Raw genomic sequence first — 56,770 nt, forward strand, 5'->3', positions numbered from 1 at the left:
TTCCTTCAGCACGCCAATAATCTGTTCTTCGGTGAATCGCTTCTTCATGACCGCTCCTTGTCGGAACGGACTCTACACCGTCAGCGTACTAATCGCGGGGAGCAGGTCAATATCAGCCAAGCGCGCGACCAACTCAATCGCAACGATGACAACTTGCAAGATGTCGTTTCGAAAGCGCGCGAATCCACACAGGCCGCCTTTGTCGATGTCGAAAACGCACAGTTCGCGCTCAAAAAACTGAAGGAAGCTCAATAGCGGGGGCTATCAGATGGACGGATTCTGGAGCGGTTTTTGGGGGCCATTCTTTACCTTCACGGGTAGCGTCATTGTCGCGGTCATCGCTAACTTCATTGCGAAAGACTTCGAGCGCTTCCGCGATGGGTCTGCGCTTGCAAGCGCCATCGCGGGTGAACTCGGTTCATACGCGATAGCGATAGAGGAACTGACGCGAAACGTGACATGGCTTGCCGAACAGGCCGAAGCAGGCAAGGCAATCCGCGTCGCGGACATCGAATTGCCCCGCGATTCGATTTATGAAAGTGCCGTGCCGAAACTCGGTCTTCTTGGCGTTGAACTACCGGAAAAGGTCGCGCTCACTTATGGGCGTATCCGTGCGTTCCGCACGCTTTACATGGTCATCGCGGGCGACAAGGTGAAGACGGATGTGGCGGGCCTTGGCAGGCTTTACCGTCAATTGCTCGTCAAGCTGACGGAAGCGGAAACTGAAGGACGGCAAACCGTCACGTTGCTTCACGCCCGCGCAAACGAAACGTTCTGTCATTCGCTGCGCGGGTCGTGGAAAAGATGGCGGGAAACGCGTTGTCGGACCTGAAATCCGCCCCGCCGTACCGCTCTCGCGGGTCGGTCTATGCCGAACGCTCCCGTTGTTACGCTGTGACGCGCTGCACGTTACAGATGTGCAGCGTTTCGCGTAACTGGAGAACAAAAAAATCAGGTTCGATGCGGACCAGACGCACGTCTTGAAACGCAGACAGGCCGCGAGACGACGCGATGCCGTGGGGAAAGTACTCGTAGAAGCGGCGGCGAACGTCAGCCTCTACATTGCGCAGTTGAACCTGGAACGCCCGATACCATCCCCAAACCTCTACTGGAACGCCTGACGCCATAATTCCCAAGGTGGGCATCACGGTTCGTCCATTGACCTGAATTGCGAAGTTCGCATGGTTTGAACGAAGGTTCTTCACCTGTTCGGGGCTGAAGGCCGCTCCCGTCACCAACTTGTTAGAAAAGTGAAGGTCCGGCCAGTTACGGTCCACGATTTCGAGCAATCGCGGGTTATCAAAAAGCTCCGGTTCGCCGTGTGAAACGATGTCAATCAGGTAGGCCGTCTGGTCTTTGATGCGCAGAAGCAGGAGGTCAGACGTTCCATATTTGCGCGTAACAAAGCCGTGCTCGTTCATGGTGTCGATGCTGTTGAGGTGCAAATGGTGTATGCCCCACGTCAGCAAAAGCGTGTCTTGAAACGCGGCACGCACGGCTAGCTTTGAAAGGTAAGGCCGGACACTCTCTCCTTTCCGTAGTCGCGACACAATCTCATCGAAGGCTTTTCGGCGCGTCTGGTACTTGGGGTTCTGCTGAATCTCCGCAGACAGACGCACATCGTAAGGCACGGGCGGAATCGTCCGTTCAGCTCGCGTGTACAGCAAAGCGAAGCGGTCCATAGCCGTATCGTGTGGCTTTGGCTCGTATCCAAGGCTTGCGAGAAGCTGACGTGCCAGGGAGTCCGCGTCAGCAACCAAATCCATTGCTATAAGCAATCGCATACCGGATTACAGGAGTAGGGGTGCTTCGATTGTAAGCGGGTGCGCCATGATACCGGGCCGCTCGCTGGAATTCGGGTCCGTGGTGCCGCTCGGGCGGGTTCGTGCTTCGGTCGGGAGGGGTGAGGCGCGAAGCCGTCACAGGCCCGGAAAAGCAAAAAGCCCGCTGGAAGGCGGGCTTGCGCTTGCGACGGGTTTGGCGAGATTCGCGCGGGCTTTGTCCAAATAGTGCCCAAAAACACAAAAAGAAGGACTTGCCTGAAAAGTGCTAAATCTCGCAAAGCCCTACTGGGCTTTGGTTGCGGGGGTAGGATTTGAACCTACGACCTTCGGGTTATGAGCCCGACGAGCTGCCAGACTGCTCCACCCCGCGTCCGTCAGAGAAAACTATTATAGGCATGGCCCGCGGTTACGTCAACAGTTAATTTCCAACCACTAATATCGCCGGCGCCCTTGCCCACGTCGACACATCGAAATTGATTCGGAATCCAAATTTACTTGCAATGCCCACTACACTGGATGTTACGCATCCCCCTGGTCCAGAAGCGGCCTGAGTTCCTCGGCCCATTCGATCCACGATTCCTGCGTGCGTATCCCGGCCTTAAGAATCGCATACTGCAACTGCTGCCCGCGCGTGAGGACCGGCGCACCGAAATCGCGCTGCTCGATCGCACGATAGGTCTCGAGGCGTGCACGCGCTTCTTCGACGAACCGCGGCAACTCCTCGCCCAGTCCAAGCGGGCCAATCACGGCATCGGCGCGCAGCTTCAGCAAGAACAGGTTGCGGTCATCGTGGCCCAGGCGCGTTTCGCGCACCCAGCGCACGACCTCCTCGCGGCCTACCGGAAGCACGCGGTAAACCTTCCTGCGCGTGGTGCTGGAGTGTGCGTCGTCCTCCTCCAGGACCGCGACCCAACCGGCCGCCACCATGCGGCCAAGCTCGCGGTAGATCTGCTGGTGCGTGGCCTGCCAGAAATAGCCAATCGCCCGGTCGAAGCGCCGGGCGAGGTCGTAGCCGGACGACGGCTTTTCCAGCAGGGCAATCAGGATGGCGTGTGGGGTCGACATGAGGCGATTCTAAACCAGGCCCCTGCGATGCCGCCCCGGTTTTCCAGTGACCGGTTCGATCCTGACCGGTTCGCCCCTGAATGCGGGCACTATGCAACTAGTTGCATAGTGCCCGCCGGTTTGCTATGTTTAACCCTGTTGCCCTCCAGCACGGGCGCACAACGTGAACAACCCGGCGGCGCCCCAATCCGGCCGCCGCCCTCATTCAGCTTTGCACGAGATGGAACCCGGCGCTCATACGCGCGCTTCCATCGACCAGGAGATACACATGGCCCTGCCCGCCGTCCTGCGACGCGGCCTCTCGATTCCCGTCGTCGGCTCGCCGCTTTTCATCATTTCGAACCCCAATCTCGTGATCGCGCAGTGCAAGGCGGGCGTGGTCGGCTCGTTCCCCGCGCTGAACGCGCGGCCCGAGCACGTGCTGGGCGAATGGCTCGACCGCATCACGACCGAGCTCGCCGAATACAACGCGAAGCATCCCGATCGGCCCGCTGCGCCGTTCGCGGTGAATCAGATCGTCCACAAGTCGAACGACCGCCTCCAGCACGATCTGGGCGTGTGCGCCGAGTACAAGGTGCCCATCGTCATCACGTCGCTGGGCGCGCGCGCGGACGTGAATCAGGCTATTCATGGCTGGGGCGGCATCGTCCTGCACGACGTGATCAACAACACGTTCGCAAAGAAAGCCATTGAGAAAGGCGCGGACGGCCTGATCGCCGTCGCTGCCGGCGCAGGCGGCCATGCAGGCACGCTCTCGCCGTTCGCACTCATCCACGAGATTCGCGAATGGTTCGACGGCCCGCTGCTGCTCTCGGGCGCAATCGGCAACGGCAACGCAATTCTCGCGGCGCAGGCCGCCGGCGCGGACCTCGCGTATGTCGGCTCGGCTTTCATCGCCACCGATGAGGCGAATGCGGTTGACGCCTACAAGCAGATGATCGTCGAAAGCGGCGCGGCCGATATCGTCTACTCGAATCTCTTCACCGGCGTGCACGGCAACTATCTGCGCTCGAGCATCGTGGCAAGCGGCCTGGATCCCGATGCGCTGCCGCAATCCGACCCGTCGGCGATGAACTTCGGCTCGACCCGCGTGAAGCCGTGGAAGGACATCTGGGGCGCAGGCCAAGGCATCGGCGCGGTCAAGAACGTCGTGCCCGCTGCCGAATTGATCGCGCGCCTGAAGCGTGAGTACGAAGCCGCGCGCGAACGCCTGGGCGTGGCGAACGAGAATGTCGAAGCCGCGGCGCTAGCCTAGGCCACGACAACGTAGAAACAGGGGGAACGCATGGCCCACACCGGCGCTCCCCACACCCACTCGCGAAGCGCACGCGCTTCGCTCATATCGCATCAGGCGCGCCCGCATTTACGTGGACGCCTTCACACGCGCAATCTCCTCTTCGACGTCGCGCAAGCGGTCCTTGCCGAAGAATATTTCCTCACCGACGAAGAAAGTCGGCGCACCGAACGCGCCGCGCTCATACGCGGCCTGAGTGTTCGCGAGCAGCGCGCCCTTGACGCTCGCTTCGCCCATCGCCGTTTCGAAGCGCGCCGCGTCGAACCCATCCGCCTCCAGCGTGGCGCGCAACACCTGCGAGTCGTCGAGCTTCAAGCCGTCTTCCCACATGTGCGCGAACATGCGATCGACGTAGCGCTCGAACATCCCCTCCGTGCCCTCCTGCTGTGCCGCGACCGCGCCACGCATCAATTGCAGCGTGTTCACGGGAAAGTGCGGATTCATGCGATACGCCGCGAGCCCGTGTTTTTCGACGAAGCGCTGGATCTCCAGCATCATGTACCTGCGCTTGTTCTCGATGTGCGCGGTGGTCTCGACCGGCGAGCGGTTGCCGGTCAGCTTGAAGAGTCCGCCGAGCAGGATCGGCACGTATTCGAAACGCACGCCCTGTCGCGTCTCGATGGACGGAATCACCTTGTGGCTCAGATAAGCGTTAGGACTGCCAAAATCGAAAAGAAACTGGACGTTCACCGCGCTCATTGTGGCTCCTTCACGTGTGCGTGCAATGTGTTGATGCATATTCGTCCATGCCGATGAACAATACAAGGAGACAAACACCATGACCCCAAAGAAAGCCGTGCTCGTGATTGGCGCGGGCGACGCCACGGGCGGCGCGATTGCGCGCCGCTTCGCACGCGAGGGCTATATCGCCTGTGTGACGCGTCGCCAGGCCGACAAACTCGCGCCGCTCGTCGCGCAGATCGAAGCCGAAGGCGGCATCGCGCACGCATTCGGTACGGATGCGCGCAACGAAGAAGACACGATCGCGCTCTTTGCCGAAATCGAAGCGAACATCGCACCCATCGAGGCCGCGATCTTTAATATCGGAGCGAACGTGCGCTTCGACGTTACCGAGACCACGGCGCGCGTTTATCAAAAGGTATGGGAAATGGCCTGTTTCGCGGGTTTCCTGATGGGACGCGAAGCAGCCAAGGTCATGCTGCCACGCGCTCGCGGCTCGATCTTCTTCACGGGCGCGACCGCGAGCCTGCGTGGGCGCGCGGGCTTTTCCGCATTCGCGGGCGCCAAGCATGCGCTGCGCGCGCTCGCGCAATCGATGGCGCGCGAGCTTGGCCCGCAGGGCATTCACGTCGCGCAAATCATCGTCGATGGCGCAATCGATACGGCATTCATTCGCGAGAATTTCCCGGAGCGCTACAAGCTCAAGGAACGCGACGGAATACTGAATCCCGAGCACATCGCCGACGCCTATTGGACGCTGCACCAGCAGCCAAAAGACGCGTGGACGCACGAAATGGATCTGCGGCCGTGGATCGAAGAATGGTGAGCCGATGAACGCCGTGGCGCGGCGGCGGCCCGCCCCGTGTCATCGGGCGTTATGATTCGGTATTTCGCCGATCCACCGTTCATCCATTCATGAAAATCGCCACCTGGAATGTGAATTCCCTGAAGGTTCGTCTGCAGCATGTCATCGACTGGCTCGGGCAGAGCAAGGTCGACGTGCTCTGCCTCCAGGAGCTGAAGCTCACCGACGACAAGTTCCCGCGCGCAGAACTCGAGGCTCAAGGCTATCGCAGCTGGTTCGCGGGCCAGAAGACTTATAACGGCGTGGCCATTCTCGTGCGCGAGGGCCTTGCCGTCGACGAGGCCACGGTCGTGCGCAACATCCCCGGCTTCGAAGATCCCCAGCAGCGCGTGATTGCTGCCACCGTAGACGGCGTGCGCATCGTCAGTGCGTATTTCCCCAACGGCCAGGCGCCCGGCACCGAAAAGTTCGCCTACAAGCTGAGCTGGCTCGATGCGATGCACGACTGGCTCGGCGCAGAGATGGGGCGGCATCCTCAGCTCGCGCTGCTCGGCGATTACAACATCGCGCCGGAAGACCGCGACGTGCACGACCCCAAGGCCTGGGAGGGCCAGAACCTCGTCTCGCCCGAAGAGCGCGCGCAATTCCAGCGCCTCATCGCGCTCGGTTTCGTCGACGCGTACCGCCAGTTCGAGCAGCCCGAAAAGATGTTCACGTGGTGGGACTATCGCATGTTCGCGTTCCGCCGCAACGCGGGCGTGCGCATCGACCACATTCTGCTCTCGCCCACGCTCACGCCGTTGCTCGTGTCGTGCGAGATCGACAAGGTGCCGCGCAAATGGGAGCAACCTTCGGACCACACGCCCGTCGTGGCCGACCTGAAGATCGCGGACTGAGCGCTCCAATCCTGCCCTTCGGGCGCAGGCACGCAGCCCGCGCCGCTCACCACGCTCCGCCGAGCGTGGTCCACAAAAAGCGGTACACGACCGCATCGTATTGCGCGCGTTCGAGCGAATCGCTGCCCGGCCCGTGGCCGCCTTCGGTGTTCTCCAGATACCAGACCTTCGCGTGCCCCTGCTCCTGCATGCGCGCGACCATCTTGCGCGCGTGCGCGGGATGCACGCGGTCATCGCTGGTCGACGTCGTGAAAAGCACGCTCGGATACGCGACGCCAGCCTTCACGCGCTGATACGGCGAGTATTCGGCAAGCGCCCGCCCTTCTTCGGAATCCTCAGGATCGCCGTATTCGTCCATCCACGACGCCCCCGCGTGCAGCAGTGGATAGCGCTGCATGTCGAGCAGCGGCACTTCGCACACCACCGCGCCGAACAGTTCCGGACGCTGCACCATGCACGCGCCAACCAGCAAGCCACCGTTGCTGCCACCCTTGATGCCCAGTTGCGCCGCGCTCGTGTAACCCTCCGCCACCAGTTGCTCCGACACCGCGATGAAGTCGTCGAACGAGCGCTGCCGATGCTCGCGTTGCGCGTCCACGTGCCAGGCGGTGCCATACTCGCCGCCGCCGCGAATATGGGCGATGGCGACGATGCCGCCCTGCTCCAGCCAGCCAATGCCCGAGCCGACCAGATACTGCGGCGTGAGCGCGATCGCAAAGCCGCCATAACCCGTCAGCAAGCACGGCAACGGCTTGCGCGCCCCACCCTCGAGCGCGGCGCGCGGACCAACCACGGTGAACGGCACCATCGTGCCGTCCGATGAGCGCGCGTGCGAGCGGATCACGGCCAGCGGCGCGGCATCGAACTGCGTGGGCCAGCGATCGAGCAGTTCCCAGTTCTGCAAGTCCTGCTGTGCGAGATCGGCGAGCCAATATTCGGGCGGCAGCAAATAGTCGTCCACGTCGACAAAGACTTCGTCGTTGAGCGTGTCCTCGATGGGTGAGACGTCAACCTGCGAACTCGCGCGCGCCGGGAAAAGGCGCGATTGCCACGCCCACGCGCCGTCTTTCTGCTGCGGCTCCCACAGCATCGTGCGGCTTTGCACGTCGTCGAGCCACGAGACGATCAGGACGTTTTTCGTAGTACTCCAGTCGCAGGCGGAGGTCACCGGCGTAGGCGTGAAAAGCGGCGTGACGTTGCGATCGCCAGCAAGGAACGCGTCTTCGCGAATGGCGAGCAGCGAGCCGCCCGCCCACGTGTGTTGGCCGAGCGCCCAGTCGAGCCTCGGCTCGAGCATCAGCCAGCCGTGCCACGCACCCACTGCCACGTGCGAAGGCACGTCGTAGAGTTGCCACTGGTCGCGCTCGTCGAGTCGGTAAGTCAAGGAGTCGAAAAAGTCGACGCTGCGCACCACGTCATGACGCTTCTCGACGGGGTCGTAATCGCCCTCCACGCTGATGTCGTCGAACTCGCCGCGGAACACCACGGGTGCATCGGCGAGACGCGTGCCGCGCGTCCAGCGGCGCACTTCGCGCGGGTAGCCTGAACGCGTGAGCGTCTTCTTGCCGTGATCCCAGCCAACGTACACCGTATCGCGGTCGATCCACGAGATGATGTGCTTGCCTTCCTTCTCGATCGCAAAACCGCCGTCGACGAACACGCGTCTTTCGAGGTCGAACTCGCGCACGGTGACGGCATCGGCACCGCCGTCCGAAAGCTGGATCAGCGCGCGGTCGCCGTCGGGATAAAGGATGTCGATGCCCGCGCACACCCAGGGCATGCGTTCAGCCGCGCCGAGCGCATCGAAGTCGATGAGCGTCTGCCACTGCGGTTTGCGCGCGCGCCAGTCGGCCCACTTCGCGCGGCGCCACAGGCCCTTCGGATTGTCTTCGTCTTCCCAGAGATCGTAGGCCCACTCCTGCCAGCGGCTCGGGATCACGGGCCGCTCGCGTGGCAAATAGGCCTGCGCGAGACGCTTTTCCAATGCTTCGAAGCGTTCGCCGCCTTGCCATACACTGCGCGTGCGCGCGTTCTGCGCCTCGACCCAGGCCATGGCGGCGGGGTCGTCGAGCGATTCAAGGGAGAGGAACGGATCGGCCTCGGCGGGCCACGGGGAAGTCACGGGCATGTTCGATCATCGACGGGAAACCAGCGTCGATTATGCCCCACCGCGCGCGAAGCGCCTTGCGCCTGCACACAGCCCGTTTTGGGACGGCCCGTGCGCAACGGCACAGCCGGCCGCCGCGCACGGCTCATGCCGCGCTTCATTCGAGGTCGAGTTCCTGGATCTTGCGCGTGATGGTGTTGCGGCCGATGCCGAGTCGCTCGGCGGCCTCGACCTTGCGTCCGCGCGTATAGTCGAGCGCTTCGCGGATCACCGCGGCTTCGAAGCGTCGCGAGAGTTCGTCCATGACGCCGGCGCTGTTCTCACGCAGAAGGCGCGCGACTTCCGTGCGCAAACCGCTCTCCCATACGCCCATGGGCAGCGCCGCAGCGCCGTTGGCCGCGGAGTGCGCCCCCGGCATGCCGCCACTTGCGCCCTGCACGCTTGCGAAACTAGCGGCGCCTGCGACACCCGCCGGCGCGGTCAGCGCGCTCTCGCCACCCGCGAGCGACGTCCCCACCGGAATAGTGGCCGCCGTCGCTTCGCCCAACGCACCCGCGTGAGCGCCCTCGATTGCCGCCGCATGCGCGGGCACCAGATCAGGCGGCAGATCCTTGATCTCGATGGTCTGCGCGGGCGCCATCACCGTGAGCCAGTTCGCGAGGTTTTCGAGTTGGCGCACATTGCCCGGAAACGCCAGCGACGACATATACGCCAGCGCCTCGTCGGAGACGCGCTTGGGCTCGACGCCCAGTTCGCGCGCGCTCTTCTGCAGAAAATGGCGCGTGAGCAGCGGGATGTCCTCGCTGCGCTCGCGCAGCGCCGGCAAGCGCAGGCGGATCACGTTGAGGCGGTGATACAAGTCCTCGCGGAACAGCCCCTGGCGCACGCGCGTTTCCAGGTTCTGGTGCGTGGCCGCGATCACGCGCACGTTCGCGCGCAATGGATTGTGGCCACCGACGCGATAGAACTGCCCATCGGAGAGCACGCGCAACAGACGCGTCTGCAGGTCGAACGGCATGTCGCCGATTTCGTCGAGAAACAGCGTGCCGTTCTCGGCCTGCTCGAAGCGGCCCTGGCGCATCGCCTGTGCGCCCGTGAACGCTCCGCGCTCATGGCCAAACAGTTCGGATTCCAGAAGATCCTTGGGGATCGCGGCAGTGTTCAGCGCAATGAACGGACCGTTGGCGCGTGGGCTATGGCGGTGCAACGCGCGCGCGACCAACTCCTTTCCGGTGCCGGATTCGCCCGTGATGAGCACGGTGGCCGCCGAATGCGAGAGGCGGCCGATGGCGCGAAACATGTCCTGCATCGCTGGCGCCTGGCCCAGCATCTCGGGAGCCTCGGCGGGCCGCTCGTCCCATTGATGCTCGCCGCGCATGCTCTCGTCCACGGCGCGGCGGATCAACTCGACGGCCTTGGCCACGTCGAAGGGCTTGGCGAGATACTCGAACGCGCCGCCCTGGAACGCGGCCACCGCGCTGTCGAGGTCGGAGAACGCGGTCATGATGATCACGGGCAGGCCCGGCACGCGCTCGCGCACCGTCTGCAGCAATTCGAGGCCCGAGCCGCCCGGCATGCGAATGTCGGAGACAAGCACCTGCGGGCTGTCGTGTTCGAGGGCGCTCGCTGCGTCGCGCACGTTCGAGAAGCTGCGGGTCGCGAGATTCTCGCGCGCCAGGGCTTTTTCGAGCACCCAGCGTATCGATTGGTCGTCGTCTACTATCCAGATCGGCTTCATAAGGTCGGTCAGAAGTCCTGGTGGCTTGCGATAGAAGTAATGGCGGTGGATCAGTTGTCGAGCGGCAGCAGGATCTGAAACTCCGTATGGCCCGGCCGGCTTTCCACTTCGATCAATCCGTCGTGTTGCTGAACGAATGTCTGCGCAAGCGTGAGCCCGAGACCGCTGCCATCCTCGCGCCCAGAGACGAGCGGATAGAAGATGCGGTCCCGGATCTCCTCGGGAATGCCGGGTCCGTTATCGATGACATGCAAGTCCAGTGCCAGCTTGCACAGGCGCTTGGAAATCGTGACCTTGCGCGCGATGCGCGTGCGCAGTTCGATGCGCGCGTCGCCTTGCGAAATCCGTTCGCGCAGTGCCTGCGCCGCGTTGCGCACAATGTTCAGCAGTGCCTGGATCAGTTGCTCCTTGTCGCCGCGCAGGTCGGGCACGCTCACGTCGTAGTCGCGCTCGATCGTGAGGCCGCGCGGAAACTCTGCGAGGATCACGGCGCGCACGCGCTCGCACACCTCGTGAATGTTCACGTCGCCAACGATATGCGGATGCCGGTGCGGTTCGAGCAGCCGGTCGACGAGCGTTTGCAACCGGTCCGACTCCTTGATGACGACCTGCGTGTACTCGCGCAACTCGTCGCGTCCGAGCGTGCCGAGCTCGAATTCGAGCAACTGCGCCGCACCGCGAATGCCGCCCAGCGGGTTCTTGATCTCGTGCGCGAGATTGCGGATCAGATGCTTGTTGACGGTCGCGAGGTCGTGAATGCGCTCCTCGCGATCGCTCTTGAGATGACGCTCGTTTTCGAACAGCTCGAGCAGCACGTAGTCGGGCGCGCTCTCGAGAAAGCCGACGATCGCGTGCACATGCAGCGCCTCGCGGCCCGGTCGCTCGAGCGAGGCGTCGAGCCGCGTCGCATGAAAACGGTGCGCCGCGATCGACGCGATCGTTTCGAGCAGTTCGTCAGCGTTGGAGAAAAGATCGGACCACGCCATCTGCGCGAGCTGACGCCGCGAGAGATCGAGCATCGCCTCGGCCGTGGGGTTCGCGAACGCCACGCGCAGGGTGCGCTTGTCGAGCACGAGCACAACGGTGGGCAGCGCTTCGAAGCCGGGCAACAGACCCGACTCCACGAGCGCCGCCTCGTCCGAGAGCGGCTCCGCGTGGCCCTTCTTTGCCTTGATCAGATTCTTGAGCACCATGTTGCGAACAGGCGGGTTCAATCCATATCGTTAAAAAACCGCAACGCGGCAATCACGCCAACGAAAAAGGGACGGCAACGCCGTCCCTTTATGACCGAAGTTGACATGCTTGCCGACGTCGGACGAGCGCTTCGCCACGTAAGCACGTGCGAAGCGCCTTTCGTCGATTACAGCGAGTAGTACAGTTCGAACTCGACCGGGTGCGTGGTCATGCGCACGCGCTGGAGCTCGCCTTCCTTCAGTTCGAGGTAGGCGTCGAGCATCGAATCCGTGAACACGCCACCGCGCGTCAGGAACTCGCGATCCTTGTCGAGCGCTTCCAGAGCCTGGTCGAGGCCGGCGCAAACGGTCGGGATCTTTGCATCCTCTTCCGGCGGCAGGTCGTACAGGTTCTTGTCGGCGGCTTCGCCCGGGTGGATCTTGTTCTGCACGCCGTCCAGACCCGCCATCATCAGTGCCGAGAAGCACAGGTACGGGTTGGCCAGCGGATCCGGGAAGCGCGTTTCGATACGGCGGCCCTTCGGGTTCGACACGTGCGGAATACGGATCGATGCCGAGCGGTTGCGTGCCGAGTAGGCGAGCTTGACCGGTGCTTCGAAGTGCGGAACCAGACGCTTGTACGAGTTCGTGCCCGGGTTCGTGATGGCGTTCAGCGCGCGAGCGTGCTTGATGATGCCGCCGATGTAGAACAGCGCGAATTCCGAGAGGCCTGCGTAGCCGTTGCCCGCGAACAGGTTCTGGCCGTCCTTCCAGATCGACTGGTGAACGTGCATGCCCGAACCGTTGTCGCCAACGATCGGCTTCGGCATGAACGTGGCCGTCTTGCCGTACGTGTGCGCGACGTTGTGGATGATGTACTTCATCTGCTGCGTCCAGTCCGCGCGCTCAACCAGCGTCGAGAACTTCGTGCCGATTTCGTTCTGGCCCTGGCCCGCCACTTCGTGGTGGTGCACTTCGACCGGAATGCCGATCTGTTCGAGCAGCAGGCACATTTCCGAACGCATGTCCTGGAACGTGTCGACCGGTGCGACCGGGAAGTAGCCGCCCTTCACGCCCGGACGGTGACCCGGGTTGCCGCCTTCCATCTCGCGCCCCGACGACCACGGTGCTTCGTCCGAACCGATCTTGACGAAGGTGCCCGACATGTCCGTGTTCCACTGGACCGAGTCGAAAATGAAGAACTCGGGTTCCGGACCGAAGAAGGCCGTGTCGCCGAGACCCGTGCTCTTCAGGTACGCTTCGGCGCGCTTGGCGAGCGAGCGCGGGTCGCGCTCGTAGCCCTTGCCGTCCGCCGGCTCGACCACGTCGCAGGTCAGCACGAGCGTCGACTCTTCGTAGAACGGGTCGATGAACGCCGTGTTCGCATCCGGGACGAGCAGCATGTCCGAGGCTTCGATGCCCTTCCAGCCAGCAATCGACGAACCGTCAAATGCATGACCCGACTCGAACTTGTCTTCGTCGAAGTGCGACAGCGGAACCGAGACGTGTTGCTCCTTGCCGCGCGTGTCCGTGAAGCGGAAGTCGACAAACTTGACGTCTTCGTCCTTGACGAGTTGCATGACGTCGGCCACGGATTTGCTCATAACCTTTTCTCCTGATTAACGATTTCGGCGAACGTTGCCGCCGTGCCAATTCTGTTGATTCACACCGCTGTGAATCGATCGCGACATATAAAGCAGCTTCTGTGCCAGCTTTGTGCCACACATGCGCAAACCCAATGTGGGCACGCACCTGAAGTGAAACGGCGCGCGCCGCAAACGTGCCGGCGCCACAAACTGGCCGGTCGTTCGCACCAAATCAGTGCATCACCGGATTTGGCACACGAAACACACTCCATTATGGTGCATAAAAATCTCGACGCACCAATCCGATGCAAAACCGCCGGTGCGACAAATCGCACGCACCGCGCACGCGCATACTAACCCGGTGCAGGGTAGTGCATTAACGCCGTACCGCCCCGCCAGCGCTCATCCGCGCGCCAGCAACGCCCGCTTCACGCACCATGCAGCGCGCTAGAATAATCTTTTGGTCCAACACGAGAAATAGGAGATCTGCCGTCATGAGTACGCTCGAACAGTTGTACGCCCAAGCCGAAAAGCGCCGCGCCGAGAACCAGCTGCCCTACGCGGGCGCGGTCTCGCCCGCCGAGGCGTTCGAGCTTCTGCAACTCGATACGCGCGCGAAGCTCGTCGACGTGCGCACGCGCGCCGAGCTCGACTGGGTCGGCCGCCCCGTGGTGGGCGACGGCCAGTATGCCCATGTCGAATGGACGCGCTACCCCGGCGGCGTGCCCAACGCCGAATTCATCGCCCAGCTCAAGAGCGTCGCCGATCCCGACACGCCCGTGCTGTTCCTCTGCCGCAGCGCCGCGCGCTCGAAGCTCGCGGCCATCGAAGCCGCCAAGGCCGGCTTCACGCACGCGTACGACCTGCTGGAGGGCTTCGAAGGCGACAAGAACAGCGAAGGACATCGCAAGACGATCACGGGCTGGTGCTTCCGCGGCCTGCCCTGGCTGGGCGCCTGACGTCAAAGCCGCCCGATGGGGCTAAATCAGCCGGGTTGGCTCGGAATTGACCGGCACAAGCCCGGCGGCTCACTTTGAGCGCCCCATGTGACACGACGATGATGGGCTCGCACGCCCCGGAGCACCGGCCCGGGGATCGTGCGAATCTCGCGCTCGAACCCGCCGTAGCCGCCGTTAGCGGCGCGGCGCGGCGCTCTGGATCTTGACCGGCTCGGGCGGCTCCACGATGTCGCCGCCCAGCAGATGCACCCCTTCGCGCAACTTCACGAACGCTGCGGCGACCGCCTCCGGCTCCCCCTTCACACCCAGATCGATATGCCGGCGCGCATAAACGCCGCCGCGCTCGGTGTCGCCCACGCTCGGCAGACTGAACACACGCACGCCCGGGAAATCATGCTCGATGCGCTCCATGAGCGGCGTGAGCGTCGACTCCGGCAACTCGAACACCAGCAGCGACTTCTCCGCGTGCGGCATCTGATGATGCAAATGTGCGTACTTCGTATCGAGCACCCATTCGATCATCGGCCAGGCCATCACCGGAAAGCCCGGCACGAAATGGTGCTCGCGAATCGAAAAGCCCGGGATCTTGTTGTAGCCGTTCGGGATGATCTCGCAACCCTCCGGAAACGTGCCCATCTGGAAACGGTGCTGATTCTCGTGCGAATTGAAGTCGATCGGATCAGCGCCCGTGTGCATGTCGCGGATGCGCTCGCTGATCGCCGCCTCCGCGTCCGGGTGCAGCACGAGCGGCACGCCGAGCGCAGCCGCCGCGCACTGGCGCGTGTGATCGTCGGGCGTCGCACCGATGCCGCCCGTGGAAAACACGATGTCGCCCGACGCAAACGAGCGCTTGAGCGTCGCCGTGATTCGCGCCGGGTCGTCGCCAACGTATTCGGCCCAATCGAGCGCGAGTCCGCGCGTGCCCAGCAGCTCGATAATCTTCGGCAGATGCTTGTCGCTGCGGCGACCCGAGAGAATCTCATCACCGATGATGATGACGCCAAATGCCATGAATGACCTCGTCGTGATTCGTTGTAGTTCGTCGTGGTTCGTCGCAATTCTTCGCAAGCGCGGGAGTCGGGAGTCGAGAGCCGCGGACTCCTGTGCGGATTCAGTGCAGATTTAGTGTGTGACGGTCACATCATGCCCCGTCTGGTGCGTTTGCGCCGTGCGCAGGCGCTGGAGCGCGTGCAGGCAGTAGTGGCCAAACCAGAGTGCCGTGAACACCAGAATGAACGCATAGATCCACACGGTCGCCACAGCTACGAACGGGAAAAACAACAGCAGCCACGCGGAGGCGATCCAGATCGCCGTGGGCAGCGAGCTGAGCAGGCCGCTCACCACGCCGATCGCGAGCAGCGGCAGCCGGTGCCGGCGCACGAGTTCGCGTCGCTCCTCGGTGGTGGCGTGCAGCGCGAGCGCGTCGTAGGTCATCACGCGATAGGTCAGCCAGCCCCACAACAGCGGCGGCAACACCGCGAAGAACGGCGGAAAAAACCAGAACGGCAGCGAGACGCACAGCAGCACGATGCAAATCACCGTGGTCCAGAGCGAATGAAACAGGCTGCCGTACCAGCTGCCGCCATGCCGCTCCTCCAGCGTCGAGTACTGCCGGGCGGAGAGATAGCGGATCACGCGCGGCATCGAGATCGCCACGATCAGCAGCAGCACGGTAATGACGATGAGCGGAACCGATAGCACGATCACCACGAATGGCCCGATCATGTTGCGCAGCGCGCCATAGCCGAGCAAGTCGAACAGATGGTAGAGGTACGCGGTGGCCCACCAATGTTCGAGCGCGGGACGCAGCGCATCGACAAGCGGTTGCCAGAACGCATAGAGCAAGCCGCCCCACACCCCCGCCGCCACGAGAAACGGCACGAAGGTGAGGAACAGCATGGAGGGGTGGAACGCGCCCACAAGCGCGCGCCCGAACGAGCGCAACAGATCGTTCATGCGAGGAAGAAAGCAGCGGTCAGACGAGCAAGCATTGCGAGGCCCATGGGTTCGGTGCGTCAAATCGACAGCATAAACCACGGCACGATGGGCCGTCTAAAGTCGTGAAGTATCACGAAGTACCGATCGAATCGATAGGATCAGGCGGCGCTGGCGTCGTCGCGGGTATCGCCCCTGGTGCGCCGCTGCGCCGCGAGCCGCCGCGCGATGCGCCGGAACGCGAGCCCTTGCTGCGCCCAGAAGCCCTCGCCATAGCGCTCGCCTTCAAGCTGGTCACGAATGCCGGTAGGTTCGATTTCGCGATTGAAAGAAGCACTGCCGAACATCATGTCCCACCACGGAAACAGCACGCCGAAATTGCAGCCGTAGGTCGTGCCCTCGTGGCCATAGCCGATGGCGTGATGGCGGCGGTGAAAGCGCGGGCTCACGACGAGCCGCTCGCCAAGCCAGCCGAAGTGCCAGCGAATATTGGCGTGCTGCACGTTCTGCACGAAGTTCGTGAGCGCGACAAGCACGACGAACTGAGCCGGCGGCACGCCAATCACGAGCGCGATGGCGGCGAACATGCAGGACTGCCCCAGCACGTCCAGCAGGTGATTGCGGTTATCGCACCAGAACGACATCTTGCGCTGGCTGTGATGGACCGCGTGCAGTTCCCACCAGATGCCGAAGCGGTGCGAAAAACGGTGATACCAGTAGCCGAAGAAGTCGAGCACGATCAGATAGATCACGAACGTGACGAGCGGCACGGTCGTTACGCCGGGCCAAAGATTGTCGATATCGACGCTCATCACGCCGTGCAGGCGCAACCAGCCCTGCGCGCGGTCGAAAACCGGCTGCAGCGCGAAAAAGAACAGCAGGTTGAAAATGCCGAGCCGCGTGATCCAGGTATAGACGGCGTCCACGCCCACGCTCTTGCGGTCGCGCCACTTTTCGGCCGGCACGAGCGCTTCGAGCGGGCGCAGGATCGCGTACATCGCGCCAATCTCCAGCACGCCGACGATCACCCAGTAAAGCGCGTCGAACGTGTCTTCGTCCACGTCCATGAAGCCCGCGTAAAAGAGCAGCGGCTGCAAGACCTTGACATACACGAGCGTCTGGAGCCACGACACGAGGTCGTCGGCGCCGGACGCGGCCCAATGTGCGCAGGAGTTCAGAAAAGCTAGCATGTGCGGCGGCCAATCATGGGTGAAGCACCCTAAGAACCAGGTCACTCAAGCGCCGTTGGGCGACATAACCGGCGCACGGTCATAAAAGTAGATGCCGTGCGGCGAGCGGCCCACCGGAATCGTCTTGATGAGCTTCTTCGTCTGCATGTCGATCACGCCGATCTGCCTGGCGAAGCGGAACGTCACCCAGAGATAGCGCTTGTCGGCGGTGAGTTCCATGTCGTCGGGCCCGGGTAGCAGGCCATTGATCTCGCCCACTTTCTCGAGCGACTCTTCGTCGATGATGCTGATGACGTTCGACACGCGGCTCGACACCAGCACGTGGCGGCCATCCACCATCGAACGGAAGTTGTGCGCCGCCTTGCCCACCTGAATCGTCTTGACGACCTTCTGGTTGCGCCAGTCCACCACCGCAACGTAGTCGGCGCCGGTCATGCCGACGAGCAGATACTTCTCACCCGGCGTGAGCCAGAGGCCCGCGGGCGCCGCGCCTACTTTCATCTTCCACAGCACGCGTTGGGTAGGCAGATCGACCGCTGCGATCTCGCCCGACACCTGCAGCGAAACGAACACGGTGTTGCTGTCCTTCGTGAACGCGAGGTGGCTCGGCATGGCCGAGAGCGGCAGGCGCTTGGCGATCGTGAAATTTCCGGCGCCGCCGTAGTGATAGATGTCGAGACGGTCCAGACGCAAGCCCGTGGTCACGAACCACTTGTTGTCGGGCGAAAAACCGAGCTGATACGGGTCCTCGATATTCTCGATCCAGCGCTGTGGCTTGCCCGTCTTCGGATCGACGAACAGCAGGTTGTTCGACACCGAATTCGCGACGATGAGCGAGCTGTTGTCCGGCGTCGGGAACAGGTGGTGCGGCTCCTTGCCGGTGGGCACAGTGCCGATCACCTGGTGAGTCTTGTCGTCGATGAGGCTCAGCGTGGCTTCGCCCGAGTTCAGCACGATGATGTTATTGGCGCGCGCGGCGGTTGCGCCAATGCCCGCGAACGCGGCGCAGGCCAGCGTGGCGCAGGCGGCCTTCACGACGAGGCGGCCCGCGGCGCGGCGGAAAGATTGATTACGCATGGAGAGTTGATTCCGGACTGGTTCGTGATTGTAGAACGTCTACCTTCCTGCAAGGTTGACGTTGGCACGATGAAATGCGGCAGGGTGCGACACCTGGTCCCTGTGTCGGCCTGTTTTGCCCGGTTTTGGCACCTTCCGCCGCCACTTTCGAACTGTTTCGATCGGGGCCCGACCCGCCGTCATGGCGCCCCAGGCCCTCAGCGCAGCATCGACTCCCAGACCTTGTGCAGCCGCTTGACCGACACCGGCATGGGCGTGCGCAGCTCCTGGGCGAAGAGCGAGATGCGCAGCTCCTCGAGCAGCCAGCGGAACTCGGTCAGGCGCGGATCGAACACGCCGCCGCGCTGCGAAAGCGCACGCTGATACTGCTGCGCGAGTGGCAGGAATTCGCTCGCCTGGCGCGCGTCGCGGGACGGGTCGGCGCGCAGCTTGTCGATGCGCAGCGCCACGCCCTTGAGGTAGCGCGGAAAATGCACGAGCTGCGCGTACGGTGTCTCCAGAATGAAGCGTTTGCCGATGAGCGCATCGACTTGCGCCTGCATATCCGCCGCCGGTGCGCCGAACGCTTTCGCCTGCACGAGCTTCTTCGCCAGCGACGCGTACTCGGCAAGGATCTGGCCCACCAGCCGCGCGATCTCCTGCGCAAGCAGCGAGAGGCGGCCGCGCCCTTCGTCCTTGCGCGCGTGGAAGCTCGCCTCGTCGTCGGGCAGCGGGTCTTGCAGGCAGGCGCGGTCGAGCGCGAGCTCGATCAGTTGGTCGCGCAACTCCTCCTGGGTGGCCCGCGACATGAACTGCATGGCCATCTCGCGCAGGCCCGGCAGATTCTTCTCCATATAGCGGATCGGCTCGCGCAGCTGCAGCGCGAACAGACGCCGCAAGCCAGCGCGATGAATGCGCGCGGCCTCTTCGGGCGAGTCGAACACCTCGACGTCGCAATGCGAGCCGCGATCGACCAGCGCCGGATAGCCGAACAGCGTCTGGCCGCCCCGGCGGATCTCCAGCAACTCCGGCAGCTTGCCGAAGTTCCAGGTGGTGAGGTTTTCGTAGAGCGCGGTGGCCGGCGCAGCGTCGGCGGACGCGGGCGTGTGCGGCATCTGGCCCTGCCGGGATCCGCTCTTCGGCGCGCTCGCGGGCGCGTTGGCGCCGGGCTGCGGCGCGTCTTGCCCGGATTGCACAACGGTGCGCGGCTCCGCGCTCCCGCGCGCCTCCAGCGCCGCCAGCGCGGTCGCGCTCGCGAGCTTCTGGAACTGCTGCTGCGCCTGCGCGCCCAGCTCGCTGCGCAGTTGCGCGAGATTACGGCCCATCGCGAGCTGGCGACCGTGCTCGTCGATCACCTTGAAGTTCATGAAAAGGTGCGCCGGCAGCAATTCGAGCTTGAAATCGGCCGATTTCAGGGCAACCTGCTTCTGCTCTCTCACGTCGATGATGAGCGCCTCCACGAGCCCGCCCGCGCCAAAGCGCTCGCCGCCCACGCGCTCGGCAAAGCCCGCCGCGTACTCGGGCAGCGGCACGCAATGGCGGCGTAGCTTCTGCGGCAGCGACTTAAGCAGCAGATGCGCCTTCTCCTTGAGCATGCCCGGCACGAGCCATTCGCAGCGGCGCGCATCGACTTGATTGAGCGCGTAGAGCGGCACCGCGAGCGTCACGCCGTCGCGAGGCGAGCCCGGCTCGAAGTGATAGGTGAGCGCCATCGCCACGCCCGACATCGTCATGCGCTTCGGGAACAGCTCGGTCGTCACGCCAGCGGCCTCATGGCGCATCAGGTCGTCGCGAGAAAGGTAGAGCAGACGCAGCTTGTCCTCGGGCTGCCCGCTCTTTTTCAACTCGTCGCGATACCAGCGCTCGAACGATGCGCCCGAATAAATGCCCTCGGGAATTGCGTGATCGTAGAACGCGAAGATCAACTCGTCGTCGACCAGCACGTCCTGGCGGCGCGACTTGTGCTCGAGTTGCTCGATATCGGCGAGCAGCTTGCGGTTGTGAGCGAAGAACGCGAGCTTCGTGTCGAATTCGCCTTCCACCAGTGCGCCGCGAATGAAGAGCTCGCGCGCACGCGCCGGATCCTGCTTGCCGAACGCCACGCGCCGGCGCTGATACACCGGCAGGCCATACAGCACGCCGCGCTCAAACGCGCTCACCAGCGCCGCGCGCTTCTCCCAGTGCGGCTCGGACAGCGACTTGCGCAACAGATGCGCTCCCACCTTTTCGAGCCATTCGGGTTCGATCTTCGCGATGCAGCGCGCGTACAGGCGGCTCGTCTCCACGAGTTCGGCGGCCACGACCCAGCGCCCCGCTTTCTTCACGAGCGCCGAGCCCGGCCACAGATGGAACTTGATGCTGCGCGCGCCGAGGTAATGCGGCTCGTCCTCGGCTTTCAGGCCGATATTGCCGAGCAGGCCCGTGAGCAGCGCGTGATGGATCTGCTCGTAGGTCGCGTCCGCTTCGTTGATGCGCCAGCCGTGCTCGCGCACCACCGTGAGAAGTTGCGAATGGACGTCGCGCCACTCGCGCAGGCGCAGGTGCGAGAGGAAGTTCGCTCGGCACGAATCGACGAGCTGCTTGTTCGACTTCTTGTGCGCGACGGCCTCCTCGAACCAGGCCCAGATCTTGAGCCACTGGAGGAATTCGGAGCGCTCGTCGGCGAAGCGCCGATGCGCCTGGTCGGCCTGCTCCTGCGCCTCGATGGGCCGGTCGCGCGGGTCCTGCACCGAGAGCGCGCTCGCGATGATGAGCACTTCGCGCATGGCCTGCTCGTCGCGCGCGGCAAGAATCATGCGGCCCACGCGCGGATCGAGCGGCAGGCGCCCAAGTTCACGGCCCAATGGAGTGAGCGCGTTGTCGTCGTCGACGGCGCCGAGTTCATTGAGCAGCTGATAGCCGTCCGCGATCGCGCGGCCCGGCGGCGGCTCGATGAACGGGAACGTCTCGATCGCCGTGAGGTGCAGCGATTTCATGCGCAGAATCACCGCCGCGAGCGACGAGCGCAAAATTTCCGGATCGGAAAATTTTGGCCGGGAAAGGAAATCCTGCTCTTCATAGAGGCGGATGCAGATACCGTCCGCCACGCGGCCGCAGCGGCCTGCGCGCTGGTTCGCGGCCGCCTGCGAGATCGATTCGATCTGCAACTGCTCGACCTTGTTGCGGTACGAATAGCGCTTCACGCGTGCAAGGCCCGTGTCGACCACGTAGCGGATGCCCGGCACCGTGAGCGAGGTTTCCGCGACGTTGGTGGCCAGCACGATGCGGCGTGCGTTCGACGCCTTGAACACGCGTTCCTGTTCCTGCGCGGAAAGCCGCGCGAACAGCGGCAGGATCTCGGTGTGCGGCGGATGATGCTTGCGCAGCGCCTCGGCGGCGTCGCGAATCTCGCGCTCGCCGGGCAGGAACACGAGCACGTCGCCGGAGCCCTCGCGGCACAGTTCGTCCACTGCGTCGACGATGGCTTCCATCAGGTCGCGGTCCGTGTCGCGTTGCGACTTGGCGCTTTTTTCGCGGCCTGTCGTGCCCTGCGCGTTCTTCACCGCCGGACTGTCTTCCTGCACCGGCCGGTAGCGCACTTCGACGGGATAGAGCCGCCCGCTCACCTCGATCACGGGCGCAGGCTTCTCCTCGCTGCCGAAATGGCGCGCGAAGCGATCGGCGTCGATGGTCGCCGAGGTCACGATCAGCTTCAGATCGGGCCGGCGCGGCAGAATCTCTTTCAGATAGCCGAGCAGGAAGTCGATGTTCAGGCTGCGCTCGTGCGCCTCGTCGATGATGATCGTGTCGTAGGCCTTGAGCAGCGGATCGGTTTGCGTCTCGGCGAGCAGAATGCCGTCGGTCATGAGCTTGACCGACGCGCCCGGCGCGAGATTGTCCGTGAAGCGCACCTTGTAGCCGACCACTTCGCCGAACGGCGTACCGAGCTCCTCGGCGATGCGCCGGCCCGTGGCCGACGCCGCGATCCGGCGCGGCTGCGTATGGCCGATGAGGCCGGCGCCGCCCGCGCCGCGTCCGCGCCCGAGAGAGAGCGCGATCTTCGGCAACTGCGTGGTCTTGCCCGAGCCGGTTTCACCGCTCACGATCACGACCTGGTTTTCAGCGATGGCGCGCGCGATCTCCTCGCGTCGGCCCGAGACGGGCAGCGCTTCGGGGAACGTGATCGGCGGAATCGGATTCGGCGCGATGGGCGCGCGCGGTTCCCGGGGCTCACGCGGCGCGCGCTGCTGACGTTCGACGCGCGGCGTGCGCTCGCCTTCGCGTACGGGGCGCGATGCGATTTCGGATTTCGTTGTGGCCGGCTGAGGTGTGGCCGGCTGAGGTGTGGCCTGATGCGGCTCGGCGAGATTCGGCTTCGCCGGGTGTTTCGGCTGCTTCGATTGTTTCGGTTGATTCGGCTGTTGCGCGCGCGGTGGCTGATTGCGCGGCGTCTGCGCATCGCGCGGTTCGCCGCGCTGCGCCGCGCGTCGATCGTTGCGCGACGCGCCCGGCTGCGCTGCCGGCTTGCTCTCGTTTCGATTTTCCGCACGCGGTGCGGCTCGCGGCGGCGTCTGCGCTTGCGTTTGTGCGGACGTCTGCGGTTTTGCCTGCTGCGGCTGAGCTTGTGCTTGCGTCGGTGCTTGCGTCGGTGCTTGCGGTCGTGCCTGCGTTTGCGGTGCCGTCTGCGCACGCGTTTGCCCGGCGTTCAGACTGCCCTTTTGCTCCGCCGTCTGCGCGCTCTTTTGCGCGCTTTTTTGCTGATCGCGCGACCCAGCGCCCACGAGCGCGGCAAGCCGGTCGGCCGACGCCAGCTTCGTTCCGTCGCCATACTTCTGCGACGCGCGCTTTTCCTGCGCGTCGCCGTGCGCCGCGTCTTTCCCGCCGGGGGTGTTGCTGCCCTGCGCCGAGGCAGGTCTTTTGGGTACATTCGACATGGGGGCGCATTATAATCCCGGGCATGAATTCCCAAACCGACCTCGTCCCCGCCTCCGCGAGCGCGCCGGCTTCCGCCGCCGCGGACCCCGCTTCAGAGCAAGCTGCCCAGCAGGCCGCGCAGCACGCGCAGTTCGTCGACTGGATGCGATCGGTCGCGCCCTACATCCACATGTTCCAGGGCAAGACCTTCGTGGTCGGCTTCGGCGGCGAAGTCGTGCACCAGAACCTGCTCAACGCGCTCGTGGCCGACATCGCGCTACTGCAGGCCATGGGCATCCAGATCGTGCTCGTGCACGGTTCGCGCCCTCAGGTTGAAGAACAGATGAGCCTGCACGGCGTCGAGTCCGAGTTCTCGCACGGCATGCGCATCACCAATGCCCGCGCGCTGGAATCGGCAAAAGAAGCCGCCGGCGAAGTGCGCCTCGACATTGAGGCCGCGATCAGCCAAGGCTTGCCGAACACGCCGATGGCGCACGCGCACATCAGCGTGGTCTCGGGCAACTTCGTGACGGCGCGCCCGGTGGGCATTCTCGATGGCGTGGATTTTCAGCACACGGGCGTCGTGCGCAAGATCGACGCAGATTCGATCCGCCATTCGCTCGCGAGCCGCAAGCTCGTGCTGCTCTCGCCGCTCGGCTTCTCGCCCACGGGCGAGGCGTTCAATCTGTCGATGGAAGACGTCGCCTCGGCCGCCGCCATCGCGCTGCGCGCCGACAAGATCATTTTCCTCACGGAAACGCCGGGCCTCGCTAACGAGGACGGCGAACTGATCCGCGAAATGTCGCTCGACGACGCCTACAAGCTGCAGGAAAGCGGTACCGTGCTCGGCGACGAGGGCTTCTACCTCAAGCATTCGATTCGCGCCTGCCGCGGCGGCGTGGGCCGTGCGCACATCCTGCCCTACGCGCTCGACGGCAGCGTGCTGCTCGAACTGTTCCTGCACGATGGCGTGGGCACCATGATCTCGTACGAGAACCTGGAGAGCCTGCGCGAAGCCACGCCGGACGACGTCGGCGGCATTCTCACGCTGATCGAGCCGCTCGAAAGCGACGGCACGCTTGTGCGGCGCGGACGCCACCAGATCGAACGCGACATCGACCATTTCTCGGTGATCGAGCACGACGGCGTGCTGTTCGGCTGCGCCGCGCTCTACGCCTATTCGCAGGAACGCATCGGCGAAATGGCGTGCCTCACGGTCTCGCCCGAGGCGCAGGGCTCGGGCGACGGCGAGCGGCTCCTGCGCCGCATCGAGCAGCGCGCGCGAGCGCGCGGGCTCACGCGCATTTTCGTGCTCACCACGCGCACCGAGCACTGGTTCTTGAAGCGCGGCTTCGTGAAGGCCACCGTCGACGACCTGCCCGAAGACCGCCGCCGCCTCTATAACTGGCAGCGCAAGTCGCTCGTGCTGATGAAACAACTGTGAGCGCCCCCAACTACTGACGACGCAGCGACACGCCGCCACCCGATACGACTACAGGAGAAGCACAGCATGGCCCGTATGATCCAATGCGCGAAGCTCGGCAAGGAAGCCGAGGGACTCGATTTCCCCCCGCTGCCGGGCGAACTCGGCAAGCGTATCTATGAAAACGTCTCGAAAGAGGCATGGCAAGCCTGGCTCAAGCAGCAGACCATGCTCATCAATGAGAACCGGCTGAACATGGCCGACCCGCGCGCGCGCCAATACCTGATGAAGCAAACGGAGAAATTCTTCTTCGGCGAAGGCGCCGACCAGGCGTCGGGCTACGTGCCGCCGACCGAAGGCTGAAGACTGAAGCGGCGCTGGCGAAGCATCGCCAGACCGACTGCAAAAACCGCGCCCCGGCGCGGTTTTTTTATGCACTTTTTGGGCCACCCAGCCCACTCGGGCGACGCGTTGCCGAGCTGCGTCATTATGGCCAGCAAGACCGCGCAATCGCCCGCCACACGGGGCCTGGCGGGCTATACCCTGAGCCCCGCCAGGCGGGCGGTTTGCACGATCTTACGTTATCGTGCTATCATAACGCTTTGTTCGACAGACATTAGTCATCAACTGCAATCTGGCCGGCACCCAAAAACGCCTTCCGCCCGATTGCGCTCATACAAAAAGAACGCTTCGCCACGCGAGCCTTCTTTTTCGTTTCAGCGGCGCTTCACTTCGCACCCTCGTGCGAGTCCAGCGTCCTTCTGCGTCCTGCCCCCCAACCACGGCCACGCAAGGCGCAACGCATACGCACAATTCGACCGAGTGTCGTTTCGCGACACTTCAGCATGCCATTCGTGCGCCGCCTGCCTCGCAGGCGCACCGGGCGCCCTCTCGTTGCGGCGTTCGCGCACGACATGCTGCCGCTATCGCGAAACGGCACTCTCCGGCAACCGTGGCGAGCCATTGCAGGCTCGTCGCTGTCATTGGAGATGCAGACCTTGACCGCTTCCACTTCCGGTTCATCGGCCACTTCGGCCGATCTTACCCTCGACGAAATTACGATCGTCGACAACAAACTCCTCAAACGCGCCGTCGGCGCCATGGCGCTCGGCAATGCCATGGAATGGTTCGACTTCGGCGTGTACAGCTACATCGCCGTCACGCTCGGCCAGGTGTTCTTCCCGTCGAGCAATCCTTCCGCGCAGTTGATCGCGACCTTCGGCACGTTCGCTGCCGCGTTCCTCGTGCGCCCGATTGGCGGCATGGTGTTCGGGCCGCTCGGCGACCGCATCGGCCGCCAGCGCGTGCTCGCGATGACCATGATCATGATGGCCTGCGGCACCTTCGCGATCGGCCTGATCCCGTCGTACCACTCGATCGGCATTGCCGCGCCCATTCTGCTGCTCGTGGCGCGCCTGATCCAGGGCTTCTCGACGGGCGGCGAATACGGCGGCGCGGCAACCTTCATCGCCGAATTCGCGCCCGACAAGCGCCGTGGCTTCATGGGCAGCTTCCTCGAGTTCGGCACGCTGATCGGCTACGTGCTCGGCGCGGGCACGGTTGCCGTGCTGACCGCCATGCTCTCGCACGAGCAACTGCTCGACTGGGGCTGGCGCGTGCCGTTCATGATCGCGGGCCCGCTCGGCCTCGTGGGTCTCTACATCCGCACCAAGCTCGAAGAAACGCCCGCATTCAAGCGCGAAGCCGAACTGCGTGAAGCGCAAGAACATTCACGTCCGAAGCTCACGCTGAAGTCGCTCGTCACCGAGCACCTGCGCCCCTTCCTGCTGTGCGTGGGCCTCGTGCTGATCTTCAACGTGACTGACTACATGGCGCTCTCGTACCTGCCGAGCTACCTCTCGGCGACGCTGCACTTCAACGAAACGCACGGCCTCTTTCTCGTGCTGATCGTGATGGTCCTGATGATGCCGATGACGCTCGCGTTCGGCCATCTCTCGGACATCATCGGCCGCAAGCCGGTGATGCTCGCGGGCTGCGTCGGCCTGATCGCGTTGTCGATCCCGTCGCTCACGCTGATCCAGACGGGTGAATTGCTGCCGGTGTTCTTCGGTCTCCTGATTCTCGGCACGCTGCTCTCGTGCTTCACGGGCGTGATGCCCTCCGCGCTGCCGGCGCTGTTCCCGACCGCGATCCGCTACGGCGCGCTCGCCATCGGCTTCAACGTGTCGGTGTCGCTGTTCGGTGGCACGACACCGCTGGTCGCCGCCTGGCTCGTCGAGCACACGCAGAACCTGATGATGCCCGCGTACTACTTGATGGGCGCGGCCGTAATCGGCATCGTCTCGGTGCTGGCGCTGCGTGAGACGGCACGCAAGCCGCTGCTCGGCTCCGCGCCGTGCGTCGGCACCAAGGCCGAAGCCCATGCGGTGATGCGTGGTGTGCGTGTTGCCCGCGAAATCGACGAGCGCTATGCCGCGCACGCTGCGGTTCGGGTGTAACGCAATCGTCACGCAGCCCGGCGCTTCTCGCGCCGAGGATTTCGCATCGGAACGTATCGAAGGCCAGCCCCGCGCTGGCCTTTTTTACGTCCTGCGCTCGGCGTGACGCGTCATGCTCTGAATGCACAATTGGCTTAGTCGATCAGCCGTGTGTGCTCGACGTGCAGCAGCCCCTCGTTTCCGATCGTCAACATCGCGGCGGAAATGGGTAATTTGAAGCGGCGCGGTCCGGCGCTGCCCGGATTCACGTAGTGCACACCATCGCGCATGTCGTGCTCCGGCTTGTGCGAATGGCCGCTGACCACGACGGCGATGCCCTGCGCCGCCAGGCCGTCGCCGAAGCCGCGCAGATCGCGCAGTTCGTGAACGACGGCAACCGCGATACCGCCGATTTCAACCACGGTTTGCACCGGCAGCGCCTCCGCCCATGCGCCACGATCGTTGTTGCCGCGCACGGCGGTCAACGGCGCAATCTGCGCCAACTGGTCGAGCACGCCTTGCTCACAAATATCGCCCGCATGGATGATCGCGTCGCTGCCGTCGAGGAAACGCAGCAATTCGGGCCGCACGAGATTGTGCGTATCGGAAACTAGCGCGACGCGCAGCGGATATTGACGTGACATGGGTTGGCGTTTCGTAACGGAAAGCGAATACCGGTGATTATCGTCGACACGCAGCGCGCGTCGTGCCGGAAAGGAAACGTCATCGCAGCGCGCCTGCCCTACTCGCGCGCATCAACACCCACGCCAAGATAGACGGCGAGCCAGACGGTAGGCGTTGCCGTATCGGTCCACGCCACGCGATGCCGGCAGTGCGCGGGAATATGCACGTAGTCGCCAGGCTGCATCCGATGGAGCGCGCCACGTTGCGCCTCGAATTCCAGTACCGCCGCGCCTGCGAGCAAAACGACCCATTCGTCGCGCGGATCGTCGTACCAGAACCCTTCCGGGCTCGCCTGCCCCGTCGAGACGATCCGCTCGATCAGCACTCCAGCGTGGTCGACGAGCCGCTCGAAACGCTCGTCGCGTGCGCTGGCTTCGATACCAGCGTAGAGATTGCCTGAACGACCAACCGCCGCAGCGCCGGCAGGCTCCCCGGAGTGCGCGTTTTCGCCTGGCACGCTCATACGAGCGGCCTCAGTCCGTCGAGCAAGGTCGGCACGAGTTCGCTCACCGTCGGGTGAACGTGCATCGCGTATTCGAGCGTCGTATACGGCGCGTCGGCGGTCATCGTGTCGATGAAGGTGTGAATTGCCTCGTCACCCTCCACGCCGAAGATCGTCGCGCCCAGAATACGCTGCGATTGCGCATCCACGAGCGCCTTCATGAATCCCTCCGTCTCTCCGCGCTCGCGGGCGCGACCGACGCGCGACATCGGCATGGTGGCGATCAGCGCGGGCCGCCCACTTGCGCGCACTTCGCGCTCGCTCGCCCCCACCCTGGCAAGCGGTGGATCCACGAACACGGCATAGGCGGGAATACGCGTGTCGGCGCTACGGCGCGCGCCATCGAGCAGATTGGCCGCGACGATCTGGTAATCGTCGTACGAGGTGTGCGTGAATGCTCCGCGCCCGTTCACGTCTCCAAGCGCCCATACACCGGGCACGCGCGTGCGCAGTTCTCCATCGACGGCGATAAGACCGTGCTTGTCTCGCTCGATGCCTGCCGCGTCGAGCCCGAGATCGTCGGTGTTCGGAATGCGGCCCGTGGCGAACAGCAGATGCGAAACGTCAAGCGCTTCGCCACCGAGTTCAATACGTATGCCGTCCGAATGCTGGCCACCCTCGCCGCCAGCGCCGAACGGCGCGACGCTGCGGGGCGCATTGCCGAAGCGAAACTTCACGCCTTCGCGCGCAAGCACGTCCTGCACGGCCCGGGCCACGTCGTCGTCCTCGCGCACCAGCACGCGGTCCCCACGCACGAGCACCGTCACGCGGCTGCCGAAACGGCGAAACATCTGCGCGAATTCGAGCGCCACGTAGCTACCACCGACAATCGCCAGATGCGCTGGCAACGTCTCCAACGCGAGCAAAGTAGAGTTGGTTTCGTATCGGATACGGTCGAGCCCGGGCACGTCGGGAACGGCGGCGCGCGTTCCCGTGTTGATGAAGATCTCGGGCGCTTCGAGCGTCGCCGTTTCGCCGCCCGCTAACGTTACGCTGACCACATGTGCAGCGCTAAAGCGCGCATGCCCCTGCAACACCGTCACGTTAGGGGCATTACGCAACCAGTGTTCGACACCATCGCGCGACGCGCCAATGATGCGGTCCTTGCGCGCCTTCACGAACGCGAGATCGACGCTCACATCGGCGTCTTGCGCGGCGTTGCCGATCCTCACGCCAAAGTCCGCCGCGTGGCGCGCCACATGCGCGGCACGCGCACAGGCCACGTAGGCTTTGGTCGGCGTGCAGCCGACATTCACGCACGTGCCGCCGAACACCGCGCGCTCGATCACCGCCGTCTTGCGCCCGCTGGCTCCCAGCCGCACTGCGAGCGGCGGACCGCTCTGCCCGGTGCCGATCACGATCGCATCGAAACGCTGTGCCATGCCGTTCTCCTCGTGCGAAACATCGTGCAACTCACATGCGCGCATCACGTTCGCGCCATCTTACGCCGGCACCGCAAACGTCACGCCTGGGCTGTACTGGAATTTCGAATCGGAAAACGAGAAAAAAAGAGCCGCCCAGGATCATGGGGCGGCTCACAGGGTGACGCTACAACAGCAAACGGGCGATGCCGCTGCGCGTCGGGGGGAGAATCGTAAAGGCAGTACGCTGTCTATCGCTCGAGAGGAAACAGGTTCAATGGACGCGCTCGACCGGCGTCACGCATTCGTGGCTTGCACACCAGAGTTCGCGCGAGCGCTGCAGCGCCGCGCGCGCACCGCGCGTCGCCACCATCAGCCCGATTTGACCCATGTTGAAGTCGAGCGACACCATCAACTGCATGAGGTCCACCATCGGCAGGACCAGTGCTGGTTGATACAGTTGTCGTTCGATAAAGGATTTCATGACGGCTCCCGCTGAAACCGCCACGTCTCACTGACGTAGCGTCGTTTCCATGAGAGCCATTCTAGGAATGGAGCGTCCGCCGATAAATGGTCCGGACGCGAAGTCACTTGTCGTCAAACACGAACAATCGTGTAAACAGCAGTGACCCAGCATCAGCGATGTCCGGTCCCGAAGCTCATTCGAGCGGCGTCGCGACAAACTCCGGCAAGGTTTCGGCGCGGGCCGAGTGCGCGGCAAGCGCCGGATAACGCGCGGGATCCACGGCACCCGGCAAGATGTGCTGGGTGAAACGCCAGGCCACCGCGGCCGTGATGTCGGCCTGCGTGATCCGCCCCGCGCACAACCAGCCAACGCGGCCCTCCAGCAGTTTGTCGAGCGCCGCATATGCGGCGTGCATCTGACCTGTGACGCGCTGCAGCCACGGTTCGTGCTGGCGCTCCTCGGGCCGCAACTGGCGCTCGTACACCTGCTGGATCGTCTTCTCCATGGCGGCCAGCGCGAACCCGTTCACGCGCAGCGCGAAAGTGCGCTCCTGCGGCTCCTCCGGCATCAGGCGCTGCGCCGGCGGCACCTTGCGGTCGAGATGATCGAGGATCAGCGTGGAATCGATCAACAGCGTGCCGTCGTCGTCGATGAACGTCGGCGCCTTCACGACCGGATTGATCTGCGCGAACTCGTCATAGTGCCGGAACACCGACACACTGCGATGCTCGAACGGCATCCCAAGCACGTGCAGTGAAATCGCCACACGGCGCACATATGGGGAATCCATCATGCCAATCAACTGCATTGCCGCACCTCGCACAAGTAAAAGGGGACTGGACAACCGATAGTGCAGCATCGGCGAATGCATTTCAAGATTTGCAGATCATTCCCCTGCAGCCCGATGATCACACCCCATTAACACCGCGGCATTTGTCCTTGAGAAGCACGATTACGCGATGCAAATCGCTTAATGGCATCGCAAAAAGCGATTGATATCAAACATTAAAACCATTCCAAATTAAGCCGTGTCGATGTGCCACGCAGGATTTGATTTACCTGGCGCTACATTTGTTAGCTGTCGTCATGCGTGACGCGACGCGTCATTGCTGCAATGCAACGTCCTCAACATTTGGGAACAGTGATGGTGCATCTCTACGCACAGGCGCGCCACATAAGGCTCGGCAGACCAGGGGCCGCAACGCAAGGATGCCGAACTATTACTCCCCCTGCATTTCAAGGTATTTCCGTGCGCCGCATGTGTTGCACTGCATCGCCGGGAAACTCCTGGATACATATGCCGAAAGGCTGAGATAGTCTGACTGCACAAGGAGACGAAATCATGAGACAAGCATTCAATGTTGGCGTCGTCATCATCCTCGCACTCCTCCTCGCGAACCGGGCGATGACACGCGCGCAGGCGCACGAAAGCGGCTCGGTCACTTGCACGCAAGGTTCGGAGCTCGTGCGGCTCGACGCACTCGCGCGCGGCTTCACCGCCATCGGCGCGCGCAGCCAGGGAGAAAATTTCCTCTCATCGTGCCTCGTCTCTGGACAGGCTCAGGTCGGCAAAATCGTCGCGCACGACTGATTCCGCCGAACTGCACCGGACGCCAGCGCGACACCAACAAACCGTTCGGTTTGTGTCGCGTTGCCGCGCGGCGACCGGATGGACCGGATAGGTTCTGTGCCATAGCCGTTTCACGGCTGCACACGCGCATATTCCTCGCCGGCACGCCTTGACGCCCGTACCGGGACATAGCGTGCGTATCTGGCATATGCGCTCGCTCAGGCACCACACACGTCATAAAGCGTAAAGACCAAGCGTCGCTCCTTTTCGGGCGATTTCGCTCGCACTCACGCGCCCATACCGTTTTCACATCGTCATTGCCGTGCACGCGCATGACGTGCATTAACCACCCCTGCCTCGATATTTCAAGAAAGTTAATTAACATTCCCCCTGAGTTGCCAATGGCTGCATTTGGCGGCGACAATGGTGCGCGATCAGGAGGAATTTATGAGAGGCAGCATCCTGTTGCTCGGTCTTGGCATGCTAACGGCATGCACATCGGTAACCAGTGTGAATTCAAGACAGGATGGACATTTTTCGATAACGAGCCGGGCGCGTTGGGACATCGTCTCGTGGAACCACGTGCGCAGCGCCGGTTTCAAGGAAGCGCAGGCGTATTGCCGCAAGCAAAATAAAGAGATGCACGCCGTCGATGTGCACAGCGAAGGCCTGCGTGGCGTTACCCCGCAATCAGTAGAGGTAATCTTCGACTGCATCTAAGCCGCCCTCCCACATGCCGCGCATCCCCGTCCATCAAGCCTTTCGCGGATCCACGCCCACTTTTTGAGCGAAACCTTGCGCAATAGCAATGGTTTGTTGCCGTTCTCCCCGATATCCAATGCGCATCTCGCAGATACACTGACGAAACATTTTGTTACGGCCTGTATCATGCTTACCGCCTTTTTCATCGTGGCGCCTTTGGCGATTGCGGCGCTTTTCGGCTTTGCGCGGCTCGTCAATCCGCGCACCGGCCAGATCGGCAGCCGCTGAGCACGCGACGCGTCCCGGGACATCGTTGCGATATCCCGGCAACCCATGAGCCCAGCGACAAAAAACCCGCGAGGCATCGCGCCATCGCGGGTTTAGAGGCTTCTTACGAAGCCTGTTCAGGTTTCAAGATGTTCTGGTGCCGGCGACCGGACTTGAACCGGTAAGCCGTGAGGCGGCGGATTTTCGTCACACTACGTCTTTCGACGCCTCCCGCGGAGTTCTCGCGAATGTTCGTGCGCTGGACTATGCCTTCGCCTTAGCCACGCGACGCGGGTTGAACCGCGGCAAAGCCTTAGGCGCCCCCCGTCTAGTCTCTACACCTTCCTGGCCGGTGCGAAAAGCACCAGCCGGCTTGGCTCGGCGTTGCCTCGGCGCAATGCGCGCTTGCGCATCGCAAAGTCCAGGGGTTTCTCCGAATTTGAGGGGTTCTGCACCGGCCGTTTCCGGCTGGGCACTCAATCTAGTTTTAAGTCCGCTATGTTTACCAATTTCATCACGCCGGCAAAGCGGACGCGATTCTACCATTGGCACAGCGATTCCGGCTCAAGCCGATGACGACGTCATCCGGCTCGCAGCGCGCAAGTCACGCAATCAATATGTTGCGCACACAACGTGTCTAAAGTTTGCCCCAGGCACTCGGCTGCGCGAGGGGCGGCACGATCGCACACGCTCCGGTATGATCGGCACGCCCGAACTCATGCAAACTGCGTCTTACCGGCATGAGCGAGGGTAACCATTTCAGCATCCCGTATCGCTGGGCGCCGCCCGCACTGTGCACATGTCCACACCCGATTCCGCATCCACTGGCGAACGCCAGTCGCTGAGCGGCCTGCTGCTGTTGCTCGCGACCATCGCGGGCGTCGCGGTCGCGAACATCTACTACAACCAGCCGCTGCTCGACGACTTCCGCCATACGTTCCCCGCCGGAGCCGCGTGGATCGGCGCAGTGCCTGCCGCCACGCAGCTTGGCTACGCACTGGGGATGCTCCTGCTCGCGCCGCTCGGCGACCGTATCGACCGGCGCCGCATCATCCTCGTGCAGACGGGGCTGCTCTGTCTCGCCCTGCTTGCCGCGGCAACCGCGCCCACGCTGCCGGTGCTGATTGGCGCGAGCCTCGCCATCGGCGTGCTCGCCACCATCGCTCAGCAAGCCGTGCCGTTCTCGGCCGAACTCGCGCCGCCCGAACAGCGCGGCCACGCTGTGGGCACCGTCATGAGCGGTCTCCTGCTCGGCATCCTGCTCGCGCGCACGGCGGCCGGGTTCGTCGGCCAGTACTTCGGCTGGCGCACGGTGTTCGCCGCGTCGATCGCCGCGCTGCTCGTGCTCGCCGTGGTGGTAGTGAAAAAGCTGCCGAAGAGCCAGCCGACATCGACGCTCGGCTACGGCAAGCTGCTTGCCACGCTCTGGCATCTCACGGTCGAATTGCGCGGCCTGCGCGAGGCCTCGGCTATCGGCGCGTGCCTCTTTGCGGCGTTCAGCCTGTTCTGGCCCGTGCTCACGCTGCTGCTCGCGGGCGAGCCGTTCCACCTCGGCTCCCAGGTGGCCGGTCTGTTCGGTATCGTCGGCGCGGCGGGCGCGCTCGCGGCGCCGTGGGCGGGCCGCTCCGCCGACAAACGCGGCCCGCGCGCCGTCATCACGCTTTCGATCGCACTCATCGCCCTCGCGTTCGTGATCTTCGCGTTTTCGGGCACGAGCCTGATCGGCCTCGTAATTGGCGTGATCGTGCTCGACGTGGGTGTGCAGGCCGCGCAGATCTCGAACCAGTCGCGCATCTATGCGCTGCGCCCCGAAGCGCGCAGCCGCGTAAATACCGTGTTCATGGTCTGCTACTTCATCGGCGGGGCAACGGGATCGGCAGTGGGCGCAGCCACCTGGCATGCGTTCGGCTGGATGGGGGTGTGCGCAGCCGGTCTGGGCTTCAGCGGGCTCGCTGCGTGGATTCATTACGCCACGCGGGCGCACTCTGACGCAAGTGCGTAACCGTGTAATACGCTTTCGCCGCGTGGAATACGTGTTCGCGCAGCATCGCGAATTCGTGAAATCGTCCAGGCACGGGGTGTGCTCAACAAGGTTTCCCTCACTCAGCGGAGACCCTTCTCATGAAACGCCTGATTGCCCTCTTTCTCGTCACCGCGTCGGTTGCGGCGCTGGCCGCCTGCAATACCGTCGCGGGCGCGGGCGAGGACCTGTCCTCGGGCGGCCACGCCATCACGAACAGCGCCGAGAAAGCGAAGTAACCGGCGCGGCATCCGCGACGCCGGCGCACCATGCCGGCGCCGTGACTGCCTACCAGCGCTCCAGCATGAGTTGAAAAACCCTTCGCGCTACGAACGATCCGGCAACGTCAGGACCCACGCCGCCGGTCGTCAAACAGGAACGAGAGCCCAACGCTGCCGAGAATCAGTACAGTGGCAATGATCGTGCCGAGCGTAATCGGCTCGCCGAGCGTGAGCGCCCCGATGATCACCGCAACGACCGGGTTCACGTACATGCAGCTGCTTGCCACGATCGGACTCGTGTGCCGGATCAGATAACCGTAGGCCACATACGCGGCCATCGTGCCGATCATCATCAGGTAGACGAACGCGACCACCGGCAAGAAGTGCAGCGCGCCCATGCGTTCGCCGGTGATCCATGCCACCAGCGTCGAGATCGCACCGCCAAGACCGATTTGCAGCGCCGTCGCAACGAACAGATCGGAGGGCAACTCGAGCCGCCCCGCGAGATGCGCGCCGACCGCCCAGAAGAGCGCACCGCCGAGAATCGCGAGGCTGCCGCCCGCAGTGCCGCTCGCCCCACCGTCGTGGCTGAGGATCGCGATGCCGACGAGACCGAGCGCCACCGCCGCCCATTCGCCCTTCGCGACACGCCGTCCGGCCGCGGCGGCAATGAGCGTGGCGAACAACGGCACGGTCGCGACCATCACGGCCGCGGTGCCTGTGCCGACCGTGCGCATGCCGTAAGCCAGCATGCCGCTCGACAAGCCCACCAGCATCGTGCCGACGACGCCCGCGTTACGCACCTGGGCAAGCGTCGGCATGGGGGGACGCCGGCGCACGGCGAACACAAAGAGCCCGATGCCCGCGAGCAGGTTTCGCAGGCCCGAGAGCAGCAGTGGCGGAAACGAGCCCAGCGCCACATGCACGCCGAGATAGGTCGAGCCCCAAACGAAGTAGACGACCGCGAGCGATAGCGCGACGCGGCCGCCGCGCGACTGCGGCAAGCGCACGCTGCGTGCGAGACGCCAGCATTGTGTGCCGGTCTGTATCAGCGCCTGTAGCAGCCCATGGGCGAGTGAGCCGCCAGTCCAGCGAGAAGGCAAACGGGGAGGCATCGTCATTGCCCCGCGGAGAGACTAAGGACTGACCGCGGACACCCCGCCGGACATGGGACGGGACGAATGAGGCGCAACGGCATGATGGCAGCAGCGAAAAAGAAAGTGCGAGATGTGTCTCGATACGCCGCAATGTGGGCACTAAGGACACGAAGAGCCCGAATCGGGCGCCACGCATTATGCAACAAGGCACCCCGTTGCGGACGAGGTGAGCATGCTTTATGCGCAAGGCGTGCAGCTTGCGCGCAACGCCGGCTGAAACGCCGTGCTGGAAAGCCCGCCACGGTGGCCACAGCGCCAATCTGCGGCAAGACGTCGCTACCCCCTCACCGACGCCGTACGCATCGTCCACGCGAGTTGCCTGCGCAGGTCGTCCGTGAATAACAAGACCGTGTTAGCATGTCCTCTGCTTTCAATAAACTTTCACACCAATCCCTGTCGTCCCCCATGCATCCGTCGCTCACGCACCTCGCCGTGCATCTCGCCGCCCCCCTGCCGCCCCGCGCCCAGCGCGGCGCGTCTGCGTGCGCGGGAACGCTTCCGGATGCGCGCGCCGCCGCCCGACGACATCTCCCCGGCTCCCAGGCCCCGCTCGCCGCCGCCCGGCGTCCATACTGAACCACCCTCCGCTTTCCGGAGCCGTTCGGTCGGGCTCCGGGCCGATCCCTCACTTTTTCAAACCCGGATCGTAAGGAGAACCACCATGTCGAAGAAAATCCGCTATCTGACCGAGCTCGATCTCGCTCGCCTCGAAAAATGCGCCGCTGAACCCGGCGCGGCCCCCGCACGCCAACTCATGCTCGACGACCTGCTCGAACGCGCGGAGATCGTCGACTCGCGCAAGGTCGCAGCCAATGTCGTCACCATGAACTCGCAGGTCACGCTCGTGAACGAACGCACGGGCGAGGAAGTCACGTTCACCGTGGTCTATCCGGTGAGCGCCAATCTCAACGCCGGACGCCTGAACGTTTTTTCGCCCGCGGGCCTCGCGCTGCTGGGCGCGAAGCGCGGCGAGTCCGTGCGCTTCACGCCGCCCAGCGGCGCCGTCGAGACGTTCAAGATCGGCCGCATCCTGTTTCAGCCCGAAGCCGCGGACGATTTCACGCTATAAGCAACGCGCGTCCACGCTCCGCCTGGCACATTTCACACGCCAGAGCACTTGCCAGATCGTCGCAGCACGGTGTATCGTTTGGCCTGCTTACGCGGGGGTCCTGCGTCATGCGCCGCTTCGAATCGTTCAGACGAATGTTCAAGCCGCGTATTGCGTGGGTGAGAAATACCCTTTGAACCTGATCTGGATAATGCCAGCGCAGGGAAGCGTCCGGACTTCGCAACGCAAACGCCTCACCTCATCACAGCGAAGTCCGTCCACGTTCCGTCTCATCTCCTGCTAAGCCGCTGTTCCCACTTTGCTTTGCATGGAGAGAGAGACGCATGAACGCGAATCCGAAGTTCATTTCCGCCAACGCGCACGTCGACGAAGCCGCGATTGCGCCGCTGCCCAATTCCCGCAAGATCTATGTGACCGGTTCGCAGCCCGACATCCGTGTGCCAATGCGCGAAATCTCGCAATCGGACACGCCCACGGGCTTTGGCGGCGAAAAAAATCCGCCGATCTACGTCTACGACACCTCGGGTCCGTACACCGATCCTGAAGCGAAGATCGACATCCGCGCGGGCCTGCCCGCAGTGCGTCAAGGCTGGATCGAAAAGCGCGACGACACTGAAGCCCTGCCCGGCCTCTCCTCCGAATACGGCCGCGAGCGCGCCGCCGATTCGGCCACGGCCGAACTGCGCTTCCCGGGCCTGCACCGCACGCCGCGCCGCGCGAAGGCCGGCAAGAACGTCACGCAGATGCACTACGCGCGTCAGGGCATCATCACGCCGGAGATGGAATACATCGCGATCCGCGAGAACCAGCGCCGCGCCGAGTATCTGGAAAGCCTCAAGGCGAGCGGCCCGAACGGTGCGAAGCTCGCCGCGATGATGGGCCGCCAGCATCCGGGCCAGGCGTTCGGCGCAGCAGCCTTCGGCGAGAACGCGCTCAAGGAAATCACGCCTGAATTCGTGCGCGAGGAAATCGCGCGCGGCCGCGCGATCATCCCCGCGAACATCAACCACCCGGAAAGCGAGCCGATGATCATCGGCCGCAACTTCCTCGTGAAGATCAACGCGAACATCGGCAATTCGGCGGTCACCTCGTCGATCGGCGAGGAAGTCGACAAGATGACGTGGGCGATCCGCTGGGGCGGCGACACGGTCATGGATCTGTCGACCGGCAAGCACATTCACGAAACGCGCGAGTGGATCATCCGCAACTCGCCGGTGCCGATCGGCACGGTGCCCATCTATCAAGCGCTCGAAAAGGTCAACGGCAAGGCCGAGGACCTCACGTGGGAGATGTTCCGCGACACGCTGATCGAGCAAGCTGAGCAGGGCGTCGACTACTTCACGATTCACGCGGGCGTGCGCCTGCAGTACGTGCCGCTCACGGCCAACCGCATGACCGGCATTGTTTCGCGCGGCGGTTCGATCATGGCCAAGTGGTGTCTCGCGCATCACAAGGAGTCCTTCATTTATGAGCATTTCGAAGAGATCTGCGAAATCATGAAGGCCTATGACGTGAGCTTCTCGCTCGGCGACGGCCTGCGCCCCGGCTCGATCTACGACGCCAACGACGAAGCGCAGCTCGGCGAACTGAAGACGCTCGGCGAGCTCACGCAGATCGCGTGGAAGCACGACGTGCAGGTGATGATCGAAGGCCCGGGCCACGTGCCGATGCAGCTCATCAAGGAGAATATGGACCTGCAACTGGAATGGTGCGACGAAGCACCCTTCTACACGCTCGGACCGCTCACCACCGACATCGCACCGGGCTACGACCATATCACCTCGGGCATTGGCGCCGCGATGATCGGCTGGTTCGGCACGGCCATGCTCTGCTACGTCACGCCGAAGGAACACCTGGGTCTGCCGAACAAAGACGACGTGAAGGAAGGCATCATCACGTACAAGCTCGCAGCGCACGCGGCCGATCTCGCGAAGGGCCATCCGGGCGCGCAGGTGCGCGACAACGCACTTTCGAAGGCGCGCTTCGAGTTCCGCTGGGAAGACCAATTCAACATCGGCCTCGATCCGGACAAGGCACGTGAGTTCCACGACGAAACGCTGCCGAAGGACTCCGCGAAGGTCGCGCACTTCTGCTCGATGTGCGGCCCGCACTTCTGCTCGATGAAGATCACCCAGGACGTGCGCGACTTCGCGGCGAAACAGGGCATGAGCGACGACGAGGCCCTGAAAAAGGGCATGGAAGTGAAGGCCGTCGAGTTCATCAAGCAGGGCGCGGAGATTTATCAGCGCCAGTAAGGCACGCAAGACGGTGCGCTGCGCGCCGCGAAACAATTTCTAACGACTCCGACAACTCGTTGACAAGCGCACACACCCGGATACGGGAGACGCTTCTACGATGGATGTATTGGAGGCGCATCAGGCAGGAAAGCGTCTGATGCGCCTCGCCCGATACAACAGGAGTCGAAAAATGAAAACACTCGCACGCGCACGCACCCTCCTCACTGTGACCACGCTCGTTGCCGTGATCGGCAGCCTCTCGGCTTGCGACAACATGTCGAGGCGCGACCGCGACACGGCAATCGGCGCGGGTGTCGGCGGCGTCGCGGGCGCGGCCATCGGCGGCAGTGCGCTCTCCACGATCGGCGGTGCCGCAGTGGGCGGCGTCATCGGCAATCAGGTCGGCAAGTAAGGGCTGCATCCGCCCGACCTGACACGACAAAAAACCCACGACATTACAACAGGCAAATTAGCCGGCAATCCCGGTTGCACATGCCGGCTTCAGAGAGGATACGCGGCGCATGTCTCGCAAGAGCATGCGCCGCGTTTGCATTTGGCCACGACCCTACATGCCCGTGTTCGTGCATGCAGTCATGCAAGCCCGTGAAATATCCGGTGACGCGAGTGCAACACAAGGTTGCGGTGAGGAGCGTAAGCTCGATCGATCAGGTTCCGGGTGCCCGGCGCTTCAACCAGACGCCTGCCGGCCGCGAAAGGAGTCCGCCATGAATCGCCCCTTAGCCGCACTTGCCTCGCCTTGCTGCGCCTCCGCGCGCCCATTCTGGTCGAGCCGAACGTGGGCACGCGGCGCGCTCAAGCGGGTCCCGATGCTCAGCGCAACGGCCGCTCTGCTCGCGCTTTCCGGCTGCTATTACTATTACCCATACGGCTATTCGCCGTACTACTACAGCGCGGTGCCCGCCGCGAGCACACAGCACGAAAACGCGGTTCTGCAGACCAGCCCGCAAGCGAGCCTGCCCGCCAACCCCGCACCCGCGGCCGTCCCCGATACCCAATACCCGGGACCGCTCTATCCCTCGCCGCCTGTTGCTGTCGCGGCCTGGCCAGTCTATCCAGCGTATCCGGCTTATCCCGCGTATTACCCCTATCCCGCGTGGGGATGGGGCGCGCCCGCGATCTCCTTTGGCTTTGGCTACTGGAGCGGCGGTGGCGGCCACTGGCATCACTAAGTGCCACGCGCGCCGCACGACCGTACTTTCCCTCCTTGACGCTCCCGAACCATTTTCTATGCTGCTATTGGGTATCGGGTACTGAAGCACAGCCTTACTGAATTCCCCTCCCCACGGCGGCGCCCGGGTCTACCGCGCGCCGCACGCACTGCCGACGCCACGCCCGGCACACCCTTGCGCCCGCACGCATCGATGCGCCGATACCAATCAGCACAAAGGAGACGTCATGTTCCACCAGCTGTTGACTCCCATCGGCAATTCGCTCTTCCTGTCGTTCATCGTGGCGGTGCTGCCGATCGCCGTGGTGCTCGTCCTGTTGGGCTGGGCGCGCCGGCCCGCGTGGCAGGCTTCGCTCGCGGGCCTCATCGTGGGCCTCGTCGTCGCGATCGTGGGCTGGCAGTTTCCCGTCAATCTCGCCATCAGTTCGGTGCTCAACGGCGTGGTTTTCGCGCTGTGGCCGGTCATGTGGATCGTCGTCACGGCCATCCTGCTTTACAACATTGCTGTGCGCTCAGGGCGCTTCGCGGCGTTTCGCATGTGGCTGCTCGACAATCTGCCCAATGACCGGCGCATCGTGCTCGTGGTGGTGGGCTTTTCGTTCGGCGCGCTGTTCGAAGGCATCTCGGGTTTCGGCACGCCCGTCGCGATCACCAGTTCACTCCTGATCATGCTCGGCTTCCCGGCGCTCGAAGCGCTCACCTTCACGCTGATCTTCAATACCGCGCCGGTGGCGTTCGGCGCGCTCGGCGTGCCGATCACGGTGCTCGGCGCGGTCACTCACCTGCCCGCCGACGCGCTCGGCCAAATGGTCGGCCGCCAGCTGCCATTCTTCGCGGTGGCGCTGCCGTTCTACGTAATCGCCATCTACGCGGGCGTGGGCGGCATGCTGCGCATCTGGCCGGTGCTGCTGGTCTCGGGCGGCAGCTTCGCGCTCACGCAGTTCGTCACGGCGAACTACATCAACTACAGCCTGACCGACGTGCTCTCTTCGCTCGTCTCGCTGATCCTCACGATCCTGTTCCTGCGCGTGTGGAAACCCGCGCCCGACCCGCGCTTCGAGATCAAGGTGGACCGCGCCAAGGAAGTACGCGGCGATGTCTCGGGCACACAGGGATGGTATCCATGGATCATCGTGGCGGTGGTCGTGATTCTCTGGACGATCGCCAAGGTGTTCGCGCTCGGCGACCTCAAAGTGCACTGGCCGGGCCTCGACAAGGCCGTCTACATCACGCTGTACAAGACGCCGTATGGCGCGATCTGGGACTTCCAGCCGCTCGGCACAGGCACCGCGATCCTGCTTGCGGCCATTCTCACGGCGTTGGTCGTGCGGCTCAAGCCCGCCGACTTCGGCGCCGCTATCGTCGACACGTGGGTGCAAACGCGCATCGCCATCCTGACCGTCGCCACCATCGTCGGGCTCGCGTTCTTGATGAACTACTCAGGCCTGACTTATACGCTGGGTCTCGGCGTGGCCTCGGTGGGCGCGTTCTTCCCGCTTGTCTCGGCGTTCCTCGGCTGGGTGGCCGTGTTCCTCTCGGGCAGCGATACCTCAGGCAACGCGCTATTCGGCAATCTTCAGGTGGTGGCCGCGAACCAGCTCAACCTCAACCCCGTGCTCATGGCAGCGACCAATTCGTCGGGCGGCGTCATGGGCAAGATGATCTCGCCGCAAAACATCGCGACGGGCGTGGCGACCACCGACCTCAAAGGCCAGGAAGGCCATGTGTTCGCGAAAACCTTCAAGCACTCGATCCTGCTGACGGTGCTGCTCGGCATTCTCGTGTGGCTTCAGCAGAACGTGTTCACGTGGATGATTCCGCCGCATTGACAGCAGCATGAAGCGTGAATAAAAAACCGCCTGCGAATCGATGAATTCGCAGGCGGTTTTTTGATTGCCCTGGGGCGGCCTGGACGCCGCCCCCTGCATCTCGACGATGCTTATTGCAGTTGCTCGACCACGAGGCTCATGATCTCGCGAGCCGGGCGCGACGAGTCGACCTGCCCGTTGTCGTCGAGGACCGACACGCGGGTCTGGTTATCGGTTACGGCGCGCACGTTGAGCTTGTACTGCTTCGCGACCTTGTCCTTGTGGCCGTGGAAGAGCTGGCTCCAGAAGCCCTGCTCCGCCGAACTCAGATCCTGCGGATCCACGTAGCGCAGATAGTAAATGCCCTTCGTGCGGTCGCGGTCGTCAACCGTGAAGTTCGAGCGGTCGAGCGCGACGCCCACACGCAGCCATGCGCGGTCGTACGGCTCGGCAAGCGTGAGCTCGGTCGACGTGTACTGCCCCCCCGCGGCGCCGTTAGCCGACGACGTATCGGACGGCGCGCTCTGACCCGCAACGGCAGCGTTCTGCGCCGCGATGGCGGCTGCGCCCGCGTCGGCGCCCTTGGCCGGCGTCTTGGCGTTCGTGTTCGCTTTTGCATCGGCCTCGGCGGAAATCTGCGCGTCAGGCACGCCGGGCTTGGCGCGCCCGAGCGTCACAATGAGCCGCTTGAGGTACTCGGTTTCGAGCGCCGGATCGTTGGGTTTCGGCACCCAGTGCGTAGTGTCGTTGTTGGTGCCGGTCAGCTGCTCGCTCAGGCCCTTCTGGCTGATGAAGAGGTACGTGCCGCCGGTGGGCGACGTTTCGAGGCGCGTGCGGTACTTGTTGCGCTCGGCCGTGACGTACGAATTGCCCGTGGCCCACGACAGCGTGTTGCGGATAAGGCCGTCGTTGAGCTTCGGATGGGTTTCGTTCCAGTCGGTTTCCATCACGCCCTTGTCGCGCTGGTCGACCACCAGCAGGAAGCCCTGCTCCTGCCAGAAGCGGCGCACCTGCGGCCAGACCTGGTCGGGCGTGCGGTTGTCGATGACGAGCCAGCTTTCCGTGCCGTCACGCTGAATGTGCATGCCGGGCACCTGCGGGAGCACCTGTGTCTGGTCGGACGCGGGCGCCGCGGCCTGAACCTGCTTGAGCGCGGACAGCGAGGTTTCGCCGCCTTGCGGAGGCAGCGAGCGCTGGTCGCCCGTTTCGTCAAGCATGTTCGGCGGCACGGCCAGCGACGCCTGCTTCGCTTTCGCGTCGCTGCGGTAATCGATCTTGCCGGGCGTCGGCGAACTGCAACCGGCGACCAGCCCGCCCGCCATCAGGAGCGCGAGCGCGCGTGCGGCAAGACGTTGGTGAAAATCACTCATGTTCGGGTAATCCCTTCGGCTAGGCCACGGGCTAGTTTCCGTGGATCAACCAGCCATTTTACCGGTGAGACGCCGTGCTGTGCAAAAACCAGGCAGAGACGGCGTCGCCCGGCGTGCGCCAGCCCGTCAGAGCGGCGCTCCAGGCGCTGGGTGACGGACCCCACGGCCCCTTTTTGCACCATCAATGTAACGTTCATCAACATTTCACACGCTCATCTCCACGCCCATAAATCTAGAACATTTCCTTTTTTATCAAAGAGCTACGTATGTCGACGAGGGGCCGTCAGTTTTGCGCCCGTCGACATTTGATGCTCGCTGAGCTTGCATGAGCGGCCCGATGTTAATTTCCCCGAGAAAAAAGAGATAAGCCCAAAGAACAACGTACGGAGAGTTAATGAAAACTTGCAGCTGCTTGCAGGCGGGCCGCGCCGCGACCTTCGCCTGCCTCTTCTCGGGCCTCGCGGCCGGCGCCGCACCGGCCCACGCGGCACTCGGCGACACGGCCCCGGCCGAGACTCCACAAGCCTCCACGCCCGCTAACGCCCAGACGCTCGCGGGCGGCGCAGCACGTGTGACGAGCTACGTCGACGCGGGCGGCACGCACTTCAACGAGTACATCGCCACCCGCAACGGCCAGATCTTTGCCTATACGTGGCAAGGCCCTACCCCGCCGGATCTCGATGCACTGCTTGGCCGCTACGCCGCCGACTGGCACAGCGGCGCCACCGCGCTCCATGCCGCCGGACGCGACAGCCTGCACGCCGCACGCGTTGATACGCCCACGGTCGTCGTCGAATCTGGTGGCCAAATGCGCAGCTATATCGGCCGTGCGTGGCTGCCTGCGGCGTTGCCTGCGGGCATCACGGAAGGAGACCTGCAATGAGCACGCCGGCGCAACGCGTTTCGCCCGCGGAGGAGCGCGCAAACGCACACTCGCGCGTGTCCGCGGGCATCCTCGCCGTGGCGCTCACCGCAGTGCTCACTGCAGTGCTCACGGCCTGCGGGGGAAGCGGCAACACCGGCGTAGTAAGCGGCACGACACCCGCGAGCACGCCCTCTGCGGCCAGTGCGCCGTCGAGTGCGAGTGCGCCGTCGTCGACCAGTCCGGGCCCCTCCAGCACGTCCGGCACCGTGCCGCAATCGACCACGCCGAATGTCCTCGCGGTCAGTGTCGCCGCCACGCCCCAATCCGCACGCAACATGCTCATGGCGAGCGTGACCGTGTGCGTGCCGGGCACGACGACCTGCGCAACCGTCGACAACGTGCAGGTCGACACCGGCTCGCAAGGCCTGCGCCTGCTCGCCTCCGCACTGCCCGCCGGATTCGCCCTGCCCGCTGTCAACGCGGGAGCCAGTTCGTCGCCCGCTGGCGAATGCGCGGCCTTCGGCACCGGCTATACGTGGGGCGCGGTGCGCAGCGCCGACGTGCGGCTCGCGGGCGAAGTTGCCCCGTCACTGCCGATTCAGGTGATCGCCGACGCGTCCGTGCCCACCACGCCGAGTTACTGCCAGGGTTTCGGGTTCGCGATGATCAATACCACGGCGCTGCGCTCGAACGGCATCCTCGGCGTCGGGACCTTCAATGCCGACTGCGGCGCAGCCTGCGTTAATCAACCCAATAGTTCGTGGTACTACGCATGCCCGTCCGGCAGCTGCACGGCAAGTGCGCAGCCACTTGCGCAGCAGGTGCGCAACCCCGTCGCGTCGTTTGCCACCGACAACAACGGCGTCGTGATCGATCTGCCGGCGGTGCCCGACACGGGCCAAAGCGCGGTGAGCGGATCCCTGGTCTTCGGCATCGGCTCGCAACCGAACAACGCGCTCGGCAGCGCTACAGTGCTGCGCGCGAATACGGTAACGGGCTACGTGACGACCACGACCTCGGACGGTTCGATCTATCCGCTCAGCTATCTGGATAGCGGATCGAATGGCTTCTTCTTCGCGACCTCCGCCCTCACGCGCTGCGGTGTGTGGTACTGCCCGAGCACGCCGCAAAGCATCGGCGCATCGATCAAGGGAACAGACGGCATCAGCGCGCCGGCCTCGGTCTCGGTTGCGAACGCGCAAACGCTCCTCGCCAGCAGCAACTGGGCGTTCAACGACCTCGCGGGATACAACGGCAATATGTTCGGCTGGGGATTGCCGTTCTTCTTCGGACGGCGAATCTATACGGCGATCGAAGCCCAGGTGACCCCGGCGGGAACGGGGCCGTACTTCGCGTTCTGAGTGGTGCGCGCAAGCGCGCGGGTCATTCGTCGTCGACTTCCGGCGCGGGCGTGGTCTTCGCGAGCGCGCCCGGAGAGAGCCAGCGGAACGACGTGAGACTGCCCGTCTTGTCGTAGGTGCACTCGGCGGCAGTGGACGGGCGCGGCGCCTTGTGCAAACCGAGCTTCACGGCAAGCACCGCCATCGGCGTCGTGGGCTTGCCCTCCGCGACCGGAGCCGCAGCCGGCGCGGATGCTGCGGAGGCACCCGAAGCCGCCGAAACCATGGACGCAGCCAGCGGCGCAGACGCGCCGCGCGCAGCCACTGCGGCAGTCGAATTTGCAGTTGAAGTCGCGGTCGGCATAGACGCGGTCGAGGCGCTTGCCGCGCTCGCGCCGGAAGCGCTTGCTGTCGTGGCGGACGCACCCGCCACAGCAGCCGCGGCCGAGGCGCTGAGCTTGCCCGATGCCGGCAATGCGCCGCGATCGAGCAAGCCTTCGACCACGACGCGTTTGCCGCGATACGCCACGGCGGTATGCGTGACGGACAATGCCCCCAGCGAAGCGCTGGCGAGCCGGGTGCGCATTTCCTGCTCGCACTCACTGGGGTTCTGATACTGCGCGACGCATCCCGCGAGCAGAGTGGCCCCGGCGGTGAGGCCGACGAGGCAAGCTTTCCGTTTGTTCATCGCTCTTGTTGCGCTTCTCGCGCGGTTCGGTTTTCAGGCTGCGGCAATTGTAGCGTACAGGCCGCGAGGACCCGAGGCGCACCGGACTTTGGCGCCGCCACTGCTGCCGCCCGAGGCTCGCTGGCCACGCCGGCCTGCTATCATCGCTGCTGTATATTCATACAGTGCCGCGCGTGCTTCCCGAATCCCCCGATCCGTTCTATTACCTCGCGAACTTCGAACGCGCGCTCGCCTCGCTCGATGCGCGCTGCGCCGACTTGTTCGACGAAGCCGAGCAGCGCTTCGTGCAAGGGTTCCGCGCCCTGCCGCGCGGCTCGCGCGCGCTGTTCGTGCGCATGCTGATGCGCAAGGGCCCGAATTTTCGCGCAAGCAAACTGGACTACGCCGAGATTGGCTGTCCGCGCGCGGCGGCCGCTCCCCTCGTCGACGCGGGCTGGCTGGACAACGCGCCCGTGCTCGCGCTCGATGCCCTCGCCGCGCTCGTCACCAAGGCCGAATTGCAGACGCTCAATGCGCGCTTCGCAGCCGATACCGCTGCGCCCGGTGCGCGAGCCACACGCACCGTACGCACCTTACGCACCACACGCGCCGAAACGCTCGAAGCCCTGCAAGCCGCTGCACCCGAAGCGCGCGGTTGGTCCGCGTGGTTTCCTGGCTCGGCCGATACCGTCTTCCATTTGGCCGCCGCGCCGCTGTGCGAGCGGCTCAGGCTGATGTTCTTCGGCAACCTGCGGCAGGACTGGTCCGAGTTCGTGCTCGCCGATCTGGGTGTCTATCGCTACGAGCCCGTGCCGCTCGACAGCGCGTCGCGCGCGTTCCGGCAGCGCGCCGATATCGACGCCTGGCTTGCGCTGCGAGACTGCCGCGAGACCTTCGATCTCGCGCCCGATGCCGCAAGCGCCGTCACCGCCGTGGGCGCGGCGCTCGATACGCTCGACCTGCTCGCGCCGTACACCCAGTCCAACGACTGGCTGCGCTCGCGTCACGACCGGGTGCGCCACGCAGCGGGTCAGACTGCCGAACGGATGGGCGAACCGGCACTCGCGTGGCGCGCCTATATCGACTGCGGCCATCCAGAATCGCGCTACCGGCGCGTACGCGTGCTCGAGCAACTGGGCCGCCGCGCCGACGCCCTCGCGCTCGCACGGACGATTGCCGGCGCGCCCGCGAACGAAGAGGAAGCGCAACGCGCGACGCGCACGCTCGCGCGCCTCGCGCGACGGCGCACCGCGAGCGCGGAAACAGGCGTAAGCCAGGCAACCCGCGAGTCAACCCGCGCGCCGACGTTCGCCAGCGCCGAACTCACGCTACCCGCGGCCTGCGCGGGTCTGCGCGTGGAGGAAGCCGCGCGCCAGACGCTCGAGCGCGCGGACGCACCCGTCTTCTACGTCGAGAACACGCTCATCAACGGCCTGTTCGGCCTGCTCTGCTGGCCCGCTCTCTTCGCAGCGCTGCCGGGCGCATTCTTCCATCCGTTCCAGCGCGGCCCCGCCGATCTACACGCCGCCGACTTCGTCCAGCGGCGCGCCGGGCTCTTCGCCGCCTGTCTCGCCGAGCTCGAAAGCGGCACGTATCGCGCGACCATCGAGCAGCGTTTTGGCGAGAAGTCCGGCATCCAGTCGCCTTACGTCGCATGGCCCGCGCTCGACGCCGCCCTGCTCGCGCTCGCACTCGACTGTTTTCCTCCTGCCCACTTGCGGCTATGGTTCGAGCGGCTCCTGCGCGAGCCCGCCGCGAATCGCTCGGGCCTGCCCGACCTCGTGCGTTTCTGGCCGCGCGAGCGACGCTACGAACTGATCGAAGTGAAAGGCCCCGGCGACCGGCTGCAGGACAACCAGCGCCGCTGGCTCGCGTACTGCGCCGCGCACGGCGTGCCCGTGACGGTGCTGCAAGTGCGCTGGGCGGCGCAGTCAAACGTGAACGCTGCACCAATGCGATGAGCTACACCGTCGCGGTCCGTACGCTCTGCGAGTTCACCGCTAAACGCGGCGACCTCGACTTGCGTTTCACGCCCTCGCCCGATGCAAGCGAAGGCCGCGCCGGCCACGCCGCGATTGCCGCGCGCCGGCCCGCCGGCTACGAAACCGAAGTCGCGCTCACCGGCGTGTTCGGCACGCTCACCGTGCGTGGCCGCGCCGACGGCTACGACCCGGCACGCCAACGGCTCGAAGAATTCAAGACCTATCGCGGCGATCTGGACGCGATGCGCGAGAACCAGCGCGCGCTGCACTGGGCGCAGTTGCGCGTCTACGGCGCGCTGATGTGCGAAAAGCTCGGCCTCGATGCGCTCGAACTTGCGCTCGTTTACTACGAGATTGGCTCGGGACGTGAGACGGCACTTGTCGAGCACGCGAGCGCACAGCAATTGCGCGCCGAATTCGAATCGCAATGCGCACGCTTCGTCGCGTGGGCGGAACAGGAAAGCGCGCATCGCGCGGCGCGCGACAGTGCGCTCGCGGCATTGCGCCTGCCGCATGCTGCGTTCCGCGAAGGCCAGCGCGATCTCGCCGAGGCCGTGTGGCGCGCGGCGACGCAAGGCCGCTGCCTGCTGGTGGAAGCGCCGACCGGCATCGGCAAGACCATTGGCACGCTGTTCCCGCAACTGAAGGCCTGCGCGCGGGCCGACATCGACAAGGTGCTGTTCCTGAGCGCCAAAAGCTCGGGACGTCAACTGGCCATCGACGCACTCAACACGCTCGCCAATGTGCATGCCGATGGCGAAGCTAATGCGAGTGGTAACGCGGGCGCGCTGCCGCTGCGCGTTTTAGAGCTGGTCGCGCGCGAAAAGGCTTGCGAGCACCCAGACCTCGCATGCCACGGACAATCATGCCCGCTCGCGCGTGGTTTCTACGACCGCCTGCCCGCCGCACGCGCGGCTGCCCTCACGCGCGTGCGACTCGAGCGCGCGACGCTGCGCGAAGTCGCGCGCGAACATGAGGTGTGTCCGTACTACCTCGGCCAGGAACTCGCGCGCTGGAGCGACGTGATCGTCGGCGACTACAACTATTACTTCGACGTGAGCGCCATGCTGTTCATGCTCGGTGCGCACAATCAGTGGCACACGAGCGTGCTCGTGGACGAAGCGCACAACTTGCCTGAACGCGCCCGCGCGATGTATTCCGCCGAGCTCGTGCAAACGCGCGTGGACGCCGTGCGACGTGCAGCAAGCGCCCCGGTGAAGCGCGCACTGACCCGCCTCGCGCGCCTCTGGAACGCGCAAAACGCTGTACAGCCACACGCCTGGCGCGCGAGCGAAGCGCTGCCCGATGGTTTAGTCGCCGCGCTCAGCGATGTGATTGCCGCGATTGGCGACCAGCTTGCGCAACCGGCGCTCGTGCGCGACGCCGAGCTCGAACGCTTCTATTTCGACGCGCTGCACTTCGTGCGCATGGCCGAACGCTTCGACACGCAATCGATCTTCGACGTCACGCCGCTTCGCGCACCGCAAGCGAAGCGCGCGCGCTCGACGCTCTGTATCCGTAACATCGTGCCGGCTGGCGCGCTGCGCGCGCGCATGGCGGCAGCCCACAGCGTGACGCTTTTCTCCGCCACGCTCGCGCCCACGCACTACTACACCGACATGCTCGGCTTGCCGGAAAACACCGTGAACGTAAAGATCGGCACGCCGTTTCGCACCGAGCAACTCGAGGTGCGGATCGCGCGCGATATCTCGACACGCTACAAGGACCGCGAGCGCTCGCTCGATGCGCTGGTCGAGCGCATCGCTGCGCAATATACAGCGCGGCCCGGCAATTACTTGTGCTTCCTCAGCAGCTACGATTATCTCCAGCTTGCCGCCGACGCCTTCGTCGCGCGGCACCCGCACGTGAGCACATGGATGCAGTCACGCACGATGGACGAAGCGCAGCAACAGGCCTTCGTCGCGCGCTTCGTGGAAGGCGGTTGCGGAATCGGCTTTGCGGTGCTCGGCGGCGCTTTCGGCGAGGGCATCGACTTGCCGGGCACGCGCTTGATCGGCTCCTTTATCGCGACGCTCGGCATGCCGCAGGTGAATCCCGTCAACGAGGCGATGCGCGAGCGCATGGAAACGCTCTACGGCGCCGGGTTCGACTACACCTACCTGATTCCCGGATTGCGCAAGGTCGTACAGGCCGCAGGCCGCGTGATTCGCACCGAACGCGATAGCGGCGTCGTGCATCTGCTCGACGACCGCTTCGCGCGGCCCGACGTGCGCGCACTATTGCCCGCATGGTGGCATATCGGTTGAACGCCATCGGTCAATAGTCCAAACTATTGCGACGCCATACCGGCCGCATGGAGTTGTATGACCCGCACGCTTTCCGCCTGGAATACTCCAAGTCATTAAAAGGAAACACGCCCCATGAACCGAATCGCTCAATTGAGTTCCGAACCTTGGGGCGCCCTGCCCAACGGCGACGCCTGCCGGCTCTACACGCTTCGCAACGCGCGAGGCATGCGAGTGCAGATCAGCGACCTCGGCGCGACGCTGGTGTCCTGGCACGCGCCCGACCGCACAGGGCGACTCGCCGACATCCTGCTGGGCCACGACACGCCCACCGCCTACTACACGGCCACAACGTACATGGGCGGCCTGATTGGCCGCTGGGCCAACCGCATTGCCGATGCGCGCTTCACACTGGATGGCGTCGACTACCGACTCGACCGCAATGAGAACGGCAATCTGCTGCATGGCGGCGCGAACGGGTTTCACCGCGCGATATGGCAAGCCGAGGACGAGCGCGGCGCGCTGCTGCTGCGGCTCGAGTCTCCCGCAGGCAACGGCGGCTTTCCCGGCAACGTGAGCGTGCAGGTGCGCTACACGCTCGACGACGACGGCACGCTCACCATCGACTACGAAGCCTCCAGCGACGCACCCACACCGCTGAACCTCACAAGCCACGGTTATTTCAACCTCAGCGGCGAACCGGGCTCGGACATTCGCGATCACATCCTCACGATCGACGCCGATGCGTACCTCGAAGTCGATCCGCGGATGATCCCCATTGGCATGGCCGACGTCAGCGGCACCGCCTTCGACTTTCGCGAGGGCGCTCCACTAGGCACGCGGCTCGACTCGCCCCATGCGCAGATCGCACTGGCGGGCGGCGTCGACCACTGCTACATCGTGCGCGATGCCGCCCGAACGGGCCATGCACCGGCTGTGCGCAGCGTGGCGAATGTCTACGAGCCCCGCAGCGGACGCGAACTCACGGTCGCAACCGACCAGCGCGGCCTGCAGTGCTATACGGGAAATTATCTGGAAGGTCAGCCGGGGCGCCACGGCGCGCCGTGCGTGCGCCACGCGGCGCTGTGTCTGGAAGCGGGCGGATTCCCGAACCAGATCAATATGGAAGCACCAGAATGCAATGACCTTGTATTGCGCCCCGGCGGCACTTACCGCCAGGTCACGCAATACAAGGCAGGCGTGCGATCCTGAACCGGAATACTCTGGAATCCTCAGGAAACTTAGGCGTACTGGTACACGCCACGACCGGTTTTGCGACCGAGCTGCCCCGCTGCCACCATTTCGCGCAAGAGCGGGCACGCACGATATTTCGAGTCGCCGAAGTCCTTCAGGAACACGTCCATCACCGAGAGGCACACGTCGAGGCCGATCAGATCCGCGAGCGCGAGCGGCCCAATCGGATGATTCGCGCCGAGCTTCATGCCCGCGTCGATTTCCTCGGCGCTCGCAACGCCTTCGGCGAGCACGAAGAACGCCTCGTTGATCATCGGCACGAGAATGCGGTTCACGACGAAACCCGGCGCGTTCTTTACCGCGATGGGCGTCTTGTCCAGACGCTGCGCGAGATCTCGCACCGCATCGACCACGGCCGGGCGCGTCTGCAGGCCGCGGATCACCTCGACGAGCGGCATCATCGGCACCGGATTGAAAAAGTGCATGCCGATGAAACGAGCAGGATCGGCAAGCGTCGTCGCGAGCGCCGTGATCGAAATGGACGAGGTGTTCGAAGCGATGATCGCGTCGGGACGCGCAGCGGTTTCGATCTGCTTGAGAATGCGCGTCTTGAGCTCGACATTCTCCGTGGCCGCCTCGATCACGAGATCGGCGCTGCCCAGGCGCTGGTAGTCGGTGCTGGTCTCGATGCGCGCGAGCGCTGCATCGCGCACGGCCGCATCGAGCTTGCCCTTCGAAACGAGCCGCTCAAGGCTGTGCGTGAGCGTCGCCACGCCTTTGGCGAGCGCCGCGTCCGTCACGTCGATCATCACCGCCTTGAGCCCCGCCACGGCCACCGCCTGCGCGATGCCGTTGCCCATTGTGCCCGCGCCCACGATCCCAACCGTCTCGATTGCCATGCCTGCTCCTCACTCACTGGTCTGCGACGCCTGTGCATCGCCGATGGAAAAAACCGGCCATGCGGTGCGCGTGATGCACCGCATCATGAAGCGACAGTGTAACGGGTTGTGAAGGCAGGCTGAAACCGGTGCGACGGGGGGGCGATAATGCCCCCCGCCCTGGGCACACCTGACTCAGAAGTTGTACTGCACGTAGATCTCGCTGAAGTTCAAGCCCGGGTTGGGCGTCTTGATGTCGGCGTTGGAGACGTGCTGAAAGCGAAAACCGGCCTGGAAGTTCTGATGCTCGCCGAACTGCGCACCCACGCCCACTACGTCCGCGAACTGGAATGCCGTCGACATGGTGCGGTCGCCCGTGAGCTGCACATGCGAAAGGAGACGCACACCAATGCCGGCCTCGAAGAACGGCCTGAACCAACCGCTGTCCTTGATGATGCGAAACACCGGCGTCAAGCCGAATTCCCAGATGTTCGGATGCGAGGCACCGTCTTCCGTGAGATCCCAGTACGCGACGTGCCCCTCGCCCACCACCGTGAAATGAAAGCCTCCGAAATGCCACCACTGAAGCCCCGGATCCCAAACGAGGCCCAGGTCGAGTTTCTTCACGCCATAGCTTGCGACGCCGCCCCCAAACTGGACGCCGAATTGGTCGGCATGCGCGCCCGCCGCTCCAAAGGCCAACAGGGTCGCGCATACTCCACGCGCCATCCGGAGCGGCCACTCCGATCTTTTTCCTGTCATGAATATCCCCGGAAACGAACGACATCTCACGACGCGCTATTTAAAACCTCGCTTCCCTTTTGGAGCGGACATTTGCGGCCATTTGCGAATCCCTCTCGCATGGTGCAGCCAAGTGTAATCGCGAGTTCCGACTTCTGCTGACAACTGCACCCCCACTCGCTTGAATGCCTGACTCATGGCTTTCATCACAATACACAACACCTGCAATCAAATTGAATGACACATTAACCGGCAGCTTTTACTTCACACAAAAGCGCAACCCTTATCGCTTTTACCTGGAGCGATCGGACTAAATCGAACTTATTGGCATTTATTTATTTTTCAGCGAAGCGGATTAGCGCGTCGGTGCGTTCGATCACGTGATTCTGAAGAATCGCATCGAAGCAAATCACGCGCCGCGCATTGACGTCTTACATCAAGCGCGGCGATGCACAAGAAATGAGTGAAAGCAATGGCGCGAGGCTCGTTCAACGGCCTGGCAGATGGCTCAGTGAGCACGGCACGGACAACCGTGCAAGACGTCGCGTTGCACGACGCCATATCGTTGCTTACGCAACCATTTAGTTAGTTGCCGCGCCTCCCCAGGCGCTTATTGTTGTTTGGCGCCCGTGCCTTCCCTGCGCGCCCCCAGACCCGGAAGCCGCTTGATAAAGCCGGTCGCAAGCGACGTTCCCGCGAGAATCGCAACGCAAGCCTCGATCATGCCCACCGACACACGTTCGCCAAGAAACAGCGCGCCCCAGAGGATGCCGAACACCGGAATCACAAACGTCACGGTAATTGTGCGCGCGGGGCCAATCGCGGCAATCAGGCGGAAGAACAGCAGATATGCAACACCCGTGCACGCAACGCCGAGACAGAGCGCAGCACCCCACGCATGCAAAGAAACCGCGGCATGCGGCCAGGTGGCCAGCGCGAACGGCGTCAGCACGACGGTGGCGGCCGTCATGGTGCCAGCGGCCACGGTGAGCGGATCAACACCGGTCAGATGGCGCTTCGTGAAACTCGCCGCGACGCCATAAAGCGCCGCCGCACAGAGCGCAGCCCCGGCGGCAAGCACAGTGGCCGAGGTGCTCGCCCCATCGCCGGCGCGCGTGGCGATCTGATCCCAAACCAGCGCGAGCACACCTGCAAAGCCGATCACGAGGCCCGCAATGCGCGAACCGCTCAGCCGGTCCTTGAGCCACAAATACGCGACCACAGCGCCGAACAACGGCGTAGTCGCGTTGATCACCGAAGTCACGCCCGCGGAGAGCGTGAGTTCGGCCCATGCGAAGAGGCAGAACGGCGCGGCCGAGTTGAGGATGCCGACCACGAAGAGCGGCCACGCGCGCTCGCGCAACGCGCCTAGCGCCTCGCGCGGCGAACGCCGCGAGAACAGCACGATCAGCAGGAACAGCGCGCCGATGCCAACGCGCAGCGCCATCAGCGGCGCCACACCCAGATCGGTTACGCCGACACGGATAAAGAGGAATGACCCGCCCCATAGGGCGGCCAGAAAAACGAGTTGAGCGAGTTCGATCGGATTCATGGTCGACAGTGCACGTACGAAGGGGACAACATCGGCAGTCAAGCGCTAATCGTAAAGGGCGCAGCGCAACCCTCCTAGCGAATGATTCTCATCGATATGTGAGAAAAATTAACACCGAATATTGCGGACTTATTCCTGGTCCGTAGAGGCTTACGCTTTGAATTGAAGGACTTAACACAGTCCGCTCAGGTTCAGACGTTATGCGCGGGAGACAACACAGGGGCGCAATGCACCGGCGTAAATTGGGCTGTCGGCCCATGTTCGCTGCCCGCCATTTCAGTGCCTGGAGAGATCAAATGAAGATTCTGCTTGCCGCCATGCTCCTGGTCCCAGCCGCGACTGCGCTTGCGCAAGGCACGGCCTTCCCCGACGACGCCACCACGCCCAACGCCGCTACACTCCAGCAACGCCTCACCGGCAAAGCCTTCGACATCAAGCTCGGCGACGGCAGCATGTGGTACGTCCAGTACGGCGACGGCGGCAGCTTCGATTTCAAGTCGAGCAAAGGATTCGCCGATCACGGTGACTGGAAAGCTGAAGATGGCAAGATCTGCAGCAAGGGCAGCAAAATTCCGTATTCGTGCAACGAGGTGCGCATGAAAGGCGCCGATCTGTACCTCAAGCGCGATAACGGCGAAATCGTGCAATTCGTCGAGGCACAGTGAGGCCGGATCATGCGATAGAGCCGAACAGCGTTTCTGGCACAAAAGAAAAAGGCCTTACGGTTTTCACCGTAAGGCCTTTTTTGACTTCTGGTCGGGGCGAGAGGATTTGAACCTCCGACCACCTGCACCCCATGCAGGTACGCTACCAGGCTGCGCTACGCCCCGAGAGCTAGAAAGTATAACAGAGCGCTTCTCTAATTAGAACCACCCAAATCGCAATTCGCTACAAAGATTGCCGAAGGAGCTTTCATTGCCCGAGCAGGTCGATCACATGCAGCAATTCCTTGCGCAACTGGTCGACGTCGACCATCGCCATATTGCTCTGCGCAACGCTCTCCTCACCCACATCGCCCGACGCAGCGTCTTCCACCACCGCGCCAGACGAATCGAGCCGGTTGCGCGCGCCGTTGATCGTGAATCCCTGCTCGTAAAGCAGTTCGCGAATGCGCCGGATCAGCAAGACTTCATGATGCTGATAGTAACGGCGGTTGCCGCGCCGCTTGACCGGCCTCAACTGCGTGAACTCCTGCTCCCAATACCGCAGCACATGGGGCTTCACACCGCACAACTCGCTCACTTCGCCGATCGTGAAGTAGCGCTTGGCGGGGATGGGGGGCAAGACGACCTTTTCGATTGTCGATGTCATCGCCGGGTTGCCGTCGTGGTGGTTGCGCAAATGTGGCGTCGCCGCCGGTCAGTTGTTTCCAGTCACGCCCGCTGCACGATCCGTCATGTGCGGCCCGTGCGAGCGTGCGCGGGTCCTCCCGCGCATGATGCCTTGATTGATGGATCAGCGCGAGAAGCTTGCCTCGGCGCCGCTCTCGACCAGCGCCTTGAGCTTCTGGCTCGCATGGAATGTCACCACGCGTCGCGCAGCAATGGGAATTGCCTCTCCGGTCTTCGGGTTGCGGCCCGGCCGTTGCGGCTTGTCGCGCAACTGGAAATTGCCGAAGCCCGAGAGCTTTACGCTGTCACCGCCTTCGAGCGCGTCGCGA

The 56,770-nt window shown here is 63.9% G+C and carries 50 protein-coding genes, 2 tRNA genes and 1 riboswitch (1 of these 53 cut by a window edge); of the genes, 25 read left to right on the top strand and 27 right to left on the bottom strand.

The window, feature by feature from the left end; genetic code table 11:
• Together HV773_RS29795 and HV773_RS29800 are read left to right on the top strand one after the other, a co-directional pair.
• Nucleotides 1-255: hypothetical protein (locus HV773_RS29795; RefSeq protein WP_175197695.1), on the top strand; the 255-nt coding region annotated here is incomplete at its 5' end.
• 13 nt (nt 256-268) lie between these two features.
• Nucleotides 269-832, top strand: coding sequence for a hypothetical protein (locus tag HV773_RS29800; protein WP_129561758.1), 564 nt, complete (start codon nt 269-271; stop codon nt 830-832).
• Between the two features lie 55 nt (nt 833-887).
• On the opposite strand, the gene HV773_RS29805 is transcribed toward HV773_RS29800, so the two are convergent.
• The 3 genes from HV773_RS29805 to HV773_RS29815 form a co-directional block, all read right to left on the bottom strand.
• A complete protein-coding gene (locus tag HV773_RS29805) occupies nt 888-1,682 on the bottom strand; it encodes a hypothetical protein (RefSeq protein WP_129561757.1) in 795 nt (264 codons plus the stop codon).
• A gap of 395 nt (nt 1,683-2,077) precedes the next feature.
• Nucleotides 2,078-2,154 (bottom strand) — tRNA-Met (locus tag HV773_RS29810).
• A 149-nt stretch (nt 2,155-2,303) separates the two neighbouring features.
• Nucleotides 2,304-2,849: a PadR family transcriptional regulator gene (locus HV773_RS29815; protein WP_129561756.1), complete on the bottom strand. Its 546-nt coding sequence runs from the start codon at nt 2,847-2,849 to the stop codon at nt 2,304-2,306.
• Nucleotides 2,850-3,117: 268 nt separating this feature from the next.
• Between HV773_RS29815 and HV773_RS29820 the strand changes: the two genes are divergently transcribed.
• Nucleotides 3,118-4,104: an NAD(P)H-dependent flavin oxidoreductase gene (locus tag HV773_RS29820; RefSeq protein ID WP_129561755.1), complete on the top strand. Its 987-nt coding sequence runs from the start codon at nt 3,118-3,120 to the stop codon at nt 4,102-4,104.
• Between the two features lie 108 nt (nt 4,105-4,212).
• Here the strand turns inward: HV773_RS29820 and HV773_RS29825 are convergent, their stop codons facing one another.
• The gene (locus HV773_RS29825; RefSeq protein WP_129561754.1) at nt 4,213-4,842 is read right to left on the bottom strand and encodes a 2-hydroxychromene-2-carboxylate isomerase; all 630 of its coding nucleotides are present in this window, start codon (nt 4,840-4,842) and stop codon (nt 4,213-4,215) included.
• Between the two features lie 79 nt (nt 4,843-4,921).
• On the opposite strand from HV773_RS29825, the gene HV773_RS29830 reads away from it, so the two are divergent.
• Nucleotides 4,922-5,650, top strand: a complete 729-nt coding sequence (locus HV773_RS29830) for an SDR family oxidoreductase (protein WP_129561753.1) — start codon at nt 4,922-4,924, stop codon at nt 5,648-5,650.
• Between the two features lie 89 nt (nt 5,651-5,739).
• Entirely contained in the window at nt 5,740-6,525 is a 786-nt protein-coding gene (xth, locus tag HV773_RS29835) for an exodeoxyribonuclease III (RefSeq protein ID WP_129561752.1), read from the top strand.
• Nucleotides 6,526-6,571: 46 nt separating this feature from the next.
• Here the strand turns inward: xth and HV773_RS29840 are convergent, their stop codons facing one another.
• The 4 genes from HV773_RS29840 to glnA all read right to left on the bottom strand — a co-directional run bounded on the left by HV773_RS29840 (nt 6,572) and on the right by glnA (nt 13,146).
• The gene (locus tag HV773_RS29840) at nt 6,572-8,653 is read right to left on the bottom strand and encodes a prolyl oligopeptidase family serine peptidase (protein WP_129561751.1); all 2,082 of its coding nucleotides are present in this window, start codon (nt 8,651-8,653) and stop codon (nt 6,572-6,574) included.
• Between the two features lie 136 nt (nt 8,654-8,789).
• On the bottom strand, nt 8,790-10,370 hold the full coding sequence (gene ntrC, locus HV773_RS29845; RefSeq protein WP_129561750.1) for a nitrogen regulation protein NR(I): 1,581 nt from the start codon (nt 10,368-10,370) through the stop codon (nt 8,790-8,792).
• Between the two features lie 50 nt (nt 10,371-10,420).
• The gene (gene glnL / locus HV773_RS29850; protein ID WP_129563310.1) at nt 10,421-11,563 is read right to left on the bottom strand and encodes a nitrogen regulation protein NR(II); all 1,143 of its coding nucleotides are present in this window, start codon (nt 11,561-11,563) and stop codon (nt 10,421-10,423) included.
• A gap of 167 nt (nt 11,564-11,730) precedes the next feature.
• Nucleotides 11,731-13,146, bottom strand: coding sequence for a type I glutamate--ammonia ligase (glnA, locus tag HV773_RS29855; protein ID WP_129561749.1), 1,416 nt, complete (start codon nt 13,144-13,146; stop codon nt 11,731-11,733).
• Between the two features lie 476 nt (nt 13,147-13,622).
• Between glnA and HV773_RS29860 the strand changes: the two genes are divergently transcribed.
• A complete protein-coding gene (locus tag HV773_RS29860; RefSeq protein WP_129561748.1) occupies nt 13,623-14,087 on the top strand; it encodes a rhodanese-like domain-containing protein in 465 nt (154 codons plus the stop codon).
• A 174-nt stretch (nt 14,088-14,261) separates the two neighbouring features.
• Here HV773_RS29860 and HV773_RS29865 read toward each other — a convergent pair whose 3' ends face one another.
• The 5 genes from HV773_RS29865 to hrpA all read right to left on the bottom strand — a co-directional run bounded on the left by HV773_RS29865 (nt 14,262) and on the right by hrpA (nt 23,181).
• Entirely contained in the window at nt 14,262-15,098 is an 837-nt protein-coding gene (locus HV773_RS29865; protein WP_129561747.1) for a competence/damage-inducible protein A, read from the bottom strand.
• 111 nt (nt 15,099-15,209) lie between these two features.
• Nucleotides 15,210-16,043 (bottom strand): EI24 domain-containing protein, encoded by an 834-nt coding sequence (locus HV773_RS29870; protein WP_129561746.1) that lies wholly within the window; start codon nt 16,041-16,043, stop codon nt 15,210-15,212.
• A 140-nt stretch (nt 16,044-16,183) separates the two neighbouring features.
• Entirely contained in the window at nt 16,184-17,212 is a 1,029-nt protein-coding gene (locus HV773_RS29875) for a sterol desaturase family protein (RefSeq protein WP_129561745.1), read from the bottom strand.
• Between the two features lie 45 nt (nt 17,213-17,257).
• Nucleotides 17,258-18,289: a YVTN family beta-propeller repeat protein gene (locus HV773_RS29880; RefSeq protein ID WP_129561744.1), complete on the bottom strand. Its 1,032-nt coding sequence runs from the start codon at nt 18,287-18,289 to the stop codon at nt 17,258-17,260.
• Between the two features lie 197 nt (nt 18,290-18,486).
• Entirely contained in the window at nt 18,487-23,181 is a 4,695-nt protein-coding gene (hrpA, locus tag HV773_RS29885) for an ATP-dependent RNA helicase HrpA (RefSeq protein WP_227875379.1), read from the bottom strand.
• Nucleotides 23,182-23,204: 23 nt separating this feature from the next.
• Here hrpA and argA point away from each other — a divergent pair, with 23 nt between their 5' ends.
• The 3 genes from argA (at nt 23,205) to proP (ending at nt 27,043) form a co-directional block, all read left to right on the top strand.
• Complete coding sequence (argA, locus tag HV773_RS29890) at nt 23,205-24,605, top strand: amino-acid N-acetyltransferase (RefSeq protein ID WP_129561743.1); 1,401 nt, start codon at nt 23,205-23,207, stop codon at nt 24,603-24,605.
• A gap of 66 nt (nt 24,606-24,671) precedes the next feature.
• Nucleotides 24,672-24,947 (top strand): oxidative damage protection protein, encoded by a 276-nt coding sequence (locus tag HV773_RS29895; protein ID WP_027793465.1) that lies wholly within the window; start codon nt 24,672-24,674, stop codon nt 24,945-24,947.
• Between the two features lie 626 nt (nt 24,948-25,573).
• The gene (proP, locus tag HV773_RS29900; protein WP_129561742.1) at nt 25,574-27,043 is read left to right on the top strand and encodes a glycine betaine/L-proline transporter ProP; all 1,470 of its coding nucleotides are present in this window, start codon (nt 25,574-25,576) and stop codon (nt 27,041-27,043) included.
• A gap of 134 nt (nt 27,044-27,177) precedes the next feature.
• On the opposite strand, the gene HV773_RS29905 is transcribed toward proP, so the two are convergent.
• The 5 genes from HV773_RS29905 to HV773_RS29925 all read right to left on the bottom strand — a co-directional run bounded on the left by HV773_RS29905 (nt 27,178) and on the right by HV773_RS29925 (nt 30,843).
• Nucleotides 27,178-27,666 carry a metallophosphoesterase family protein gene (locus HV773_RS29905; RefSeq protein WP_129561741.1) on the bottom strand — a complete coding sequence of 163 codons (489 nt, stop codon included), beginning with the start codon at nt 27,664-27,666 and terminating at the stop codon, nt 27,178-27,180.
• A 98-nt stretch (nt 27,667-27,764) separates the two neighbouring features.
• The gene (locus tag HV773_RS29910) at nt 27,765-28,169 is read right to left on the bottom strand and encodes a cupin domain-containing protein (protein ID WP_129561740.1); all 405 of its coding nucleotides are present in this window, start codon (nt 28,167-28,169) and stop codon (nt 27,765-27,767) included.
• Entirely contained in the window at nt 28,166-29,590 is a 1,425-nt protein-coding gene (locus tag HV773_RS29915; RefSeq protein WP_129561739.1) for an FAD-containing oxidoreductase, read from the bottom strand. Before HV773_RS29915 ends, HV773_RS29910 begins: the two co-directional genes overlap by 4 nt.
• 253 nt (nt 29,591-29,843) lie before the next feature.
• Complete coding sequence (locus HV773_RS29920; RefSeq protein ID WP_129561738.1) at nt 29,844-30,053, bottom strand: hypothetical protein; 210 nt, start codon at nt 30,051-30,053, stop codon at nt 29,844-29,846.
• Nucleotides 30,054-30,228: 175 nt separating this feature from the next.
• Entirely contained in the window at nt 30,229-30,843 is a 615-nt protein-coding gene (locus HV773_RS29925; protein WP_129561737.1) for a glutathione S-transferase family protein, read from the bottom strand.
• 534 nt (nt 30,844-31,377) lie between these two features.
• On the opposite strand from HV773_RS29925, the gene HV773_RS29930 reads away from it, so the two are divergent.
• The 5 genes from HV773_RS29930 to HV773_RS29950 all read left to right on the top strand — a co-directional run bounded on the left by HV773_RS29930 (nt 31,378) and on the right by HV773_RS29950 (nt 34,833).
• Nucleotides 31,378-31,626, top strand: coding sequence for a hypothetical protein (locus HV773_RS29930; protein WP_129561736.1), 249 nt, complete (start codon nt 31,378-31,380; stop codon nt 31,624-31,626).
• 426 nt (nt 31,627-32,052) lie between these two features.
• A complete protein-coding gene (locus tag HV773_RS29935; protein ID WP_129561735.1) occupies nt 32,053-32,325 on the top strand; it encodes a hypothetical protein in 273 nt (90 codons plus the stop codon).
• A 63-nt stretch (nt 32,326-32,388) separates the two neighbouring features.
• Nucleotides 32,389-32,595, top strand: a complete 207-nt coding sequence (locus tag HV773_RS29940) for a hypothetical protein (RefSeq protein ID WP_129561734.1) — start codon at nt 32,389-32,391, stop codon at nt 32,593-32,595.
• Nucleotides 32,596-33,373: 778 nt separating this feature from the next.
• Complete coding sequence (locus HV773_RS29945) at nt 33,374-34,576, top strand: MFS transporter (RefSeq protein ID WP_129561733.1); 1,203 nt, start codon at nt 33,374-33,376, stop codon at nt 34,574-34,576.
• Between the two features lie 119 nt (nt 34,577-34,695).
• The gene (locus HV773_RS29950; protein WP_035530981.1) at nt 34,696-34,833 is read left to right on the top strand and encodes an entericidin A/B family lipoprotein; all 138 of its coding nucleotides are present in this window, start codon (nt 34,696-34,698) and stop codon (nt 34,831-34,833) included.
• A 107-nt stretch (nt 34,834-34,940) separates the two neighbouring features.
• On the opposite strand, the gene HV773_RS29955 is transcribed toward HV773_RS29950, so the two are convergent.
• Nucleotides 34,941-35,936 carry an EamA family transporter gene (locus HV773_RS29955; RefSeq protein ID WP_227875377.1) on the bottom strand — a complete coding sequence of 332 codons (996 nt, stop codon included), beginning with the start codon at nt 35,934-35,936 and terminating at the stop codon, nt 34,941-34,943.
• A gap of 697 nt (nt 35,937-36,633) precedes the next feature.
• Here HV773_RS29955 and HV773_RS29960 point away from each other — a divergent pair.
• The 5 genes from HV773_RS29960 to HV773_RS29980 all read left to right on the top strand — a co-directional run bounded on the left by HV773_RS29960 (nt 36,634) and on the right by HV773_RS29980 (nt 42,296).
• A complete protein-coding gene (locus HV773_RS29960) occupies nt 36,634-37,041 on the top strand; it encodes a GreA/GreB family elongation factor (RefSeq protein ID WP_129561732.1) in 408 nt (135 codons plus the stop codon).
• Between the two features lie 83 nt (nt 37,042-37,124).
• A riboswitch (TPP riboswitch) is annotated at nt 37,125-37,264 on the top strand.
• Nucleotides 37,265-37,364: 100 nt separating this feature from the next.
• Nucleotides 37,365-39,296: a phosphomethylpyrimidine synthase ThiC gene (thiC, locus tag HV773_RS29965; protein WP_129561731.1), complete on the top strand. Its 1,932-nt coding sequence runs from the start codon at nt 37,365-37,367 to the stop codon at nt 39,294-39,296.
• Between the two features lie 172 nt (nt 39,297-39,468).
• Entirely contained in the window at nt 39,469-39,690 is a 222-nt protein-coding gene (locus tag HV773_RS29970) for a glycine zipper 2TM domain-containing protein (protein WP_129561730.1), read from the top strand.
• 313 nt (nt 39,691-40,003) lie between these two features.
• The gene (locus HV773_RS29975) at nt 40,004-40,468 is read left to right on the top strand and encodes a hypothetical protein (RefSeq protein WP_227875376.1); all 465 of its coding nucleotides are present in this window, start codon (nt 40,004-40,006) and stop codon (nt 40,466-40,468) included.
• A 226-nt stretch (nt 40,469-40,694) separates the two neighbouring features.
• The gene (locus HV773_RS29980; protein ID WP_129561729.1) at nt 40,695-42,296 is read left to right on the top strand and encodes an L-lactate permease; all 1,602 of its coding nucleotides are present in this window, start codon (nt 40,695-40,697) and stop codon (nt 42,294-42,296) included.
• Nucleotides 42,297-42,406: 110 nt separating this feature from the next.
• Here HV773_RS29980 and bamC read toward each other — a convergent pair whose 3' ends face one another.
• Nucleotides 42,407-43,645 (bottom strand): outer membrane protein assembly factor BamC, encoded by a 1,239-nt coding sequence (bamC, locus tag HV773_RS29985; protein ID WP_129561728.1) that lies wholly within the window; start codon nt 43,643-43,645, stop codon nt 42,407-42,409.
• A gap of 394 nt (nt 43,646-44,039) precedes the next feature.
• Here bamC and HV773_RS29990 point away from each other — a divergent pair, with 394 nt between their 5' ends.
• Together HV773_RS29990 and HV773_RS29995 are read left to right on the top strand one after the other, a co-directional pair.
• Complete coding sequence (locus HV773_RS29990) at nt 44,040-44,528, top strand: DUF2844 domain-containing protein (RefSeq protein ID WP_129561727.1); 489 nt, start codon at nt 44,040-44,042, stop codon at nt 44,526-44,528.
• Entirely contained in the window at nt 44,525-45,871 is a 1,347-nt protein-coding gene (locus HV773_RS29995; protein ID WP_129561726.1) for a DUF3443 domain-containing protein, read from the top strand. Before HV773_RS29990 ends, HV773_RS29995 begins: the two co-directional genes overlap by 4 nt.
• A gap of 22 nt (nt 45,872-45,893) precedes the next feature.
• Here the strand turns inward: HV773_RS29995 and HV773_RS30000 are convergent, their stop codons facing one another.
• The gene (locus HV773_RS30000; protein ID WP_129561725.1) at nt 45,894-46,538 is read right to left on the bottom strand and encodes a hypothetical protein; all 645 of its coding nucleotides are present in this window, start codon (nt 46,536-46,538) and stop codon (nt 45,894-45,896) included.
• Between the two features lie 173 nt (nt 46,539-46,711).
• Between HV773_RS30000 and HV773_RS30005 the strand changes: the two genes are divergently transcribed.
• From HV773_RS30005 to HV773_RS30015, 3 genes are all read left to right on the top strand, one after another.
• A complete protein-coding gene (locus HV773_RS30005; RefSeq protein WP_129561724.1) occupies nt 46,712-48,478 on the top strand; it encodes a VRR-NUC domain-containing protein in 1,767 nt (588 codons plus the stop codon).
• The gene (locus HV773_RS30010) at nt 48,475-50,766 is read left to right on the top strand and encodes an ATP-dependent DNA helicase (RefSeq protein ID WP_129561723.1); all 2,292 of its coding nucleotides are present in this window, start codon (nt 48,475-48,477) and stop codon (nt 50,764-50,766) included. The genes HV773_RS30005 and HV773_RS30010 overlap by 4 nt, the downstream gene beginning before the upstream one ends.
• A 114-nt stretch (nt 50,767-50,880) precedes the next feature.
• Nucleotides 50,881-51,957, top strand: a complete 1,077-nt coding sequence (locus tag HV773_RS30015; RefSeq protein WP_129561722.1) for an aldose epimerase family protein — start codon at nt 50,881-50,883, stop codon at nt 51,955-51,957.
• A gap of 29 nt (nt 51,958-51,986) precedes the next feature.
• On the opposite strand, the gene HV773_RS30020 is transcribed toward HV773_RS30015, so the two are convergent.
• From HV773_RS30020 to HV773_RS30030, 3 genes are all read right to left on the bottom strand, one after another.
• Nucleotides 51,987-52,838, bottom strand: a complete 852-nt coding sequence (locus HV773_RS30020; protein ID WP_129561721.1) for a 3-hydroxybutyryl-CoA dehydrogenase — start codon at nt 52,836-52,838, stop codon at nt 51,987-51,989.
• A 174-nt stretch (nt 52,839-53,012) separates the two neighbouring features.
• Nucleotides 53,013-53,546 carry an acyloxyacyl hydrolase gene (locus HV773_RS30025; protein WP_227875375.1) on the bottom strand — a complete coding sequence of 178 codons (534 nt, stop codon included), beginning with the start codon at nt 53,544-53,546 and terminating at the stop codon, nt 53,013-53,015.
• Between the two features lie 622 nt (nt 53,547-54,168).
• Entirely contained in the window at nt 54,169-55,110 is a 942-nt protein-coding gene (locus tag HV773_RS30030) for a DMT family transporter (RefSeq protein WP_129561719.1), read from the bottom strand.
• A gap of 296 nt (nt 55,111-55,406) precedes the next feature.
• On the opposite strand from HV773_RS30030, the gene HV773_RS30035 reads away from it, so the two are divergent.
• Nucleotides 55,407-55,775: a PepSY domain-containing protein gene (locus HV773_RS30035; protein ID WP_129561718.1), complete on the top strand. Its 369-nt coding sequence runs from the start codon at nt 55,407-55,409 to the stop codon at nt 55,773-55,775.
• An 88-nt stretch (nt 55,776-55,863) separates the two neighbouring features.
• On the opposite strand, the gene HV773_RS30040 is transcribed toward HV773_RS30035, so the two are convergent.
• The 3 genes from HV773_RS30040 to HV773_RS30050 form a co-directional block, all read right to left on the bottom strand.
• A tRNA-Pro gene (locus HV773_RS30040) sits at nt 55,864-55,940 on the bottom strand.
• Nucleotides 55,941-56,022: 82 nt separating this feature from the next.
• Complete coding sequence (locus tag HV773_RS30045; protein WP_129561717.1) at nt 56,023-56,421, bottom strand: MerR family transcriptional regulator; 399 nt, start codon at nt 56,419-56,421, stop codon at nt 56,023-56,025.
• 144 nt (nt 56,422-56,565) lie between these two features.
• Nucleotides 56,566-56,770: the 3' end of an integration host factor subunit alpha gene (locus HV773_RS30050; RefSeq protein WP_035530944.1), read on the bottom strand. Its footprint extends 206 nt past the window's final position; 205 of the gene's 411 nt are visible here — the last part of the coding sequence; its start codon lies beyond the right edge, outside the window; the stop codon is at nt 56,566-56,568.

The organism is Paraburkholderia caffeinitolerans (assembly GCF_902859945.1).
Classification (GTDB): domain Bacteria; phylum Pseudomonadota; class Gammaproteobacteria; order Burkholderiales; family Burkholderiaceae; genus Paraburkholderia; species Paraburkholderia caffeinitolerans.

What these genes read in the sequence shown, in the direction of transcription:
- HV773_RS29870 (WP_129561746.1), bottom strand. Translation starts at nt 16,043, where the DNA reads ATGAACGATCTGTTGCGCTCGTTCGGGCGCGCGCTTGTGGGCGCGTTC.
- bamC (WP_129561728.1), bottom strand. Translation starts at nt 43,645, where the DNA reads ATGAGTGATTTTCACCAACGTCTTGCCGCACGCGCGCTCGCGCTCCTG.
- HV773_RS29960 (WP_129561732.1), top strand. Translation starts at nt 36,634, where the DNA reads ATGTCGAAGAAAATCCGCTATCTGACCGAGCTCGATCTCGCTCGCCTC.
- HV773_RS29905 (WP_129561741.1), bottom strand. Translation starts at nt 27,666, where the DNA reads ATGTCACGTCAATATCCGCTGCGCGTCGCGCTAGTTTCCGATACGCAC.
- ntrC (WP_129561750.1), bottom strand. Translation starts at nt 10,370, where the DNA reads ATGAAGCCGATCTGGATAGTAGACGACGACCAATCGATACGCTGGGTG.
- HV773_RS29820 (WP_129561755.1), top strand. Translation starts at nt 3,118, where the DNA reads ATGGCCCTGCCCGCCGTCCTGCGACGCGGCCTCTCGATTCCCGTCGTC.
- HV773_RS30045 (WP_129561717.1), bottom strand. Translation starts at nt 56,421, where the DNA reads ATGACATCGACAATCGAAAAGGTCGTCTTGCCCCCCATCCCCGCCAAG.
- HV773_RS29865 (WP_129561747.1), bottom strand. Translation starts at nt 15,098, where the DNA reads ATGGCATTTGGCGTCATCATCATCGGTGATGAGATTCTCTCGGGTCGC.
- HV773_RS29975 (WP_227875376.1), top strand. Translation starts at nt 40,004, where the DNA reads ATGAATCGCCCCTTAGCCGCACTTGCCTCGCCTTGCTGCGCCTCCGCG.
- HV773_RS29880 (WP_129561744.1), bottom strand. Translation starts at nt 18,289, where the DNA reads ATGCGTAATCAATCTTTCCGCCGCGCCGCGGGCCGCCTCGTCGTGAAG.
- HV773_RS29945 (WP_129561733.1), top strand. Translation starts at nt 33,374, where the DNA reads ATGTCCACACCCGATTCCGCATCCACTGGCGAACGCCAGTCGCTGAGC.
- argA (WP_129561743.1), top strand. Translation starts at nt 23,205, where the DNA reads ATGAATTCCCAAACCGACCTCGTCCCCGCCTCCGCGAGCGCGCCGGCT.
- HV773_RS29970 (WP_129561730.1), top strand. Translation starts at nt 39,469, where the DNA reads ATGAAAACACTCGCACGCGCACGCACCCTCCTCACTGTGACCACGCTC.
- thiC (WP_129561731.1), top strand. Translation starts at nt 37,365, where the DNA reads ATGAACGCGAATCCGAAGTTCATTTCCGCCAACGCGCACGTCGACGAA.
- HV773_RS29910 (WP_129561740.1), bottom strand. Translation starts at nt 28,169, where the DNA reads ATGAGCGTGCCAGGCGAAAACGCGCACTCCGGGGAGCCTGCCGGCGCT.
- glnA (WP_129561749.1), bottom strand. Translation starts at nt 13,146, where the DNA reads ATGAGCAAATCCGTGGCCGACGTCATGCAACTCGTCAAGGACGAAGAC.
- HV773_RS29825 (WP_129561754.1), bottom strand. Translation starts at nt 4,842, where the DNA reads ATGAGCGCGGTGAACGTCCAGTTTCTTTTCGATTTTGGCAGTCCTAAC.
- HV773_RS30020 (WP_129561721.1), bottom strand. Translation starts at nt 52,838, where the DNA reads ATGGCAATCGAGACGGTTGGGATCGTGGGCGCGGGCACAATGGGCAAC.
- HV773_RS29995 (WP_129561726.1), top strand. Translation starts at nt 44,525, where the DNA reads ATGAGCACGCCGGCGCAACGCGTTTCGCCCGCGGAGGAGCGCGCAAAC.
- HV773_RS29930 (WP_129561736.1), top strand. Translation starts at nt 31,378, where the DNA reads ATGAGACAAGCATTCAATGTTGGCGTCGTCATCATCCTCGCACTCCTC.
- HV773_RS30025 (WP_227875375.1), bottom strand. Translation starts at nt 53,546, where the DNA reads ATGGCGCGTGGAGTATGCGCGACCCTGTTGGCCTTTGGAGCGGCGGGC.
- HV773_RS29920 (WP_129561738.1), bottom strand. Translation starts at nt 30,053, where the DNA reads ATGAAATCCTTTATCGAACGACAACTGTATCAACCAGCACTGGTCCTG.
- HV773_RS30000 (WP_129561725.1), bottom strand. Translation starts at nt 46,538, where the DNA reads ATGAACAAACGGAAAGCTTGCCTCGTCGGCCTCACCGCCGGGGCCACT.
- xth (WP_129561752.1), top strand. Translation starts at nt 5,740, where the DNA reads ATGAAAATCGCCACCTGGAATGTGAATTCCCTGAAGGTTCGTCTGCAG.
- HV773_RS29925 (WP_129561737.1), bottom strand. Translation starts at nt 30,843, where the DNA reads ATGCAGTTGATTGGCATGATGGATTCCCCATATGTGCGCCGTGTGGCG.
- HV773_RS30015 (WP_129561722.1), top strand. Translation starts at nt 50,881, where the DNA reads ATGAACCGAATCGCTCAATTGAGTTCCGAACCTTGGGGCGCCCTGCCC.
- proP (WP_129561742.1), top strand. Translation starts at nt 25,574, where the DNA reads ATGCAGACCTTGACCGCTTCCACTTCCGGTTCATCGGCCACTTCGGCC.
- HV773_RS29830 (WP_129561753.1), top strand. Translation starts at nt 4,922, where the DNA reads ATGACCCCAAAGAAAGCCGTGCTCGTGATTGGCGCGGGCGACGCCACG.
- HV773_RS29935 (WP_129561735.1), top strand. Translation starts at nt 32,053, where the DNA reads ATGAGAGGCAGCATCCTGTTGCTCGGTCTTGGCATGCTAACGGCATGC.
- glnL (WP_129563310.1), bottom strand. Translation starts at nt 11,563, where the DNA reads ATGGTGCTCAAGAATCTGATCAAGGCAAAGAAGGGCCACGCGGAGCCG.
- HV773_RS29815 (WP_129561756.1), bottom strand. Translation starts at nt 2,849, where the DNA reads ATGTCGACCCCACACGCCATCCTGATTGCCCTGCTGGAAAAGCCGTCG.
- HV773_RS30030 (WP_129561719.1), bottom strand. Translation starts at nt 55,110, where the DNA reads ATGAATCCGATCGAACTCGCTCAACTCGTTTTTCTGGCCGCCCTATGG.
- HV773_RS29860 (WP_129561748.1), top strand. Translation starts at nt 13,623, where the DNA reads ATGAGTACGCTCGAACAGTTGTACGCCCAAGCCGAAAAGCGCCGCGCC.
- HV773_RS29805 (WP_129561757.1), bottom strand. Translation starts at nt 1,682, where the DNA reads ATGGACCGCTTCGCTTTGCTGTACACGCGAGCTGAACGGACGATTCCG.
- HV773_RS29840 (WP_129561751.1), bottom strand. Translation starts at nt 8,653, where the DNA reads ATGCCCGTGACTTCCCCGTGGCCCGCCGAGGCCGATCCGTTCCTCTCC.
- HV773_RS29800 (WP_129561758.1), top strand. Translation starts at nt 269, where the DNA reads ATGGACGGATTCTGGAGCGGTTTTTGGGGGCCATTCTTTACCTTCACG.
- HV773_RS29990 (WP_129561727.1), top strand. Translation starts at nt 44,040, where the DNA reads ATGAAAACTTGCAGCTGCTTGCAGGCGGGCCGCGCCGCGACCTTCGCC.
- HV773_RS30010 (WP_129561723.1), top strand. Translation starts at nt 48,475, where the DNA reads ATGAGCTACACCGTCGCGGTCCGTACGCTCTGCGAGTTCACCGCTAAA.
- HV773_RS29955 (WP_227875377.1), bottom strand. Translation starts at nt 35,936, where the DNA reads ATGACGATGCCTCCCCGTTTGCCTTCTCGCTGGACTGGCGGCTCACTC.
- HV773_RS29875 (WP_129561745.1), bottom strand. Translation starts at nt 17,212, where the DNA reads ATGCTAGCTTTTCTGAACTCCTGCGCACATTGGGCCGCGTCCGGCGCC.
- hrpA (WP_227875379.1), bottom strand. Translation starts at nt 23,181, where the DNA reads ATGTCGAATGTACCCAAAAGACCTGCCTCGGCGCAGGGCAGCAACACC.
- HV773_RS29950 (WP_035530981.1), top strand. Translation starts at nt 34,696, where the DNA reads ATGAAACGCCTGATTGCCCTCTTTCTCGTCACCGCGTCGGTTGCGGCG.
- HV773_RS30035 (WP_129561718.1), top strand. Translation starts at nt 55,407, where the DNA reads ATGAAGATTCTGCTTGCCGCCATGCTCCTGGTCCCAGCCGCGACTGCG.
- HV773_RS29915 (WP_129561739.1), bottom strand. Translation starts at nt 29,590, where the DNA reads ATGGCACAGCGTTTCGATGCGATCGTGATCGGCACCGGGCAGAGCGGT.
- HV773_RS29980 (WP_129561729.1), top strand. Translation starts at nt 40,695, where the DNA reads ATGTTCCACCAGCTGTTGACTCCCATCGGCAATTCGCTCTTCCTGTCG.
- HV773_RS29895 (WP_027793465.1), top strand. Translation starts at nt 24,672, where the DNA reads ATGGCCCGTATGATCCAATGCGCGAAGCTCGGCAAGGAAGCCGAGGGA.